This is a genomic window from Reichenbachiella versicolor, assembly GCF_003171675.1.
GTDB classification, from domain to species: Bacteria; Bacteroidota; Bacteroidia; order Cytophagales; family Cyclobacteriaceae; genus Reichenbachiella; species Reichenbachiella versicolor.
Genome location: NZ_QFZQ01000013.1, coordinates 1 through 57,671, shown reverse-complemented (window position 1 = coordinate 57,671; position 57,671 = coordinate 1). Strand labels below are relative to the sequence as shown.

The window sequence follows — 57,671 nt, the reverse complement described above, 5'->3', positions numbered from 1 at the left end:
TCAACTAAGATGGGAGTCTAAGGAAAATCGTTCTGATGAATTTAATGGCAAAGAAGTGGATTACTCTAAGTGGCAGGAAAATGTAAACAATTTTGGAGTTTGGTCATGGAGTAAAGATAATGTAAGCATGAATGATGGGGTTCTCAATATACAAGTAACTCAGGAGACACATACTAGAACATTTTTTGATGGATGTAGTCGAAAACAGATTTCTAATTTTGAACTTTATTTCAAATCAGGAATTCTTAAATCTATTGCGACCGGTACATATGGTTACTATGAAGCGAGTATGAAGGGAGCGCATGTATTCCCAGGAGTTTCTCCAGCCTTTTGGTTATTCAGCTCGATTGACAGGTCTTTAAATGAGCCAGGAGATGTACGATATAGTGAGATTGATGTAGTAGAGTTACAGCAGGCTAATTGGCATGATGGGAAGCAAGATGATGTGCAAGATATGGATCACAACCTTCATACCATTATTGTTGGGGAAGACGGTAAACAATTTTGGAAAAGACCAGGAAGTTATCCAGATGAATGCCAGAATCGTTATAGAGCTGATTTTGATCCACGTAATAACTTTCATACCTATGCTGTTGAAAACAGAGTGGATTCGATATTTTGGTATTTGGATGGTGAGGAAATAGCACGTAAGCCAAATAATTATTGGCATAGACCAATGAATGTAACTCTGTCAATGGGTATGAGGACACAGCATGTTAAATGGAATTGTAATCAATATTATCCGATAGACCCAAAATCTACTGATACAGGTATGCCGACTACTATGAAGGTAGATTATGTTAGGACTTGGGAAATACTGCCATCACTTTGGATGGATGATATAGAAAAATACAAGTCATTAGAATATATGAGTGGTACCTACTTAGACTTAAACATCCATTTCCACCCCGGTAGCGGTGAGAAAGTGTTGTCAAATAATTGGGAAGGGGTGACTGTGAGACTAATTGAAAAGAATGAATTAAATGAAAATGTCAAAGAGTACATAGGTAGTGATAAGTCGGTTGTGAATAGCTACGGTGGAGTTGCGAAAGTAGCGATTAAATTAGATGGTGTGATTCCTACTACCGAATTGCCAAATGGACATTTTTATCAGTTAGAACCTGTTTATACATCATCAAAAAATGAAGGAGAAGATGTATGGTTAGAAGATATTATTACGCCTGTGAAAATAATCGCTAATGATGGTACTACGCCTGTAAGAACTGTTTCTATTAACCCTGTATCAAACTCACTAGCTCCAAATACCTCAACAGCACTATCTGCGGTAGTTTTTCCAGAAGATGCTACAGATCTATCCTTGGAGTGGTCTTCAAGTAATCCTGAGGTGGCAACAGTTGATAAGTTTACAGGGGAGGTAACTGCTATAAAAGAAGGGAGTGTCGAAATTATAGCAAAGTCTCATAATGGAAGAACAGATAAAGTTACATTAACAGTTGAAGGAGGAGTTACTTCTATAAGTCCTAAGGAAAAAAAAAGCATCATTTATCCCAATCCATCGAAAGACATAATTAATGTACACTTTGATTGCCAAGACTCAACTACTAACATTTTTGTTTTAGATATGAGAGGAAAAGTAGTGCTATCTAAAAAAGCCGACAGTTTTGATGTGTCAATAGATGTGTCCTTACTGTCTGGAGTTTATTTAATAAAGGTGCAAAATTGTGAAGGGATTGAACTTCATACAGTTATTATTAATAGATAATAATTGCATGAAATCTGCTAAAAAGGTCTGAGTATTCTATTGTCATCGTTTTTATTTTTGGCTCTAGTCTAAATGATTGATAAGAATGAGTTTTCAGTGTATTTATAGTTTTTTGACTGTCGTTTTTTTAGCGGCATTTTTTCAAGATGGACTCCAAGCTCAGCATAAGGGGACTATTTTTTCTGAGAGTTCGGAAATTGTTCGTTTTGAGAAAAAATCACGACGGAAATGGGATAGTCCAGTGATTTGCGACTTGGATCAAGATGGATACCTTGATCTCTTACTTACAGATCACGCCAGAAGAGTAGAGGTGTACTGGAATAATAAAGGTCGTTTTGACCAAGGTACGCCATTTATCTTTGGAGATACTCATGGGATTGCAGTTAGTGATATTGATAGAGACGGAAGGATAGATGTTATAGTACAACCAGGAGGAGGAGGAGGAAAAAAACTCAGCCAGACGAGGGTATTCACAATCAATAAGGATAGAACGGTAGAAGGTGGTCAAGCATTGTCACATCTAGAAAATAGTCGTGGAAGAGCTGTTAAGTTAATTGATGCTGATAACAATGGTGATTTGGATATGCTATTAACTGCATTTGCAGCTAAAAAGACACTTAGTCATGCCAATTTCATGTATAAGGCCGACAAGCAAAAAAAGTTCTCATTCGTAGATTATTTACCTCATGGACATAGATTTAGCATGCGTGCTGCTCTAACTGATATTGACAATGACAGAGATACGGATTTGTTGTTTTACGGCGGTTCTAATTTTGTTTCAGTTATGGGGTTAGAAGGAATAGCTTTTGAAAATAAGACTAATAAGCTTTTTGGGGAGTTGAAAAACACTGAAAATGTATCTGCGATTACTAATATCGATATAGACAATGATGGTGATATGGATCTCCTTTTAACTAGAGCTAAACATCCATTTGAAACTGAAGCCCAGTATAATGAATCAGACGACTTGTTCTATTTTTTTGTAAGGGGCAAGCCTTATGAATTTGATAGTTTGAAAATTGATGGAGATTTTAGAATAGAAAACTTACAAATGGCATATCCTCATTTTGATGTATTTGTAGGAAGAAATACTAGGTTATTGAAATTAGATGAAGATAGACATGCTCAACAGGATTTTGTTTTATCACATGATGAAGCGAATGGTTTTCCAGAAGATACATCTGCTAAGGGGTTATATATTGGGAGCTTAGGCAACGGTTATTGGAAGATTAAAATAAACACTAAGTCTCCTACTTCAGGTGTGATCCATCAGGTAGTAGCAAAACCGGAAACAATTAATTTAGAAGATATGCCAGTGAGGTTGTTACGAAATGACAAAGGTGATTTTGAAGATGTATCTGAGGAGTTTGGTGTCAATATGTTAGAGCAGGCTTCAGGCGCTGTATCAGGGGACTTTGATAATGATGGTTGGACTGATATGGTCATAATAAAGTATGGTCATTCAGCAGAGGTTTTTGAGCAAGTGTATTATAAGAATTTAGAAGGAAAAGGGTTTGAAAAAGTAGAAGGACATGGAGTGATAAGGACTGAACTTGGTGCGACTGGAGCTGGTATTGAGGCTTTTGACTACGATAAAGATGGGGATCTTGATATCGTCTATGGAAATGAAAGAGGAAGGTGGCATTTATTTACTAATGAATTGGACTCGCGTAATCATTATGTAGTAGTAAAAGTAGGAAACTCTCCTACAGGTAAATCGCTAGCAATGGGGGCAGAACTCACCCTTGTTGTTGGAGATAAAATATATAAGAGAACAATAGGCGTTTCATCAGCATATTCGTGCCAAAGCTTTGATAACTATCTGCATGTGGGTCTTGGTCAATCCAAAAAGGTAGATAAAGCCGAGATTGTTTGGAGTAATGGTGAAAGGCAGGTTTTGAAAATTAAGAAGGTAAATAGGACTTATTTTGCAGGACAGTAAGTTGTTTTAAACCACTTTATTGAATAAAACCTTAAAATAGCAATGACTCTTAAAACTAAGAAGAGAGCTTGAATAACACTTTAAGTTTATTTAGAATTAGATACAAAAGCTTTATGAACGAGATATTTACTATCTAGTGGTAAACTATTGTTAAGAAATAGATCTTTTACATATCGTGTAAAGTCGACTTTAATTACAATGATCTCCATCGAAGACATTTTTTTAAAGAAAAAAGCTTCACAATTGATGTAAATTATTTGTGATATTGCATAATAAAGTAGGTTAATTTTTCAATGTGTCAATAACATTGATTTAGCCTAAATGCATCGCATTTGGTTATGATCAAAGGAGATCGTCTTCATAGATATCATTCTTTTCTTTAAATCTTATACTGAATGAGGTTGCTTTTATATTTTACTATATGCAGTAACTTCATTCTTATTCCACTTGTAACAATTGTTACATCTGACAAGATATCACCATCGTATAATTGCAAAAGTTTAACCAACTATGATACTAGAATATGAAAGTTGAACAGATATATACCGGATGCTTAGCTCAAGGAGCCTACTATGTACAAAGCGGAGATGAAGCGATCATCATCGATCCACTGAGAGAGGTAGATCAATACGTGAAGAGGGCCAATGATATGGGGGCGAAGATCAAGTACATTTTTGAGACTCATTTTCATGCTGACTTTGTTTCTGGTCATGTAGACCTCGCCAAAAAGACTGGAGCTGAAATCATATATGGTCCGACTGCACAGACGAATTACGAAAGTAGAGTAGCAAAGGATGAGGAGGTTTTCAATTTCGGAGAGCTTAAGATGAAAGTCCTACATACTCCAGGACATACGATGGAGAGTAGTTCATTCCTTCTATATGACGAGTCAGGGACAGAAAAAGCTTTGTTTTCGGGAGATACACTGTTCATAGGAGATGTAGGAAGGCCGGATTTGGCGGTGAAGTCAGATTTAAGTCAAGAGGATTTGGCGGGACTATTGTTCGATAGTTTGAGAAATAAGATCATGGTATTGCCAGATGATGTGATCGTATATCCGGCTCATGGAGCAGGTTCGGCTTGTGGCAAAAATATGTCTAAGGAAACTTGGGATACACTAGGGCATCAAAAAGAGGTAAACTATGCCTTGAGAGCAGATATGACCAAGGAGGAGTTTGTGAAAGAAGTGAATACGGGTATAGCTCCGCCACCACAGTATTTCGCAAAGAATGCGATGATGAACAAATCCGGTTACCAGAGTATTGATTCGGTGTTGGAAAAAGGTCAGGTGGCATTAGATGTGGAAACGTTCGAAGCGATGGCCAATAACGAAGGAGCAATGGTATTGGATGTGCGTCACCAAGATGAATTTGTCAAAGCCCATATTCCTAATTCTATCTTTATAGGATTGGATGGTGGGTTTGCACCTTGGGTAGGGGCTTTGATCACGGACTTGAAGCAACCGATAGTCCTAGTAGTAGATGAAGGCCGAGAGGAGGAGGCTGTTACCAGACTTAGCAGAGTTGGTTATGACAATACACTGGGGTATCTAAAAGGGGGACTTCAAACATGGAAAGAGACAGGTAAAACAGTTGAGTCTCTGAAGAGTATAGATCCATCAGAATTTGAAAGTGATTTTGAAAAGGGTAAGATTAATGTTTTGGATGTGCGAAAGCCTGGTGAGTATCAGTCAGAGCATGTACAGGGTGCTATCACATTGCCATTGGATTACATCAATGAAAATATGCATGAATTGAACAGAGATGAACAATACTACGTTCACTGTGCAGGAGGGTACCGATCAGTGATAGCGTCATCTATTTTAAAGTCGAGAGGATTTGATCAGTTGATAGATGTAAAAAAAGGATTCAAAGGAATCAAAGAGACTGGAGTTCCGCGTACTGATTATGTTTGCCCTTCGACTTTAAAAAAATAAAAATATCATGTTTGAAGATTTAGATGAAGTGGACTTCATGGAGAAGTTCGAAGCTGACGACAACGCAGTATTATTAGACGTAAGAACACAAGAAGAAGTAGATGCTGGCTACATCGCTGGGGCTGATACAAGTTTGGATTTTTTCGATCCTGAATTTCCAAATAAAGTAGATGCATTAGATAAAACGAAAAACTATTATATCTACTGTAGAAGTGGAAATAGAAGTGGACAGGCATGTCAATTGATGGCTTCAAAGGGTTTCGACGGAGAGTTGATCAACCTTCAAGGAGGTATCATGGGATGGACAGGAGATTTAGAGATGTAATACTCTTTTTCTCTTGTAGCGAATACAGCAGCAGAGAAAAATATGAATTTAATAGAATATGTTAGCCAGCCATGGCCTTGGTATGTGGCTGGCCCATTAATAGCAGTGGTCATGACCCTGCTATTAATTTTTGGGAAGAAGTTTGGAATCTCCAGTAACCTTGAGACGATCTGTACCATAGCTGGTGCAGGAAAGTTTGTTGATTATTTTAAGGTTGACTGGAAGAAGCAAGTTTGGAACCTAGTATTTGTACTAGGGTGTGTCATTGGTGGATATATAGCTCAGAATTTCCTTATGTCAGGCGATCAAATAGCTATCTCTGATGCTACTGTAGACTCTTTGAAGGCCTATGGATTAGCTCAGCCGGGGCAAGGCTATTTACCTGATCAGTTTTTAGGTTGGGAAGGGTTGACTTCAATGTCAGGTCTCATCATGATGGTATTTGGAGGGTTATTTGTTGGTTTTGGAACACGCTACGCTGGCGGATGCACCTCGGGACATGCCATCTCAGGTTTGAGCAATTTACAGCTTCCCTCACTGATAGCAGTGGTAGGCTTTTTTATTGGGGGATTGATTACGACTCATTTTATTCTCCCTATTCTCTTCGCTTTATAATGTTCGGTTCTATGAAATTTATCAAGTATTTACTAGTCGGAATTGTATTCGGAATTATACTGACCAAGGCGGAAGTCACTTCGTGGTATCGCATTTTTGAAATGTTCAATTTTCAGTCATTTCACATGTATGGTGTGATAGGATCTGCAGTAGGTTTGGGCATCCTCTCAATTGCTTTGATCAAAAAGTCCAATATTCACTCGACTGAGGGAGTTCCGATTTCCATCAAACCCAAGGAAGGAGGAGTGCTTAGGCTTTTGATAGGAGGAACTATTTTCGGTTTAGGTTGGGCTATGACTGGAGCATGTCCAGGTCCTATGTTTATTATTCTAGGACAAGGTTATAGTGCGTTCATAGTTGTAATACTTTCGGCAATAGTTGGAGCCTTTTTATACGGCTTGATGAAGAAAAGACTTCCACACTAATGAAGGGTTCAAAATTGAGGTTAGCAATTTTGATGTGTTTGACTCTTGGTTTAGCTCCGTTTTTTCCTGAACCTCACATAATAGGTAAACTAAGATGGATAGCAGGAGGTGCTGAGGGTATGCATCCAATGGATTGGTTTGACTTTCTTTTGCATGGAGGCCCTTGGGTGTACTTGACCATCTTGTTATTGCTCAAAATAATTAAGTGAAGCGTATCAATTATTTTGAGCACCTATTTTTATCAACTTCTTTGACCTGATTCCGTCTCATATTAGAAATGATATGGAATCTATAAGGTAATTCACAAAATAGTACGATTGAACAGCTCAACAATAGATTTTGATAGGTCTTTCAAACGAACTTTATGCAACTATTGAATATTCTTGTATTCTATCAAACAGTAAAAAATACAATGGCAACATTCTCAGATATAATATGTAGTTCTACACCAGTATTGGTCGATTTTTATGCCGATTGGTGTGGCCCATGTAAAATGATGGCACCAGTCCTAGAAGAGCTTTCCGGTGAAGTAAAAGGCAAGGCAAAAGTTATCAAAGTAGATGTAGATAAGAATCAGGCAGTTTCATTGAAATATCAGATTCAGAGCATACCCACTATGATGTTATTCAAGGAAGGTAAAATATTGTGGAGACATGCTGGAACGGCTGGTAAGGAGCAGCTAAAGTCGGTCATAGAATCTCATGTATAAGCTTGCTTTTATTGTATTTATTTGGCCATCTGTTGTCTTTGCTCAAGCTGATGAAATGACGCTCAAAAGAAAAGCATACAAGGCTATGGTTAGTAAACTGCTAAGTCATACAGTAGCAGAGTTGGAGGTTACAGATTCTCTTCCAGAAGGCGCTATTTTTTTAGATGCAAGAGCGAAAGGTGAATACCAAGTAAGCCATATAGATGGTGCAAAGTATGTGGGATATGACGATTTCAAAATCAACCGATTAAAGGATCTTAACAAGAATATACCCATTATAGTGTATTGCTCTGTTGGATATCGGAGCGAGAAAATTGCTGAGAAGCTTGAAAAGGCAGGATATGAACAAGTCTATAATTTGTTAGGAGGAATATTCGAATGGCACAATTCTGGACTGGAGGTCATTGATTCAGAAGGAGTGATTACCGATGATATTCACGGTTATAACTCCCTTTGGGGACAATGGCTAGATAGTGCCAATGTGGTTTATAAACCCTGACCGATTTTTTAGTGTCAATTAGATCTTTATTATTTGTCGTCTGGTTATTTCCTCTCCATTATTCAGTACCAATATATATACACCTGGAGACAAACTTTTTATGTCGATTTGATGGTTAGGACTAAGAATGCCCTGCAATGATAATATTCCAAGCTTGTTATAAAATTTAAATTGTGTTTGTCCATTTATACCCGATACATTGATCAGTTCTCTACTTGGATTAGGATAGACATTTACTAGGCTCTCAACTTGAACATCAACATCTGCTACTTGAGTTTGGTCTTGACTTCCTTCAATATTGAATAAAATAGGCCACTTAGCATCTGTGAGAGATAGTGTACTGAAAGTACTTCTATTACCATATAGCTTGTTAGTATTAAGTGTAGCTATGGCAATTTTGATTTCATCAGTTTTAAAGTCTTTGACTGTACAGTACAATTGAGAGTCATCTAACGAATAGGCAGCATCTCCTAAATCTTGAAACGCTAATTCATCAGCATCATATTGATCAGTATCAAAAAGTACACCTATTTCTTTGGTGATCATATTGTACCCTAAGGTCACAGTATCACCTTCTATTCCTAAATATGGATTCACTTGGTCAAAAGTAAAAATATGAGGAGAGCGAATAGCATAAGAAGGGTTGAGTAAACTGGTACCTTCAAGAAAACCATCAATAGCCACAGTTGTTTGACCAGTGCCAAGATTAGAACCAGATTGATTCCAGACATTTACAAAATATAAAAATGAGTGGTCTGTAAACTCTGTCTCCACTAATACACGTTCACCGTCAAAATCCCAAGCTAAACTGTTTGCTCTGATCGGCGAAACAGGAGATTCTTCCGAATCATCTGAAGTAGGACTTATTTCTATGGAACCTTTCCATGTCTCGGATTCAATGTCATAAATGTGTAAAATAGGGCTGTTTGCCAGTGGAACGGCAGCTATTCTTTTTCCATCTTTTGAGATAGCAGCATTTGCCCATTCAGTATCAGCGTTGATAACTGACTCCGTAATATTTCCGAAAAACCAAGTAAGCTCTATTAACCTTATTTTATTGTTGCTATCTACGAATATGACGCGCTTTCCATCATTCGAGATACTAGGCTTGGATATAGCTTCTGCTAGTGATAAGTCTCTGATTTTTTCTTCGGTGAAGTTGATCATAGAGATACCCTTTGTATTGATATCCGTGTAGAGAAATAATTCATCTCCAAAATCTCTTTCTAGTTCTACAGTATTATCTTCTTCTCCCTTTTGTACAATCCCTACTGCATCGAAACCATTTTGCACTTCCAATAAATCATTATTGGTAAATGTCAGACTAGCAATTCCAGTATCTATTAGGTCCTTTGTACTCTCCTCACAGGCAATTCTCAAGTCGATGAAATTACTGGTAGGTGTCAAGTAGACAGTAAGTGCTCTATAGAATATCTGCTCTGCTTTTTCTTTAGAAATATTCTCTGCTATCAGATAAAATGCGTGATTTGGAATGCCGCTATTTCGATGAACTCCACCTGCATCTCCATATCCGAAATACTTCTCATGTACATGATTCGGCTGCCATCCCCTTGACCAAGGTCTAGTCAAATCTTGATGAGGGTTACTCATATCACGCATGGCTCCTGTAGGGTAAAATCTTGGTTGAACGATATCTTCCCCTATTTGCCAATTATCTCTATCGATCATAGCACCGAAAATATCTGCAAATGATTCATTCACAGCACCCGATTCAAATTCATAATTCAGGTCTGCAGTTGTTTGAATAACTCCATGCGTAAGTTCGTGTCCCCCTACATCTAATCCCCCAGCAAGTGGCTTAAATAAAAACCGACCATTTCCATAAGTTACAGAAGTTCCCGTCCAAAAGGCATTATCTACATCTTCATCATCCTGTTTGAAATCAATAATAGATCTTATATCAGAGCTATTGTCGTCGTATGAAATTCGTCCAAAAGTAGACTCATAGTAGTCATATGACTGACTAGCATTGTATTGAGCAGATACTGCTGAGGGAGACCATGAAGTATTGTTGACCGCGGTAAGTGTTTCTGCTTTCTCCTCTTCATTCAAGGACTGAACAAATAGCCAGCCGGTGTTGCTGAGTTCATTGTACATAGGTTTGGAATTGTCAGCCATTAAGAAAGTGCCATCATCTTCAATAGTTCTGAGGTTGTGTGAAACACCATTTAGATCTATATGATCAGCGTCGTGTTCAGTAATGCTACACATTAGACTTGTAGATTGTAGCACCGATCCATTTCCAGATACTATCAGTTTCCACACCTCAAACGAATTAACAGTCATTTGGAGTAAATAAGAGGGAGTGTAGATAAATCCATTTGCGTAGATTACCTCTTTTGAAGTAGAATTGAATTGAAGGTCTGATTGGTTTAATTTCCTTGTGAGATGGTTTTGAGCTATTTCGACAGCTTCTTTTACTGTTATTTTATATTCTACATCGATGTCATTTATATAATGTAATTGGCCACTTATAGATGAGATTTGATTGTGTTTATTAAAGCCTGCATTTAGATCGCTTTGATAGATTTCTATACCTGAGATGGTTTGAATCAAACGAATACCATTAGATGACTGTCGAATTTGCTTTATTTTGATATTATCTGATATGAAGCCTTCATTCCGAAGAGACTCTTCTATCTGTTCGGATACGTTTTTTACTTGGCTCAATGCTTTTTGGTTAGAGTTATCATAGTATAATCTCAATATGTGATTTTGAGAATACTGGTTCTTGTGTATGACTTCAACAGATGTAGATTGAGCATTTAGAAAAGTACTTGCCAATGGGCTGAAACAGAACAGCAGAAAAAAGAGCTTTATCAAGATTTTATTCATGAGAAATTGCTGTTAAAAATGAATATAGTTCACTAACGATAAGGGGAGGAGGTGAATTATGCTTGCCCCAAGTTATTTTGTTTGTTTTGTTTCCAGACGTTAAAGTAATGCTATAGGTCAGATTACCTGGTTTAGTAAATTGAATATTTAGCATTGAGTCAAGATCAAACTTGGTGGTGAGATCAACGATAGTTTCCTCTTTTAAGTTCAAAACTTTGTCTCTCCATATTAGCTTCTTTTCGTTGATTAATAGTTTTTTCTTTGATGACACACCAGTAAAACCACCACCACTACCAAAAATGATTTCTTTCACTGAAGTATTTATTTCTTGGACAGGTTGAGTTGATTTGCAACGAATACATAGTAATGCAAAAAGAAGAGCCAAGGCTAAAGTTGATTTCATATCTGTAAACATAATTGACTTACAATCAATATGTCATAGGTAGGCTGTCTTAAAAACAACATTCTGTATTAAAATACCATTAGTTTCGCTTAAACAGTATGAATCAATGGAATTGAATGTCAAACCCTCTGCTCAAGTATTCATCATACTTCTCTTTATTGAATGTGTATAAGAAAGCACCTTTCTTAGAGGTGGTTTTGTCCTTTTCTTCTAATTTATCAAGTAATCCTGTTGCCAAGATTTTTTTACGGAAATTGCGATCATCAATTTCTGCTTGATAGATCTGTTCATAAAGACTTTTAAACTGGCGCAAAGTGAATTTTTCAGGTAAAAGCTCAAATCCGATAGGGCTACGCCTTGCTTTGATTTTTAGTTTGCGAATGGCATCTTTTACCATTTGTCCGTGATCTAGAACTAGATTAGGAACTTCAGATATATCAAACCAAAACGAATCATGTTGATCTCTAAGCTGTGCATTGTCCTCTTCAAGCTTCAAGAGACTATAGTAAGCAATTGAAATTACGCGTTCTCCTGTATCACGATCAGCATTACCATAAGTTTTTAATTGCTCAAGGTACAGGCCTGTGATTCCTGTTAGCTCTTCAAGGACGCTTGAAGCAGCATCATCTATGTTTTGACCTTCTTGCACAAAGGAGCCGATGAGAGACCACTCACCAGCATAGGGTTCTACAAGTCGTTTGAAAAGAAGAACTTTTAGTCTCTCCTCCACAGTGTCAAAACCGAAAATAATATTATCCACCGCTACTAAAATCGGGTGGTTACCATAATAATAAGTGTTTGATAATACCATAGTTTTTTTGAGGTTCACCGTAAATTTAGTAGAAATATTTAAAATTAACCGTTATCTTTACGTTTATAAAGTTAAGCTAAATTATTAACCACATTAGAAATGGCCAATAAAATACTCGTTACAGGAGGTGCAGGATACATCGGTTCGCATACTGCAGTAGAATTAATCAATAGCGGATATGAGATAACTATAGTCGATGATCTGTCCAACTCTAAAGAAAGTGCTATTGCTGGAATAGAAAAAATCACGGGTCAGAAAGTTGAGTTTGTAAAACTTGACCTCAGAGATTATGACGCATTGAAAGAGCTTTTTGCAAATAACAAGTTTGATGCTATCATCCATTTTGCAGCGAGTAAGGCAGTTGGTGAATCTATGCAGATTCCACTTCATTACTATAGAAATAATATTCAGTGCTTGTTGAATTTATTGGAGTTAATGGATGAGTATAATGTTCCTAATATGGCATTTTCGTCTTCTTGTACCGTATATGGCCAGCCGGATCAGCTTCCAGTTACAGAGCAAACTCCATTTAAACCCGCAGAATCTACTTACGGGAACACTAAAAAAATCAATGAGGATATATTGAGAGATGCGGCTAGATCAAATGAAAAGTATCAACTGATCGCATTGAGATATTTTAATCCTGTCGGTGCACATGAAACTGCGGAGATTGGGGAGTTACCATTGGGAGTTCCAAATAACTTAATTCCATTCGTAACACAGACCGCTGCAGGGATCAGAGAGCAATTGAGTATTTTTGGAGATGATTATGGTACTCCAGATGGTACAGCAGTGAGAGATTATATCCATGTTGTGGATCTAGCTAAGGCACATGTCATTGCAGTAGATAGATTATTGGGTAAGAAGAATAAAGCTAACTATGAGTTCTTCAACCTAGGAACTGGTAAGGGTTCGTCTGTTCTTGAAGTTGTGAATACTTTCGAACGAGTAAACGATTTGAAGTTGAATTACAAAATAGTAGATAGAAGAGCAGGTGATGTAGAACAAACGTATGCTGATACGACTTTAGCTAATGAAGAGCTGGGTTGGAAAGCAGAGTTAGGATTAGATGAGATGATGAAGTCTGCCTGGGCTTGGCAGCAAAAATTAAATTGATGGTAAGATGAGTGAGGTACAAGTTAAAAAGATGTTGAAAGTAAAGTCTCCAGGTAGAATCAACTTGATCGGTGAACATACTGATTATAATGATGGGTTTGTACTACCGGGAGCGATTGACAAGGCGATGGAGTTTACCATCGAAGAAGTAGATGGGAATATTACGGAGTTGATTGCTCTAGATATAAACGATTCCATTTCTTTTCCTGCAGATAATCTGGAGAAGTCCAAGAAAGGATGGGCTAACTACTGTATCGGTCTACTTGACCTAATGAGAAAAAAAGGGGTCAATGTTCCAGCATTCAAGTGTTCATTTGGAGGTAATATTCCTTTGGGGGCAGGCCTTTCTTCTTCAGCTGCTTTGTCTTGTGGCTTTATGTATGCAGTCAGTGAGTTTTTCGATTTGAAATTGGAAAGACTTGAAATAGCTAAGTTGGCACAGAAAGCCGAGCATGAGTATGCTGGAGTAATGTGCGGTATCATGGATCAGTATGCAGTAGTGTTTGGTAAAGAAGACGCCTTTATTCAGATTGACTGTCGTACGTTTGAGCACAAAGTAGTTCAAGGTGATTTTTCGGGATATAGCGTATTGTTATGCGATACGAATGTAAAGCATTCATTAGCCTCAACAGAATATAACACCAGAAGACAAGAATGTGAAACAGGGGTAAAAGCAATTCAAGAGTTTAAACCTGAAGTCAAAAGCTTAAGAGACGCTACTTTAGAAGACTTAGAGGTCATCAAAGACAAAGTGTCTAAAGAAGTAATTGCGAGATGTACTTACGTAATTAGAGAAATTAAAAGAGTTGAAGATGCAGTAGAGGCAATTGCTGCAGGAGACTTGATCAAGGTAGGTCAATTAATGTATGAAACTCACGAAGGGCTTAGTGTTAGGTATAAAGTGAGTTGTGATGAATTGGACGTATTGGCCGCTTTTGCTAAAGATCATAATGCTGTTATTGGTTCTAGAATGATGGGAGGAGGATTTGGAGGTTGTACGATCAACCTTGTCAAAGAAGATCAGGTTGAAGAATTTAAAGCAGCTATTGCACCTCACTACAAAGAGAAAACCGGGAAAGAGGTTTCATTCTACGATGTCAAAATTTCTAATGGCGTAACTGCCGTATAAAACAACATGAGCACATTTGATATAACAGATCACGCGCACCGAAGATTAAATATCTTGACTGGTGAGTGGGTATTAGTATCTCCACATAGGTCGAAAAGACCTTGGCAAGGTAAAACAGAAGAAGCAGCAAAATCTGAAGGCGTAAGCTATGATCCAAATTGTTTTCTATGTCCTGGTAATACTAGGATTAATGGAGAAGTAAACCCTGACTACAAGGATGTTTTCGTTTTTCAAAATGACTTTGGGGCACTTCAGGCAGATGTACCAGCAGGAGGTATTGACGAGGATGATCTTTTTATTGCTGAATCTGAGCAAGGGATTTGTAGAGTTATATGCTTCTCTCCGGATCATAGTCAGCAATTGGGAAGTATGCCAATTGAGGGAATCGTAAAAGTAGTGAAGGAATGGAAGGCTCAATACAAAGAGCTAGGATCCATGGATTTCATTAATCACGTGCAGATCTTTGAAAACAAAGGGGAGATAATGGGGTGTAGTAACCCTCACCCACATGGTCAGATCTGGGCTCAGAAGAATATTCCTAATGAAGTAGAGAAAGAGTCAAGAAATCAATTGGCTTACTACGAAAAAACTGGAAGAAGTATGTTGGCTGATTACCTAGCCAAAGAATTAGAGAAGCAGGAGAGAATTATTTATGAAAATGATCACTTTGTAGCTTTAGTTCCATTTTGGGCAGTGTGGCCGTTTGAAGCTATGATTGTTTCTAAGAGGCATCTAACTAATATCATGGAGTTGACTGAAGCTGAAGAAGAAGGTTATGCAGATTGCTTGAAAACACTAGCTGCTAAATATGATAAAGTCTTTGATTGTCCATTTCCATATTCGGCTGGTATCCATCAAGCGCCTACAGATGGAAAGGATTATCCAGAATGGCATTTGCATATGCACTTCTATCCACCCTTGTTGAGATCTGCTACAGTGAAAAAATTCATGGTAGGATATGAGATGATGGCTGGTCCTCAGAGAGATATCACAGCTGAAGGAGCTGCGAAAATTCTTAGAGAATTATGATTAATGAATAATTAGAGCTTAATACATATATAAAAAACGCCTCCGTTTGGGGGCGTTTTTAGTTTTGTCTGTCAAGTACTCTTTGTTGTTTTTATTGAAGATCGATACCCGTTTCTTAGATTTATTTATTTTACATAGATTGGGGATCTTTATTGTCGCTGGTCTCTTCTGAAACAAAAATCTCTTTAAATTATTGTTCTAAGGATCCAAAATACTGTGCTAATCTTGTATGATTTCTGCGACTGTTTTGATGGAAGCAACGGTTAGTGAATCTTTGTCAACGTATACGTCCATTTGTACTATTTCACCTATTTCTTTTTTGATTTTAGCGCTGCCAAATTCCGTTTTAGCGTCGGTATAGTGTCTTTCTTCCTCAGAATGTTTTGGTAATGAAAAAGCATGTGCTTCTACAGTGCCAATAGCTTGATTATGATTGTCAATTAAGTGGATGTTGAAGTCCAGTTTGTGAATATCAAAATCTGTTTCGTTCGTTACTGTATAAGTGATTTCAAGATTATCCCAACCATATTTAGCCACCTTTTTGATGTCTTTGATTTCTAGTTGGATACCTTCTCTTATTTGATATGCCTGATAGGCGGTGAAATCCTGTGCATAGACTCCAAGTGATATTAATAACCCAAAAAGGGTCAAGCTCATCTTATTCATAACATTAACATTTTATATAATACATAACAGATATATAACTGTGTCGTGTATTGGAAAATTATAAGTGAGATTAGTTATCGACAGGTGGAGCCTTCAATTAAGCGTTTACTGTCTCAGGGATGACACTTCTTTGTGGTTTGCTATCGTTGATTAAAGCTTTAGATACCAAGTTGATTACTTCTTGATCCCAAAGCATTCTATAGTGTCCCTTATTCTCTGTTTCTATTAATTCACTGCTTGTAATTTCGTGATGAACACGTCTAGCTTTTTCGATACTAATAATTTTATCATGTTTATCGTGGATGATGGTCAATTTTTTGAATTGAGCGCGTTGTCCCAGTTTTTCGATTTGTAATGACTCTAGAGGTTCACCAAGAATACCAGATGCTAGGTCATTAAGTCTTTTCTGAGACTTTTGATTTAACCCGATGAAAGATCCGAATTCCAGAAATACATCAGTCAGTTTATTTGGAGTGGTCAAGAATACCAATTGATTGATAGTATGTGACGTGTTGGCTAATGTATATGAAGTGACAGCTGAACCAAATGAGTGCGAAACAATTGAAAAAGGTTCCATGGGGTTAATGTGATTGATTACAGCCATTAAAGCATCTTTACACATTTTGAGGTTAGTTTTGGTAAGCTTGGAATATCCATGTGCGGGTAGATTAAAAATAATAACATGAAAGTCATCCTGAGCCAGCTGCTCTGCAATAGCTGACATGCTAGCGGCATTAGATTCCCATCCGTGTACTAATATGACTAAATCTCCATCAGTAGGGCCTAGTTCATAGCATTCAATATCTTCTAAAGGAAATTTTATACTAAAGCTTTCAGCATTGTTGAAAAATAATTTTTCCTTATCCCTTAGTTTTTTGTTGAGGGGTTTTTGAAATAAGTCGAATGCTAACCTGCCTGCGATTTTAGGTGCTAAGAATGAGGTTGTTTTGAAAAATAGTTTAATGAGTGTTTTCATGAGTGTGTTTTTATACTGAAAGGTATTTTTAGGTCATTAATTCTTTTCTAATTACTTGGTCTATACTGTTCATCATATCTACCATTTGTCTGTTGTTATTTCTCATATACGACATGAATATACTTCCTTGAATTTGAGCATACATTTGATTGGCATAGTAGTCAGAATCAATTTCATCTTTTATCGCACCTTCACTCTTAGCTTGTTCAATTAAATCTGATAGGCCTTTGACAAGTTTATTCATTACATCTACCACTCTATTATATAAAATACTGTTGTGATTCATAGAATCGATTCCCATGTTCAACATAGGACAGCCTCCGGATAGTTTGTTGTCAAGATAGTAGGACCTGTAGAAATTAGTGATCGCAAAAAGCTTGGATATGCCAGGTGCTTCCATGTCCATATGTGCCCGAAGTGTGCCCATCGCTTGTCGGATATTATAATTGAACGCTTCCAAGGCTAGTTCTTCTTTATTCTCAAAGTTGCCATAGATAGCGCCTTTGCTGAGACCGGTTGCTTTTGTAATATCAGAAAGACTAGTTCCAGTATAACCATGCTTGTTGAAGTATGGACCTACTGTTTCCAGTATATATTGTTTTGTTTTCTCCGCTTTCGTCAACATATGGCAAAGTTAGTTGATTTTATAAATATACCAATTGGTATATTTATAAACCTGTTGTTTTATCGTAGTTATTGTTAAATCCGAAAAATAGAGTCTGTTATACGTTATGATTTGAGATTTTATAGCTTCTCTATCAGAGCTTCATTTTGTTGGGCTTAGGAGGTTTCGTATTTCTTCAGTATTATACTTGGCCATTCCAGTTTTCTTAACGATGATTTTACCTTCAGGGGAAATAATAAACGTAGTGGGGATGGATTGTGATTGAAAAACTTCAGGGCGTCGAGAAGAGATTTTATAAATGGGAAATTCGTATCCTTTTTTAGCAATGTATTCTTTAGCTTTTTCGAAGTTTTGATCTAGATTAATCATTACGAATTTGGTATTTGAGTTTTCAACTTTTAAATAAAGATCATTGATGTCAGGCATTTCAGCAATGCATGGGGGGCACCACGTGGCCCAAAAGTTCAGAAAAATGTACTTGCCTTTGAACTCATTAAAGTTGACTTTGTTTCCTTCAGCGTCTGATAATAAAAAATTATAATCAGCAGAAACGGCTTCCTTTTCTTGTATAATGGTGGGGGAAATGATTCCAGTCATTAGGATACCTTTTTGCATAAAAGCTGATACATGTTTGCCCCATCCTGTGAAATATAAAAGCCCAAATATGGCTAGCACTGTTATTACTTCTTTTGTCTCTTTTTTAACTTTCATATGACTGTGGAAAACTTTCTACGAACTAATACAAAATCAAACACTGATTAATTCACTCTCCCACTTATTTTTGATGCCCGAATTTTGAAAACGACATTTTCTATGAGTCAAAAACATATTTCCATTATTGCGCAAGAGTATAGCTTACCTGTTAGTAGTGTAGCCGCAGTTATTGAACTTTTGGACGAAGGTGCCACGGTTCCTTTCATTTCTCGATATAGAAAGGAACGAACAGGTAGTATGGATGAAGTACAGGTCGGGAATGTGAAAGAAAGAATCAGTAAACTCAGAGAGATTGACAAGCGTCGTGAAGCTATTCTAAAGTCCATCGATGAACAGGGAAAATTAACTGATGAGCTGAAGAAGAAGATAGAGGCAGCAGATTCAATGGCTGTTCTTGAAGATATATATTTACCATATAAACCAAAGAGAAAAACGAAGGCTTCTATTGCGAAAGAAAAGGGGTTAGAGCCATTAGCAGAAACACTTTTCAACCAAGGAACTGTAGATCCTGAAGAGATTGCTCTGAAATATATCAATGATGAAAAAGGGGTAGAGGATCTTGAACAAGCTTTACAAGGTGCGAGAGATATTATAGCCGAATGGGTAAGTGAAAATAGTGAAGTGCGCTCGTCTCTTAGAAAGATGTTTATCAGTAAGTCTACCATCACATCAAAGGTTTTCAAAGGTAAAGAACAGGAAGGGCAGAAATATAAAGACTACTTTGAGTGGTCGGAGCAATTAAAAAATATCCCATCGCATAGACTTCTAGCCATGAGAAGAGGTGAGAAAGAAATGATCCTATCTTTAGATATTCATCCAGATGAAAATGAGGCTATTTATGCCATCGAAAACAAAGTGGTAAAAGGAAGTACTGCTTGTTCAGGGCAAGTAAAAATAGCGTTGAAAGATGCTTATAAGAGGTTGTTAAAACCATCAATGGAGACTGAAACTAGAGTTCAGTCTAAAATCTTTGCAGACGAAGAAGCGATCAATGTCTTTTCTGATAACCTTAGGCAACTGTTACTCGCACCAGCACTTGGTCAAAAAAATGTAATGGCTGTAGATCCAGGGTTCAGAACAGGTTGTAAAGTGGTTTGCTTAAATAGACAGGGTAAGCTGCTTGAATTTGAAGCTATTTATCCAAATCAGCCGCAAAATAGACAGCGTGAAGCAGCTATGACAGTGGCTCATATGGTACAGAAGCATAATATTGAAGCGATTGCGATTGGTAATGGTACAGCTAGCAGAGAGACTGAAGACTTTGTTAAGTCAATAGGTCTTCCAAGTAACGTGATCATAGCGATGGTCAATGAAGCTGGAGCGTCAATTTATTCGGCTTCAGAAGTAGCTAGAGAGGAATTTCCAAACGAGGACGTAACAGTTAGAGGTGCTGTATCAATTGGACGTCGTATGATGGATCCATTGGCAGAGCTGGTGAAGATCGATCCTAAATCGATCGGAGTAGGACAGTATCAACACGATGTAGATCAAAATATGCTCAAAGGTTCGTTGGACACCATTGTAGAGAGCTGTGTAAATGGAGTAGGTGTGGAACTCAACACTGCCAGTAAGCAACTTTTAACTTATGTATCTGGACTTGGGCCGCAGTTGGCGGGCAATATAGTCAAGTATAGAGATGAAAATGGCCCGTTTAAGACTAGAAAGTCTTTGATGGATGTTCCAAGAATGGGAGCTAAAGCTTTTGAGCAAGCGGCAGGTTTCTTGAGAATTAGAAATAGCAAGAATGTATTAGATGGAAGTGCAGTTCATCCAGAGAGATATACCACTGTGGAGCAGATGGCAAAGGACTTGAATTGTACCGTACAAGATTTGGTAAAAGACAGTGCTTTAAGAGGGAAGATTGATTTGAAGTCCTACGTTACTGAAGAAGTAGGATTGCCTACATTAAAGGATATTATTGATGAATTAGCTAAACCAGGTCGCGACCCGAGGGATAAGTTTGAAGTGTTTCAATTCCAAGAAGGAGTTAACGAAATCAAAGATTTGAAGATAGGTATGAAGATCCCAGGAATTGTTTCAAACATCACAAAGTTTGGAGCATTTGTAGATGTCGGGGTTCATCAGGATGGTTTAGTTCATGTTAGTCAACTGTCGGATTCTTTTGTCAGCGATCCATCAAAAGTGGTAAAACTTCAGCAACAAGTGCAGGTGACAGTGACTGAGGTAGATGTAGCAAGTAAACGTATTTCGCTATCTCTTAAGTCAGATCCATTTGGTAAGCCGAAGAAGAAATTCGAGAAAAAGAGAAATGAGCAGCAAACGCCAGATGGAGACTTACAATCTAAACTAGCTATGCTTAAAGGTAAGTTTAACTCATAAATGACTTCTAAAATAGGGGTGCTTCTAAATGAGTTAATAATATTCAGAATCATTTGAATTGGTTTTCAGTAATAGGCTTTGCATTTTATCATGTGGTGATAATTCAGAGAAGAAAACTTGAATTTGGAAGATTATTTTCTGTCGATTTGAAGCAAGGCTATATTCGTAACCTCATATTCTTGGGATTTGAGGTTACGGTATGTAGTATTGCTAAGTATGCGTATTGTCTTGATAATGGGTAAATTGCGCAATTAGAATATTTCGATCAGCTATAGTATTATTCATTTTTGAGAGACCTAAAAATACCGTTATGCCAAAATTCTATTATTTAGCATTTATAATCAAAGCCTGTCTTATCTGTAGTAGTGCACAAGGGCAAAAATTAAAGTATAAGGATATTTTTCCAGAATTGGACGCCAAAAATTATGAGGTAGCTCTTCCTAAGTTAGAAGCATTCTTAGCTGAGCCAAAGAATTCTGATCATCCTAATGGGAATTATCAAATGGCTATCTATTATGATCAGATTGTAGATAAGTCTCATTTGATCAAAGACTCTACTGCTATATTAGAAGCTTCAGCAAAGGCTCTAGAGTATTTTACCAAAGCCAAGGAGTATATCACGGAGAAGGAATTAAAGAAGAATGACGATTTTTATCAAAGTTTTTATAGGCGAGATCTTAGGACAGGAGAGTTTGGGATCAAAATATCAGACGTGCATCTCGATATAGAAAAGAAAATCGAAAGTATGGAAGCTCTTCAAAAGTATGGAAAGGAGATCTTTAAAAAATTACAATTGGCAAATAAATCAAATGCATTTTGTACTGCAGCATATAAGAACCTGTTTCAAAGATTTGAATCTTACAATGACCTTTTACTGATGGTAGGAGAGCCTCAGATTGACACTCTTAAAGAAATGGCAGATCGTGAAAGTATCATGAAAGATGCTTTCGATGATGTTCGTAGAGCAGTGAGTAAAATTGGTAAAAAAGGATATAGTCCCGAACTTAATTTGGTGGCTATTGAAACGTACGGCGTCGACGGATTGACAGAAGTGGATGTTTTTCAAAACGATGTAGAGGCATGGGAATATGGAGAGTGGGCATATGGAGTAGTGAAAAAAATTGAAGGAGAGATAGGTGAGCTAAGAACTCAGTTATTAGCATTCGATAAAAAAATCAAAAAGGAAAATGAAAGCTTAAAGGGTCTTGAAGATATAGCCTTTGAGACGTTGACCCATGAAATAGATCCATACATAGTAGAAAAACTAGCTGATCTTGATGAAGATCCTCTTCCTGTAGATTTATTTATGATCCAAATCAAAAAGAATGAGTACGATTTCATGGTTAACCCCGAGCGTAATACAAGAATTGGGAACTTGGATGACGTGGATTTTCAGCTGATGTTTACTGATAGTTTAGTCAGCGTGCTGGAATTGATGGAAAAGGATGTGGCTAAGCTTCAAGAGAACTATGTACTCCAAGGTCAAAAGAAATATACAAACTTTATCAAGAATCAATATGGAGGTGACTTTGGTATACTGAAAATTCGTAAGGCCTATGAAGAGTTCTTCGCTAACTCTAAGGAGAAATGGATCATGCTAAACCGTGAATATACTGAACGTGCTAAATGGGGAATAGCTGAAGATGAGTCAGATACAATCTTTTTAGATGTCGTGGCTGATTCGTTAAAAGCTGACCTATCAGTTGATGAAGACCTAGTGGCTGCAAACTATACTGTCGCGATAGATAGAGATGATGAGTCCAATATCTACGTGGTAGGAATAGATAAGAAGAATGTAGGAAAGGGTTTTGTAGCTATGGTGTCCAATGCGCGAAAAATCGTGTGGAAAGAACCTTTTGAATTAGGAAGGTTTACCTACAATGATTCTACGGAATTGGTTAAAGGGAAATTTGTTCCGTCCCAAGAAGGCAAACTAACAGCTTATGTTTATACGAGTGCAAAAAATCTAAAAAAAGTGAACCTTTCATCCAACTTAGTAGTAGTTAACGCTGATAAGGTTGGACAAGTGGCTTGGACTAACGAAATTGTGGCAAAAAATGAGCCAGTTGAAGTGAAATTCAATGAACTAGTGAAGGAAACAGTGCTTTATATGATGACAGAGGAAGAAATGGAAAGCGCTGGACCTGAAGATACGGCCTATTATGTAATCGACCGAAGTGGAAAACTCAGATAAACTGAAAGTGATAAAGAATTCAATACTGGCGCTACTTATTGGTAGCGCTTTTTTTGCATGTGTAGGGGATATAGGGACTAATTTAAAATCTGAGCAGGCTCAGAGATTATTATCTGGAGATACTGTAAAACACTGGGTGAGAGTAGAGAGATTTGAAAGTGGGGACGAAGTCGATGTTTCTACTTGTGAACAGAGTGTTTCTTTTACTTTTACCAATTTTGCTGAGGAAGCTGATACTTTATATTACTTCTATCAATTTCCTACGGAGCAGTGCGATGAAGGTGTAATCAAACGAATCCGTTCAAAAGCAGTATATGAGCTGGAAAGCGATATTGATAATAATTTCAAAGGTAAAGTGAAACTGTCAGAGTTTATTCCAGAAGAAAATACCATTAGCGAATTGACCATCATCGATTTGACTACAAGATATATGAAGCTAGAGTATAGAGAAGGAGATACGGATATCGTAGAAATCTTTGATGGCTCGGCAGAATATCAAAATATCACCTTAGAATAATTATCTAGTTTTACATCCGAAACGGCACTAAATCGTAAGTCTCAGTATGAAGTACTACAATACTATCGTAGAAACTATTGGCAATACGCCATTGGTTAAATTAAACAATGTCAATGAAGGCATTGAGGGAACTATCTTAGTGAAGGTTGAATATTTCAATCCGGGCAACTCTATGAAAGACCGCATGGCGTTGAAGATGATAGAGGATGCTGAGGCTAGAGGAATATTAAAACCAGGAGGAACGATCATTGAGGGTACTTCTGGTAATACTGGTATGGGGTTAGCTTTAGCAGCAATATCTAAGGGGTATAAGTGTATTTTTACACTAGCGGATAAACAAAGTCCAGAGAAGATAGATATCCTACGAGCGATGGGCGCTGAGGTACATATGTGTCCTACCAATGTGGAACCAGATGATCCAAGGTCATACTACAGCGTAGCTAAAAAACTCAATAACGAGATTCCTAACTCGTTTTATCCAAACCAATATAACAACCCATCCAATTCTGTAGCTCACTATGAAACTACCGGGCCGGAAATTTGGAGAGATACTGAGGGTAAAATTACTCACTATGCAGCAGGGGTAGGTACTGGAGGGTCAATGTGTGGTACCGCCAAATATCTGAAAGAACAAAAACCAGAGGTAGTAACAGTAGGAATCGATACGTATGGTTCTGTATTTAAGAAGTATAAAGAGACTGGTAAGTTCGACGAAAATGAGGTTTACCCATACTTGACAGAAGGTATCGGCGAAGATATTCTTCCTAAGAATGTTAACTTCGACTTGATAGACAACTTCGTCAAAGTGACTGATAAAGATGGAGCCTTAATGACTAGAAGGCTGGCAAAAGAAGAGGGACTTTTTGTAGGTTGGTCATGTGGTTCTGCAGTATTTGGAGCCTTAGAATATGCTAAAGAAAACCTCAAAAAAGACGACGTAATGGTGATTATTTTACCAGATCACGGGACTAGATATCTAGGCAAAATTTACAATGATAATTGGATGGAAAGTCATGGGTTCAATGAAGGAGGAGACTTTGCCACTGCTAGAGCTATCATAGAAGGCCGGACCGATGATGAACTATTTACACTGAAGTCTGATATGTCTATTGGCGAGGCTATTCAAACAATGAATGAGCACGGTATTGATCAAGTACCAATAGTAGAGGAAGGTAAGTTTGTAGGAAGTGTTTCTGACTCCAAGATATTAAAATCGCTGATTGAGAATCCAGAGTTGAAAACTCAGCCTATTGAGGATATAATGGATCCTTCATTCCCATTTATAGCTTTAGATACTACGGTAGATGTGATGTCTACCAGACTAAATAAAGACTGTAAGGCTATACTAGTGAGGGATGAAAACAACAAAACACATATTATTACGCAGACGGACTTATTAATGTCATTGACAAAATAATGCTGTTTTGATATCGAAAACTTTTAAGGCTGGGTAGTTTCAGCCTTAGGGGCTATATCTTAATTCTTTACCTTGAAGAAATTGAAAACTTAGTTTGCAGCCATCATAGTGATGGAATTGTAGTGATCAAATAACGCAGTAAGCCCCTCATCACTTTTAAAGTTGATTTTATTCTCTTTTACAAAATCACTCATTTCCTTTTCAAATCGGCCATCAAAAACTTCAAAAATTTCTTTTTTGCTCATTCCGAGAGAATAAATATGATTTCCTTTCATGATGAAATACGGGGGATACTCTTGGTCATCGTATTGGCTGAATTTTACACCTTCTCTATATAGTAATGGAAGCCCACCATCTGACAGCGCTCTAAATATGACTGTTTTACTCATGCCAAAGGAACCAGTATAATAGATTTCTTCGTTTCCATTTTTAAAAGAGGAGACCTTTTGGACATTCTTAGCATGGAGAATAGATATGTTACCGTCTTTTCGTATCTGAACTGTGTTCTTTTCTAAATTGACCTCAATATCTCCGGGGATCACTTTCCCAAAACTCATCACATATCCTTTGGCATGGGTCTCATATTCTTGCCCAGAAACCAACAATGAAAGCGTACAAAACGCAATCGTCAAACACTTCTTCAGACCTTCCATAACTTTATAGCTGAGGTAAAGAAACTTAAAACCAATACCTTATAGAACTAGTCAATGGAGGTTTAATTAAGACTTAAAAATTGATCTAAGAAGTAATGCCGAATTGATGTTTTTGTAATGGTCAGTTAATATCTGCTAATTAAGTAATTCATGTTACTTTTGAACAGAGTGTTTATGATGATACAGATTTCTCTATAGTAAACGAGGCAGTCAACCCTACGCTAAAATTACGTGGAAGTTTGTGAACTCCAAATATAGCCCTTGAGTGTTGTCCTTTGTCTTCCAGTATCTTAACAAACAAGTCGGACGCACCATTCACAACCTTTGGCGAGTCATCCCAATCTTCTCCAGATTGGAAATATGCATCTATGTGATTAAGACCGACAACCTTTTCAAATCCTACTTTCTCATCTATCTGTGCCAGAACATTTAATGCACATAGCTCCATAGCTTTATATCCATCTTCTGTAGAAAGCCCGTTTCCGGATACTTCGAACCTTCCTTGATACTTATATTCATCGTTTAGAATTGGAAATTGAATTGCTACATAAGCAATGTTCTCGCGGATGTTGACAGATACATAATTACCTCCAGGTGTGGATGCGTTAGGTAGTTGGTAGCCTAGCTTCTGTAAGTTCTCTTTTGGCGTCATGTTTTTTTGAGTTCAGTATGAATGATGAATATTTTGACGAAGTTAGAAGTTTGTTGAGTCTACCTATTAAAGCAAGTGTCTAAAAAAGTGTAATTATTTTCTTTAGAGAATTTATCAAAGTAAGAATGGTAGAATTAAAGAAATATCAAACAACTTTATAAATGACCAAGAGCCAACGTGAGCGTTAGCCTCACGTTGGCTTATCTGGTTTTTGCTTTTATTTTGCTTCTGCTTCTTTTTTTAAATCCGCAGTAAATTGCTCAAATGATGTGTCAAATGAAGGGATTTTGCTAGCAAAAAGAGGAAACATAAAACCTCCAATTGTTTCCGTCATTGTAAATTGAGTCCCATTTTCTTTTTCGATAATTGTATATGTTCTCTTTCCCATAGAATCTCCCCAAACAAGCTTTTTGTTAGGAATAAATTCTTTTACTTTTAACTTGAAAGTTCTTGTAGAATCTAAAGTGCTTTTTAGTTTTATTTTTTCTCCAAGGTCTATTTTTCCATCTATAGAAATAACGGTGGAGTTCCAAGATGGAAATTCTTTGGCATTGGTGAGTAGTGACCAAATCACTGAAGCATCAGAATTAATGAATTGACTTACTGTAGTGGTACGTTGAAATGTCTTTTTGATTGTTGAGGACTTGCCATTTTGAGCGTTTACTATTGTATTTGTCATGATCATTAGAATTAAAAATAAGTTTTTCATGGATAAATTTTCTATTTGATCACAAAGAAATATAACGCTAAATCAAGTCTGTTTTACATATGTTAAAAACTACTTTTTTAGCTGCTTTCCACCTCGAATTCTTGATAGACTTACTTGTGATATTTGTAGCATAGAAGCAATATCCTTTAAAGGAGCTACCTGAATGAATCGCGGGAACATATATTCTATGTATTGATAATTTCTTGTGGCATCATTAGCAAGTAGATTAACAAAAACATCAATAAGGGTTATATGGACTTGTTCAGTGAGAGAGGTGCCAAATACAGACCAACTTAGAGATTCAGTATACAGCTTTATGAGGTTTTCTCTTGAAATCATAAGAACTTTCGTCTGTTCATAGAATTGTAAAGAAAATTGAGATTTGTCTCTATTCACAAAGCTTTTGTACTCAGTAATGAAGGTTTGTTCTGGTTTCATCCATAACGTTTGTTCTTGTCCATCAGTATCAATGTAAAAGCATCTAGTAATTGAGCTCTCGGCAAAAAAAAGATAATCACAGATTTTACCAGCTTTTGAGATCAAAGAGTTTGCGCTAAAATCCATTTCTTCAAACAGAGATAATCCAAATTGAATTTCTTCATTGGAAAATGAAGGGTTGTGTTTTAATAATTCTTTTTTTACTCTCTCTTTCAATTCCATTTTATCTAAAAGTTTATTTGATCACAGGCAATCAATACACAATGTGTTTATATACATTCCTCTAAAAGAGAAAGTCTAAAAAGGCTTGTATACTAATTAGATGGCTAACAATTAATACTCAATGTAATCAAAGTCAGTCATACTTATGGGTTTTAATGCTTTGAGCAAATTTTCTCCTAAATCCTTTTAGAAGTTCGGTTAGTCAAGTTGGTCATGGATCGAAAGTTGATTGATAGTGAGAAAGCTATAGATTAGCTAAAAGCGCCTTTCTTGTTCATATTTGCATCCTATGATGAAGAAGTCACCAATTGGTATTTTTGATAGTGGTACAGGAGGGCTTACAGTAGCAAAAGCTGTGAAGAAAGAGCTGCCCAATGAAGATATTATTTACTTTGGAGATACAGCACATTTGCCTTATGGAGATAAATCTGCCACTACAATTCAATCCTATTCTATCAAAATTACAAATGTACTTTTGGAGAGAGGGTGTAAGGTTATACTGATAGCCTGTAATTCAGCCTCGGCTGCAGCGTACGAACTGGTGAAAGAATATGTCGGTAGCAAGGCTCTTGTTTTGAATGTAATAGATCCGGTAATAGAAATTCTGGAGAATAGCTATCAAACTAAGAAAGTTGGGCTAATCGGTACACTTCAGACAGTCAATTCAGAAGTGTTTCCATCCAAAATCAAGCAAAAAAGTCTGGATGTAGATTTGGCTAGTTTGGCTACGCCTCTATTAGTTCCTATGATAGAAGAAGGGTTTATTCATAATTCTATTAGTTATGAGATCATAGCCCAGTATTTGGGAGATGAGCGCTTCAAGGAAATTGACGGATTGATATTAGGGTGTACACATTATCCGATCATAAAGTCCGATTTAGATGAACATTATCAGGGCACTGTTCGTATGATAGATTCAGCGGAGGCAGTTGCTCACAGCCTTCGGAATCAATTAGAAAAATTAAATTTACTCAATGAAAAAGAAGATGGAGAAGACCAATTTCTTGTATCTGACTTCACACCAGCCTTCCAAAAAGCTGCTAATCTCTTTTTCAACCGAGAAATCACGCTTGAAAGATATCCTCTTTGGGAATAAAAGCTGTTGTTGCTGATACTCAATCAAAAATTGAGAGGATAGTCATAATCAGTCCTGTCATTTGATAGTTGTTTCAACAACAAATCTTAAATTGCGCTTTTATTTTACCCAATGGTAGCATTCCTTTTTTATCTGCCTTTCTTGTTAGTCTTTGTGATCTTTGCAGTCTATGCTGAGCGTAAGGTGTCTGCTTTTATGCAAGACAGACTAGGTCCTATGGTTGTAGGAAAGTATGGTCTATTACAAACATTGGCAGATGTTTTGAAGATGATGCAGAAGGAGGATATTATTTCCTTCAATGCAGACAAGATTTTATTCATTCTCGCACCATTAATCATTTTCGTCTCCATTTTTACTGGGTTTGCCGTTTTGCCACTTTCAGAAGGAGTAACTGGGTCTGAAGCAGAAACAGGCATTTACTTTTTAATGGCTGTGATCTCACTTGATGTCATAGGCATATTAATGGCGGGATGGGGATCCAATAGCAAATTTTCAATTTTCGGTGCATTGAGATCTGTAGCTCAGATTGTGAGTTATGAAATACCAATGGGACTTTGCATATTGTGTGTAGTGATGCTTTCGCAATCCTTGAGCTTACAGGAAATTTCTATTCAGCAAACTGTGTCCCTTTCAGGGTGGAATGAAGGATGGACGGGAATAGGAGCGTGGTATATAGTGAAGTACCCATTCTTAATAGTGGTTTTTGTAATCTACTTTATCTCCTCATTAGCGGAGTCAAACCGAACACCTTTCGATCTTCCTGAATCTGAATCTGAATTAATAGGAGGTTTTCATACAGAGTACTCAGGGTTCAGATGGGCTGTAATAATGTTGGCAGAATATGGGATGATGCTGTTGACAGCATTAGTTGCAGTTATTATGTTTTTTGGAAGTTGGAATACATTCTTACCGAATGTAGGGTTGATGAAATTAGCTGATTGGACTTCTGGTAGCTCAGGTACATTGTCGGCACAATTGTGGGGTGGATTTTGGCTTATTTCAAAAGCTATGTTGATAGTGTTTGTTCAAATGTGGGTACGTTGGACATATCCAAGAGTCAGAGTAGATCAAATGATGAAACTGAGTTGGAAATATCTGACTCCGATATCTTTGTTGATGGTGTTTTTAAGTGGGATTTGGAAATTGTGGATAGGATGAAATACTACTTTGCTAGAATCATATCGACATTTATCTCCTTGTTCATCGGTCTAAAGATAACTTGGAAGCACTTTTTAGATGCACGTACATCGCGAAAGCCGATTGGTGTAAAGGATAAAGGTTACTTTGAACATAAAGATGGGATATTTACACTGCAATATCCAAAAGAAGAATTTCCAGTACCTACGAATGGACGTTATAAACTTCATAATGAAGTGGACGATTGTATTGTGTGTGATAAATGTGCTAAAGTTTGTCCAGTCAATTGCATAGATATTGAGCCTATCCGTTCTGTAGAAGAGATAGGTAAAACCTCAGACGGTACTTCGAAGAAAATATATCCTGCTAAGTTTGATATTGACATGTCTAAATGTTGTTTCTGTGGTCTGTGTACTGTGGTCTGTCCTACCGAGTGTCTAACTATGACTAAGGAACATGATTTTAGTGTTTTCGATTTGAAAGAGCATAATGTAGAGTTCTCGGTAATGTCTGAAGAGCTAATCGCTCAGAAGAAAAAGGAGATCGACGAATTCAATGCTGCTAAAGAAAAAGCAAAAACTGCTGCTGCAGCTAAAAAAGTAGCAACAGGAGTTGCTAAACCAAAGTTGGGATCAACTACTGACATTGGGGGTGGAGATGAGAAAAAATCAGTTAAGCCAGCATTTAGACCAAAATTGAAATCTTCTCGTGAAAGAGTAGAGTCAGAAGACAAGTCTGAGATTAAAAAGCCAAAGGTTTCCGTTAAACCAAAGGTTAAAGGAAACTTGGATGATGAGGATTCTAATAAACCTAAAGCAGCGAAGCCTGCCTTTAAACCAAAGGTGAAATTAAAACCGAAAACGGAAGGGAATTTATCGAGTAACGAAGAGGATAGACCTAAAAAACCTGTATTCAGGCCTAAGATCAAGCCCAAGACGGAAACCACTAATGAGGAAGATAGTAGTTCAAAACCTTCTAAACCAGTAGTTAAACCAAAGGTGAAGTCAATTTCTAAAACTGATTCTACAGAGACAACAGAGGATATTAAGCCTGTCAAGCCAGTTTTTAAGCCTAAGATAAAATTGAAAAAAGACCAAAAGGATGAGGATGAAAGAGGGGGGCAGTCTGAATCAAACGAAGGGAAATCAAAGAAGCCTGTGATTAAGCCCAAAATCAAAAAAAATAATAAGGAATAATGGGGAATATAGATTTCAACATATTAGCCTTTTATTTCTTCGCAGGTATGTCGGTGTTTGGTGCATTGATGATACTATTCACTAAGAATATTGTACATGCTATTTTTATGCTTGTGCTCGTGTTCTTTGGAGTCGCAGCTATATATATAGTTTCCAATGCGGAGTTTGTAGGGATCACACAAATATTAGTCTATATAGGAGGACTTCTTATATTGATGACTTTTGGCCTGATGCTATCACAGAGAGTGGATGGTAGTAAATTGTTGTCAGGGAATAAGTTAATAATTCCTGCTGTGCTTTTGACAGGAGCTTTAGGGATGATATTTTATCGTTTGTTTCAAGCACCATTTCCTTTGTTTTCTGCATCTGTAAAAAAAAGTGCATTCACCATCACAGAAACTATTGGAATCAAGCTCATGAGCGATCACCTGCTGATGTTGGAATTGACGGCAGTTTTTTTATTAATGGCTTTAGTGGGGGCTGCATATATCGCTGGAAGGGGTTTAAAGAAACAAAAAAGATGATACCAATAGAACATTATCTTGTATTCAGCACGATACTATTGGTGATAGGTTTATTGATCATCATAGTAAAAAGGAATGCCATAATGGTTTTGGCAGGAGTTGAATTAATTCTTAATTCTGCCAATATCAATTTTATAGGGTTTTCGAAGTATGACCCAAGTTTGACTGGACAAATGGCGTCACTGTTTATTTTGGTTGTGGCAGTAGCTGAATCAGCAGTGGCTTTGGCGATCATTTATCAGATCTTTAAAAATCAAGGAGTGTCTAACGTAGATGAGTTGACGGAGCTAAATGGTTAAGGAAAGTTTGATATGGCTGTTGTTAATTCTGCCGATGGCAGGTGCTATAGGAGCATTCTTTGTACCTAGAAGATTAGCGGGCTGGGTACACGTGTCTTTTTCTGCTTTGACACTTTTAATTGGTACTATATTCATCCTTGATTCACCAGTCAGTTTTACACAAAGTGTGGATTGGTTTACAGTCGGCGATAATACATTTAAAATAGGCTTTTATTATGATTCACTAACTGCTGTAATGGCTGTAGTAGTCGGTATTGTAGCTTTAATGGTGTCTGTCTTTTCAGTCGAATATATGAAGCACGACACTGGTCAAAATAGGTACTTTGCATATTTGGGTTTATTTGCTTTTGCGATGTATGGTATCGTGATTTCGTCAAATCTACTGATGACTTTTGTCTTTTGGGAGTTGGTAGGATTCGCTTCCTACTTATTAATAGGTTTTTGGTATAAACAAGAAGCTCCTCCTAAGTCTTCCTTTAAGGCGTTTCTAATGAACAAAATAGGGGATGTAGGTTTTTTACTTGGGATTTTCTTAGCTTGGAATATTTTTGGTACCCTAGAAATTCGCACCCTTTTAGATCAAGTCAGCACTTTAGGTTTAGATTCCTTTGGGGCTTCTTCATTTATGATATCTGCGATGGGAATTGGGCTGTTTTTAGCAGCGGTAGGTAAGTCTGCACAATTTCCACTACAAACATGGTTACCAGACGCTATGACTGGCCCGACACCTGTATCTGCATTAATGCATGCTGCCACTATGGTAGCAGCTGGAGTATATTTGATGGTAAGAGTATTTCCATTACTATCATTTGAAGTATTGCAAAATATGATTATTGCTGGAGGCTTAACAGCATTTATGGGAGCTTTTGCAGCTTTTGCTCAAACAGATATTAAGAAAGTATTAGCCTATTCCACAGTGTCACAACTTGGGTTCATGATAGCCGCTGTAGGTTCTGGATTTCCACTGGCAGCATTTTTTCACTTAGTAACGCATGCTTTTTTTAAGGCGGGTTTATTCCTGTGTGCAGGTAGTGTTATTCATTATTTTCATGAAAGCCATTTAGAAGGAAACGATGGAAGTTTTGATCCTCAAGACATTCGAAATATGGGAGGCTTAAGGAAAGTACTTCCAGTGACCTTTTGGGTGTTTACAGTATGTATGCTCTCTCTTGAAGGTATACCATTGTTTTCAGGTTTCCTGTCTAAGGAATTGATTCTGACAGGATTGTTATCAGGTAGTCAAGTACCCATTTGGGTCACATCCTTGGTGTTTTTATCAGTTTTAATGACAGCAGCGTACATGGGAAGAGTGTATTTTATTGTCTTTTTCGGTGAGTATAGACGACCAAGATTCAATGAATCACTTAAGATTAAACTTCCCTTGATTACATTGGCTGTCTTGTCTTTGGGCTTCGTTTTTGTTTTGAATCCAGTCAATTTGACAAGTGGGTGGTTACATGATAGAATTATTCCTATAACAAAACTGAATGGTCTTATTCATTCACCATTGATTACTGTGCTTTCTATAGTATTAGCCACTTTAGGAATACTTATATCCTATTTATATGTACAAAAGAATGGGTTAAATGCCTTAATGGTTAAGTTGAAATATGTATTCTATTCTACTTCAATGCATCATTTTTACTTGGATTATTTCTACAGAAATATTTTTTCCAAGTTTATGATAGCCAAAGCCAAAGCAATCTATTATTTCGATAAGTATGTTTTTGATGGGATAGTAAATCTATTGCCTCGGTTGCAATTGAGCTTGGCCAAGCTTATTGATTGGATTGATAAAAATATAATAGACGGTATAGTAAATGGAATCGCCAAAGCGGATGTGGTTGTTTCCTTTGTAGCCGGTTGGGTTGATAAATATATATTAGATGGCTTAATAAATGGGGTAGCATCACTATCCAAGTTTCTGGGGGATAAGGCTAGAAATATTCAAGGTGGAAACGTTCAACTTTATTTTGTTTGGGCATTATTTGGAATGATGGCTATCTACTATTTTTTAAGATAAGAGTTTAAAAACATGATTGGAGATCATTTATTAACAACGCTGATTTTCTTGCCTTTGCTTGGTGCATTAGTAATGCTATTTGTGCCAACTGACAAGACTATAATTATCAGGTTTGTTGCATTGGGTACGATGCTTTTAGAGCTATTGTTGACCTTATTAGCGGTAAGCAGTTTTGATTCGTCAGTGATAGGTTATGGATCAGAAAGTTTACAGCTAGTTGAAAAGATGCCATGGATTGACCTAAGTATTGGTTCGTTTGGTAGTCTATTAATTCAGTATTTTGTTGCTGTAGATGGACTAAACATAACCTTGGTTTTGTTGTCAGGTATTATTTTGCTTATAGGTGTGATCTCATCTTGGAATATTCAGAAACAAGTTAAAGGTTATTTTATCCTGTATATGATACTAAGCACAAGTATCATGGGTTGTTTCCTTGCAATCGATATGTTTTTGTTTTTTCTCTTCTTTGAATTTATGCTCCTTCCTATGTACTTTTTGATAGGTATTTGGGGAGGAAAAAAGAGAGCTTATGCTTCTATAAAGTTTTACATTTATACTCTCGTAGGTTCATTGCTTATCTTGATTGTAATGATTGGACTAAGTTTGTCCGTAGTAGAAGTACCAGGAGGTAATATTCATACTTTTAATATCATGAAAATGATGAGCCCTGAAAACTATCTTTCAGGTTCAGTTCTGTCCCTAGATTATTCAGGTAGTTTCTTAGGGTGGGATATGAGACATTTGGCATTCTTGCTAGTCTTTTTAGGTTTCGCTATTAAGTTGCCTGCTGTACCGGTTCATACTTGGTTGCCGGATGCGCACGTTGAAGCTCCTACACCTATATCTGTAATATTAGCAGGTGTATTATTGAAAATTGGAGGGTATGGATTTTATAGAATAGGCTATACGATATTTCCAGAAGCGGCACAGACCATGGGATGGTGGATTGGTTTGTTCGGAGTGATTGCTATTATTTATGCAGCAATGATTGCTCTTGCACAGTCTAATCTAAAACGATTGATAGCTTACTCTTCAGTGTCGCATATGGGGTTCGTAATGTTAGGAATGGCATCATTGACCATTGAAGGAAATGCTGGAGCAATTTTGCAACTTTTCTCACATGGAATTATTTCTGCTCTGCTATTTATTTTAAGTGGCGTACTCTATGACAGGACAGATAATCTTCGAATAGCGGATTATAGTGGTTTAGCATCCAAACTTCCACATTTTACGGTAGCGATGGTGATTGCATTTTTTGCGGCATTAGGATTGCCAGGCTTTTCAGGTTTTATTGCAGAGTTTTTGATTTTGGCAGGAGCTTTTGATGGAGCAGTTCATGGTTCTATTTTAGATCATTTTATGCCAGTATTAGGGCTGTTAGGGTTGGTTTTAGGAGCAGCCTATTTTCTCTGGACCTTACAAAAAATGTTTTTTGGTCAATATTGGGTAAGAGATAAACAATGGAAAATGAGTGACCTTTCTGTTCGAGAGTATTTAATGATTGTACCGCTTGCCTTGATGGCATTGTTATTTGGTATCTTCCCAGGATTGATATTAGACTTATCAAACCAAACGGTAATTGGGTTCGTTGAGTTTGTACAACAGCAAGGTGATGTAAATCTATCTATTTTAAATAAGTAAATTGAATCAGGTAGGTACTCAAATACAGCAGCTTATACTAGGTTTTTCCTATTTACTGTCAGAGGTAATTATTACAGTAGGAGCTATTCTAGTATTAATAATGCAACTTATTGTAAAGGAAAAAGGAGAACTGTTTAAGAGGCTTTTCACTATAGCCGTATTAGCGGTGGCTGCTCTATCAATTGGTCAACAATCGATAGATGGTGAGTTTATGATAGGATTGCTTTGGCAAAGTTCTTTACTGCGAATAATTAAAGCTCTTTTCATAGGAATAGCAATTGTAGTATTTGTATTTCCGAATGAGAAAAAATTATATAATCAAGGAGAGTATTACTTCTTGATACTGATGGTGCTATTGGGAGCAATGCTGGTAATTCAGTCGGCTAACTTTTTGGTGTTTTACATCGCAGTTGAATTAGTTTCTATTTCTTCTTATGTGTTGGTGGTATTTTCATTTAGACCTAAGGGTTATGAAGCAGGTTTGAAATATTTGCTTTTTGGAGCAATGTCAAGCGGAATTATGCTTTACGGTATGTCATTGATTTATGGACTTACTGGTAGTTTAAACATACCTGATTTTTCTATTGCAATCATTAGTCAGCTTTCGAATAGTCCATGGTTAGTCATGGCTATAGTGTTATTCGCTATAGGTCTATTGTTTAAACTAGCAATGGCACCTATGCATATCTGGGCACCCGATGCTTACGAAGCAGGACCTACTCCGGTGGTTGGATATATTTCAGTTTTACCCAAAGCTTCAGTTTTCATATTTGCATTCGCGTTGGTTATGTATACGGGAATACCATCCGTTTCTTGGGGGTGGAATCAAGGTCTATCTGTAGTTGCTATTACTAGTATGTTTATCGGGAATTTAGCGGCTTTGCGACAGACCAACTTGAAGCGACTGATGGCTTATTCATCCATAGCGCACTCAGGATTTATTATAGTAGGATTGATAGCTGGAGGAGACTTTGGTATTCAATCACTAGTATTTTACTTGGTTATTTATGCTTTGATGAACTTAGGTATGTTTTATTTCATCGCGGTACTTGAGCAATCGGGAATTAATCAAATAGAAGATTTGTCAGGTCTTGGAAAGAAAAATATTGGGTTTTCCATTCTAGGATTGGTAATCCTAATAGCCTTAATAGGGTTGCCACCTACAGCAGGTTTTACTGCTAAACTCTTAGTCTTTTCAGCGTTATGGGAATCTTACACCAAAAACCCTGAAGGCTATTTGATGTGGTTGTTAGGAATAGGAGTTCTTAATTCAGCCTTATCCTTGTTTTATTATCTGAAAATCCCATACCAAATGATCATAAAAGAAGGCAGTAAAAAGAGATTGAGTGTTTCAAGAACTAATGTCGCTGTACTGACGTTCTTTTCAATATTAATATTAATATTCTTCTTTAAACCAGACCTTTTGCTGAACATATTAAATCAAACTAGTTTTGCATTTTAGAGAGAGGAAATGAGCGATCCAATTAAGCATGAATGTGGTATAGCACACATTCGACTAAGAAAACCCCTTCAATATTATATTGATAAGTACAACACGCCCCTCTATGGAGCAAATAAGTTGTTGCTACTGATGAAAAAAATGCAAAACCGTGGACAAGATGGTGCTGGTATTGCAAACATCAAAATGAATCTAGAGCCTGGATACAGATACATCAGTAGATTCAGGTCAATAGATCCTAATCCTTTAAATAAGATATTCGATAAGGTCGCTAAAAAATTTGGTAAGGCCAGAAAAGAAGGAACGGATGATCAATACTTCAATGAAGATTGGCTGAAAAAAAATTATGGTTTTACTGGAGAGGTATGGTTAGGCCACTTAAGGTATGGCACACATGGGAAAAATGGTATTGAAAGCTGTCATCCTTTCTTAAGGCAAAATAACTGGAGAAGTAAGAACCTTGTCGTAGCGGGTAACTTCAATATGACCAATGTAGATGAGTTGTTTGATAAACTTGTTGAGTTAGGTCAAAATCCAAAGGAAAAGACTGATACGGTTACAGTAATGGAGAAGATCGGTCATTTCTTAGACGAAGAGAATCAGGAGCTTTACGAGAAGTATAAAAATCAATTTACTAAGGCTGAGATTACTCAGAAAATTGAAGACGAACTTAATATAGGTAATATCCTCAGACATAGCTGTAAAGACTTCGATGGGGGTTACGCTATGGTAGGGATGATCGGTAGTGGAGCATCATTTGTGGCTAGGGATCCAGCAGGTATTCGTCCAGCGTATTATTATGCAGATGATGAAATAATTATTGTAGCCTCCGAAAAACCGGCTATTAAGACTGCTATTAACTGTGCATATGAGGATATCAAAGAGATTAATCCAGGTCATGCCCTGATCATTGATAAGGCAGCGAATTATCATGAAGAGCAATTTTTGGAACCTCTTGCTAAGAAATCTTGTACGTTCGAAAGAATATATTTTTCAAGAGCATCTGACCCTGATATTTATAGAGAAAGACAAAAATTAGGTGAACTGCTTGTTCCTAAAGTGCTAAAAGCAGTCAACTTTGATTTGAAAAATACAATCTTTTCATACATTCCTAATTCTGCCGAAACTTCATTTTTAGGATTAATGAAAGGTATGGATGATTACTTAGTTCAGAAGAGAAAAGAAATCATCCTAGAAGGAAAGCCAACTCCAGATGATTTAGAGAGTATACTTTCTTTTAAAGCTAGAGTGGAAGAACTAGTGATTAAAGATGCTAAACTAAGAACATTCATCACGGGTGATGCTGAAAGAAATTCATTGGTTTCTAATGTTTATGACACTACTTATGAGGTTGTAAATAAGGGCAAGGACAATTTGGTTATCATTGACGACTCTATTGTACGAGGAACAACACTAGAACAAAGTATTCTTTCATTACTTGATAAACTGGAGCCTAGAAAGGTAGTTATTGTTTCTTCCGCCCCTCAAATTAGATATCCTGACTGCTATGGTATCGATATGAGTAAAATGAAGGATTTCGTGGCATTTAGGGCGGTCTTAGAGCTTCTAGAAGATACAGGACAAGCTCATTTGTTGGACGAGGTAATGGAGAAATGTATGATTTCTGCTGACGAAAAGAATGTTCCTAACTATGTCCAGGAATTATATGCTCCATTTACACAGGAAGAAATATCTGCTAAGATCACTGAGATTGTTCGACCTAAGAATATGAAGGCTGATCTTGAAGTATTGTTTCAAACAGTTGAAAATCTTCATGTAGCATGTCCAGATCATGATGGTGACTGGTATTTTACCGGTGATTACCCTACGATGGGTGGTAATAGAGTAGTTAATAAAGCTTTTGTCAACTTTATGAAAGGAGTGACTGTAAGAGCATACTAAAGGAAGTTAAAAATTTTACTGAAATGGTGTTTTACTGGGTAGAACACCATTTTTTTATGTTTGAGATTATTAGTGAAAAGACAAATCGATTCGAAATAAAGGGTAATACCTTATACCTTTTGATCAAGTCAGAGCATGCAAAAGTATATTCAAAAGAGTTGTTTAAAGATAGACGTCATTATTAGACTAGCTAATCTTTACTGACGTTCAGTACTTTATTACAGAATTCGTATTCGAATTCTTGATTAGAAGCAATTATTATTGGGATCTCAGAAGATATTTGTTTGATCTGATCAATGTACCATTTCGTTCCAGTAGAATCTAGGTTAGTGGTAGGTTCATCAAGGAGAATCAATTCAGATTTAGAGTAGAATGTAATAGCGAGTTTTAGTCTTTGTTTCATTCCCGACGAGAAGAATTTGATAAGTTTATTCTCATGCCCATTTAGGTACATTACTTCAATAAGTTCTCTTAGATTAGAAACTCTATTTAATTTTTTAAACTGGAAATGAAATTTTAAAAACTCTTTGAGTGTATACTCTTCTATAAGTTCTATGTATGGGGCTGCATAGCTGATTTCAGGAATAGCTTCCTCCACTTTGATTTCTTTAATTGGATTTGAATAAATGACTTTCCCTTCTGAAGGGAGTGAAGAACCTGCAATAATTTGAACCAGAGTAGATTTTCCACTGCCATTGTGACCTGTAAAAGCTACTCGGTCGGTTGGTTTGATATGGAAATTCAGGTTTCTAAAGATCCATTGGTTACCGATGAATTTCTTGCCAATGTTGTCTAAAGAAACCTGCATTAATAGTGTATTAAGCGTCTTTTCTTGTAAGACTTGCTGTCATAGTTCCTTGAGAAGCTATTTTCCCATTCACCTTAGCCACACCAGCCATTTTGCAAATGCCTCTTTTGATTGGTTGGAGCAATTCACATGTGATTTCTAGTGTGTCACCAGGAAGTACCATCTTTCTGAATTTGAAATTGTCTACTCCTAAGAAGTACGTCCAGTAGTTTTCTGGATCAGGAACAGTGTTTAGACATAATATCCCGCCGATTTGAGCCATAGCTTCAATTTGAAGCACACCTGGCATTACGGGGTTTTCTGGAAAGTGACCTTGGAAAAAAGGTTCGTTCATCGTCACATTTTTGATTCCAGCAACATATTTTTCATCTAGATGCCAGATCTTATCAATCAACAAGAAAGGGTATCTATGAGGTAAGATCTTTGAAATACCGTTGATGTCGTATACAGGTGGTAAACTTGGGTCGTATGCTGGGATTGGTGATGCGTCTTTATCCATGTTCTATATTAGTTGTGAATTGGTGCTGTTAGGTGATTTGAGCGCCAAATTTAGAATTTTCAGCCTAAAAAACGTTGTGATAACATTATTAGTTTGATAATGAAGGTTAGAGCTTATTAGCAAGTAATGATAAAAGCGTGTTATTTGATTTCATACCAACAGAAAAAATGTTTGTTTACTATTTTACTCATGGCTTTAATATTAGGAAGGTCAGTAGCTTTTTCTACATCTACTATTTCTTGTCGTTTGGTAAGAATTTTTATTTTTTGACCACTTCGCATATAAGCGGAGTTGCTGATTTTACCAGAACCTGTTAAGTAAGAAGCTTCTTTTTTACTGACATTGAAGTTGTTCTTAATAGCCTCTAATTTTTCTTGGGCGAATTCACTTGAAGGTTTTTCATTCGAAAGTATGATCTTAAATAGATCACGATCCAACATCGATTTACTCAATTTTGATAGAGCAAAGTCTGGATGTTCTCTCCAAAACTTCATGCTTCCCCATAAATCACTGTCATCCAAAAGAGAGAATACTTGGATAATCTCAGGATCTTCCATAAAATCATCCCACCCAATGTTTCTCTCTAAAAACATCCTAAGTGCCGGCGTAGCATCAATATTATCACCTTTCTGACATATTTTTTTTGCCCTGCGAATCATTTGAATTAGCATTTCTTCCGCACTTACAGATGTCTTGTGGAGATAGACTTGCCAATACATTAGGCGTCTAGCACTTAAAAAGTGTTCTATACTGTAGATACCTTTTTCTTCGACTACAATTTCATCATTTTTGACATTAAGCATATTGATGATACGTTCAGAACCAATACTGCCTTCTGATACACCAGTAAAGAAGCTGTCTCTCTTGAGGTAATCCAATCGATCAATATCTAGCTGAGAAGAAACCAGCTCATGGAAAAATTTCCTGTGATAACGGCCGGAAAAGATATCATGAGCCATGTCTAGAGCACCGTTGAACTGTTTATTTAGCTGTTTGAAGAAGAGTAGAGATATCTCTTCGTGTCTGACGTCGTTTAACAGGCTAAATTCAAGTGTATGAGAGAATGGCCCATGTCCAATGTCATGCAGCAGTATAGCTATCATACTAGCTTCTAGTTCATCATTGGAGATTTCAACGCCTTTAGTTCGTAGATTAGTCAAGGCTTCATACATCAAATGCATTGAACCGATTGCATGGTGAAATCTAGTATGAAGTGCTCCAGGGTAAACTAAGTTGGTAAGGCCAAGTTGCCTGATTCGTCGGAGTCTTTGAAAATAGGGATGTTCAATGATTTCGAAGATCAATTCACTGTGAATGGTAATGAAGCCATAGACAGGATCATTGATGATTTTATTTTTGTTAGTCAAAATCCGTGCTTTTGAATAGAAAGTTGTCCTCTGATTATCTTATTTTGAAAGCAATGTTTGTAATAATCACTTTTGGTTATTCAACAAGTGTTCAAAATAGCTTTTAAGGCAAGACAAAGATAGACGATGAGAAATTATAAAATCTTATGGGCAGATGATGAAATTGATCTTCTCAAACCACATATTCTCTTTCTCAATGACAAAGGATATGAAGTAGAGCCGGTCAACAGTGGCGCTGATGCATTAGAATCACTGAAGGAAGATGATTTCGATATTGTCTTTTTAGACGAGAATATGCCAGGAATCTCTGGACTGGAGACTTTAGAACAGATTAAGCCGTTGTACCCATCTCTTCCTGTGGTGATGATCACCAAGAGCGAAGAGGAGTATATCATGGAAGAAGCTATAGGATCTCAAATAGCCGACTATCTCATCAAGCCGATAAACCCTAATCAAATATTACTTTCGGTAAAGAAGATTTTGGATAATAAACGATTGGTCTCTCAGAAAACCAACATGAGTTATCAGCAGGATTTTAGAAATATTAGTATGGCATTTTCTGAAAATCTTGATCACAATGAGTGGATTGAGATATATAAGAAGATGGTTCATTGGGAATTAAAGATAGATGAGACGGAAGAAAAGGATATGGCTGAAATCCTTAACATGCAAAAAGAAGAAGCCAACTCTGAGTTTAGTGAATTTTTAATCGATAATTACGAGGAATGGTTGAACCAACCGGACATTGATAGACCATTGCTATCCTATCAATTAATGAGTAGAGAGGTTTTTCCTTTACTTAAATCCGATGAAAAGGTGTTTTTCTTTTTGATTGATAATTTAAGGTACGATCAATGGCAACTGATAGAGCCAATGGTATCGGAATATTTTCATATCGAAAATGAAGTTCCTTTTTATTCTATTTTACCAACTACTACTGCTTATGCGAGAAATGCTATTTTTAGTGGTTTGATGCCAGACGATATGGCCACTCGTCACAAGGATATTTGGGTAGGAGAAGACAAGGAAGAAGGTAAAAACTTGCAAGAAGAAGAGTTTCTAAGAAGGAATATGAAGCGCTGTGGATTAGAGGGCAAGTCTATGACTTACAACAAGGTCATTCAAAAAGAGCAGGGAAAGCAAGTTTTGAACAATATAAATAATCTCTACAAGAATGATTTGAATGTGGTAGTGTACAATTTTGTAGATGTACTTTCTCATGCCCGTACCGATTTGAAGATGATTCGAGAATTGGCACCGGATGAATCGGCTTATCGATCATTGACTCAATCATGGTTTATGCACTCCACACTACTTGAAATGTTGAAAATCTTGTCAGAGAAGGACTTCAAGGTAGTAATCACAACAGACCACGGTACGATCAGGGTCAATAAGCCTGTGAAGATTGTAGGAGATAAAAACACCAATCCTAACCTTCGATATAAGGTCGGGAAAAATCTCAATGTTGACAATCCAGAGTCTGTTTATATTGTCAGAAGTCCAGAAGATTTGAGGTTACCAAAACCAAATGTTTCAAGTGCTTATTTCTTTACGAAAAAGGATGATTTCTTTGCTTATCCAAATAATTACAATCACTATGTGAATCTATATAAGGATACCTTTCAGCATGGAGGAATATCAATGGAAGAAGTCATAGTGCCTTTAATTCATTTGAAGCCTAAAAAATAAAATAGATGGAGTTTAAGCTCAATTCGATTGAGGAGGTCGGGGAAGCGGCTAAGAAAATAATAACCTTCGCTGAAGAGAGGAAAGTTTGGGTTTTTGATGGTTCAATGGGGGCAGGTAAGACCACATTAATAAAAGCTATAGCCATAGAATATGGGATTTTAGATGAGACTAGTAGTCCTACTTTCTCATTGGTAAATGTCTATGAAGATGCTAATGGGGAAGAATATTATCATTTTGATTTTTATCGAATAGAAGAAGAAATGGAAGCAGTAGATATTGGCTGCGACGAATATTTCTACTCTGGAAACCATTGTTTCATAGAGTGGGCAGAGAGAATTCCATCTTTGATACCAGATCAATACATCAAGATTAGTATTATCTTGGAGCCTGACAACACCCGTACCGTAAGACTAAGTAAGCATGACTGAGCAATTGAAAGGTAGCGTAACGTCGCTAGTAGAAGAATCAAAGGTGTACCCTCTAGAGAAATTAGCTTCTCTCAAAAGAGGTGGAAAATCACTTACTATTGGACTCCCTAAAGAAACATCTACCTATGAAAATAGAATAGGTTTAACTCCAAAGGGAGTAGAAACGCTAACCAATCAAGGACACAAGGTCTTAGTACAATGTGGCTCTGGGCTTTCTTCAAATTTCTCAGATGAAGATTACTCTAGCGCTGGCGCCAATATTACTAATGATGCTAAGGAAGTATTTAAGTCAGACGTGGTCATCAAAGTAGAATATCCAACTACAGATGAAATAGGGTGGCTCAGTCCAGGTAATACATTGATCTCTACTATTCATAGGCATGAGAAGAATGTTAAGCGCAGACTTTGTATGCTGAATGAGAAAAAGATCACTGCTATTGGTTATGAACTGCTCGAAGATAATGGGGGAGGTCTTCCGATTGTAAGGGCAATGAGTGAAATCGCAGGATCTGTAGTGATGCCACTTGCTGCTGATTATTTGGCGGTAGGCAAAGGTCATGCAGGAGTTATCCTTGGAGGTATTACAGGCGTGCCACCTACGAACATAGTCATCATAGGAGCAGGAACTGTTACAGAATATGCTGCTCGTACCGCTTTAGGTTTTGGAGCCTCTGTTAAAGTATTCGATCAACACCTCTATAAGCTTCATAGATTAAAGCAAATCCTATCAGCTTCTATTTTTACTTCTACCATTGATAATGTGGCTTTGAGAAAAGCATTAGAAGAAGCGGATGTAGTTATTGCAGCTGTAAGATCCGAAAGAGGTATCTTAGAAAAAGTGATTACGGAAGATATGGTTCGTGCTATGAAAAAAGGAGCTGTAATCATTGATGTCAGTATAGATGAAGGAGGAATCGTAGAAACATCCCGACCCACAAATCTGAAAAACCCTGTTTTTGTAGAACATGATGTAATTCACTATTGTGTCCCTAACATAGCATCGCTTGTACCTAGAACCTCGACCAAGGTACTTAGTAATATTTTCGTTCCCATATTATCAGGTATTTCAAAAGTAGGAGGGGTTGATCAGATGATTTATCAAAATTCATGGTTCATGAAGGGGGTTTATGCCTATAAAGGGTTTTTAACCAATGTTCATTTAGCCGAGAAATTCAGAATGAACTATAAGGATTTGAATCTTTTAATGGCTGCAAGGTTTTAGTCTTGGGTCAATAGCTTGTTTGGCGGGTTTCCAATTTTGGGTCGTTGAGTTTCGATTCTAACATTTATGTCTTTTCATCAAATGACTTAAGAGCCACTGATATTATCTGTTAAAAATCGTCTTCAATATTCTATTAGTTTCTTGAACGAATTGTCCCTTGTCTCTTAAGTCTTCAAGGTCTTTGATCGCACCATCAAGTGAGGCATCGTTTTTATCAGCTTTAGCTTTATATGAAATATAAAGCTCAATTGATTCTTCCGTTTCGCCAAGGCATAGCTTTGATAGAGCATGATTGAACATAGCGTAAAATGCATACTTATCTAATTCAATCGCCTTCACAGAATATTTAACACAATTCTCATAATCCCCTACCAAGTAATAGGTCCATCCCAGGTTTCCAAAAGCTCCGGAAAACTCCGGGTTAATTTTTCCAGCTTGATGAAAATGATAGATCGCAGAATCGTATTGTTGCTGTTGATAGTAATTAAAAGCTAACCCAAATTCCGCACTCGCATATTTTGGAAAGACCATTAGCGCTGCATTGTAATAATAATGGGCTGAATCAAACTCTTCTGTAAACCTGAACATGTCAGCTAGTCTTTTCTTAGGGTAGATATTGAACCTTCCTCCATATTTAATAGCCAACCTGAAGTCTTCTTTTGCTAACTCTATACTTTCTTTTCTAGTGTATAGATCACCTCTATCCGTATAGTATGCTCCATTTTCAGGTTGTAGTTGGATACACATGTTGATATCATCAATGGCTTTGTCAATTTTTCCTTTTGAGGAATAAATTTTAGAACGTCGACTAAGAACCAAATCATTGTTAGGGTTGATTTCAAGAGACATATCAAATAGCTCTATTGCTTTTTCAGAATTATCTTGGTTGAGATAAGATATCCCTAAGTTCATATATGGCATATAGTTATCAGCATCAAGCTCTATGGCCTTCTCAAAATAGTATTTTGCACTGTCGTATTTTTTGAGTTCTCTATATGAGAGTCCGAGTCCATTATAAGGCCAAGTAAAATTGGGGTTTATTGAAATGGCTTTCTTGTAATCTAATATAGCTGAATCATACATCTGTTGGCGCTCGAAACAATTGCCGCGGTCATTGTAAGCGTAAAAGTAATTGGGCATTAGCTCTATGGCCTTGTTATATGACCCTAATGCAATGGGATGTAAATTGACCTCAGCAGTAGACAGAGCCTTATAATAATGTGCTAGGCCAAAGTCTGGTTCTTTGTCTAAAACCTCATTGAACTTTTTGATAGCGATAAAGTGAAGTCCTCGATTGAAGTTGAACCGTCCATCAATGTATTTAACAGAATACGAATCACTAGCAGCCTCAGCATTTTCAATGATATTTTTTGTAACTTCATTAGGATGGTAGGCTACCAGTGCGTACAGATAACATCGCTGTACTAACTCGGACTTTGGATTCTTTTCTAAATAGGTTTTACATTCCTTGACAGTCTTATCTACCGAATTATCAATAGATACTTCACGAATCATACCACCGAATATTTCAAGCTCTTTTTCATCGAACTCTTGCGAATCAATAAGCTCGTAGAGCAAGACTATTTCTCGATCCACGTAGTCCGCGTCGGGCTGATAGGCGACGTTCTCTGGAAGTTTATAAAATTCAGTAAGTATTTTAGCAAGGCCTTTTATACCCTTAACCAATTCGTAATCATACAAATCACAAAGACTCATTAAAATTTTCGGAGCCGAATCAGAAGGGTCTAGATCCATTAAAACTTCAAGATCAGCCTTAGCTTCTCTAGTAAGACTTCTGCGGAGAAAATAATTAGCTCTAGCATTAAGTATCTCAGATTGTTTCGGCGAGGCGGCCAGTCCAGCATCAAATGCTTGATCTACCTTGGCCAAGTTACGCTTCTCTTCGAATATCCAAGCTTTTAGGATATACGAAGAAGGGTATAATGGATTCGCCTCTATGTTTTTATTGATGGTTTTGAGCGTTTTTTTGATATCTCCCATCAGGTAATAGGTATAGGCTACATTGTGAAGAAGTTGATCGTAGGTACTGTTGATTTTTAGTCCTTCATTATAGGTTTTTAGAGCCTGATCATAGTCCTTGTTCATTACATGGATATATCCTAGATAGCTATATCCATCTAGAAAATAAGGAACTTCTTTAATAGATAATGTAAGGTAATAGATCGCACTATCGTATTGCATTAATCCCGCATAGCTAGAGCCAATGTAATAGTCAGGGTAAGGGTTTCGCTCTTTTTCCGTACCTGCATTTTCTCCGATTATTTCCGAGTAAACTTTCTTAGCCTTCTTAAAATTGGATAGCGCTTCACTATAGTTTCCCTTATCGTAAAGTTTGATGCCAAAGTCAATAAAATCATTGTAATCAGTTGGCGCTACAATAGAGGAATCCTGCACATTAGCAATAATGTTTTGGACTTTGAACTGCGGATCTGTGAAAACACCTCTCAATGGATCAGTCTGAGCTAAAAGCCCTTCAGATATGATAAGTGTAAGAAGTATTAATAAAACTAGTCTTGTCATGGTTAACAGATTACGGGGTTTTTGGACGGATGTATAAATACGAATGGATAAAATTATAACGTCTGTCAACAAAAAGCTATTTACTAAGAGGTGTGGTGGTTCTATATTTTAAAATTATACTTTACTGGACAAATGATTAACAGATTGAATTTAGAATATAAGAAGGCCTAAACTTGTTTTTCTTTTCATTTATAGAGTCTTCACTTGGTTAGTTTGATTCTGTTAAGTTTATCGACCTACTCCATTAGCAACAAAACTACTAGTATGAAAAGCAAAAGTGTAAAAAAAATGTGCTTCAATATTTTTAATTGATTCGACGAAAATCACCTCCATTTTTGAAAAACACCCCGATGTTTTGATAAAGACCTCCCTAAATAGTTTGGACAAAATCTTGATATTGCAGTTGTCAAAATAAACTTATGTGCAAATGTTTAGAATGAGGATTAAAGCTTTCGCTAATATGTTTTTAGCACTTGTAGCAATCACTAGCTGTCAGCAAAAAGAGACCGAGAATAAGCAACCTAATATCGTATTTATCTTCACTGATGATCAGACTTACACTGCGATCAATGCTTTAGGTAATAGCGAGATCATCACCCCCAATATGGATCGTTTGGTCAATGAAGGTACCACTTTTACCAACGCCTATAATATGGGAGCATGGAATGGAGCTGTTTGTGCTGCTTCTAGAGCGCAACTCAACGCTGGACGTTCAGTTTGGAGAGTCAATAAGTTCAGAAAAAACTGGCTGAAAGGTGATTCATTAGATCAAACTTGGTCTATGATGATGAAGCAAGCAGGGTATGATACATACATGACAGGTAAGTGGCATGTAGATGCCAAAGCAGGTAAGGTCTTTGATAAAGCAAAGAACATCCGCCCCGGAATGCCAAAGGACAACTGGGAATTCTCTAAAATGAGAGACTTATTCCAAAACAAGGTAGCAAAGGGTGAATTGACAGCAGAAGAAATAATGCCTCTGGGATATGGTAGGCCAAAAGACGAAGCAGATACGACATGGAGACCTTATGACCCAGAGATGGGTGGGTTTTGGGCTGGAGGTAAGCACTGGAGTGAAGTGCTGAAGGACGACGCCTTAGCGTTTATAGACTCTGCCAAAATCAAGGATAAACCATTTTTCATGTACCTAGCCTTTAATGCGCCTCATGATCCTAGACAGGCTCCAAAAGAGTATGTTGATATGTATGACATCAACAATATATCACTTCCTGAAAGTTGGGTGCCAGAGTACGAGTATCAATATTTAATTGGAAATGGACCTTCTGTAAGAGATGAGGCTTTAGCTCCTTTTCCTAGAACAGAGTTCGCTACTAAAACCCATATTAAGGAGTATTATGCTATTATCACTCATTTGGATGCACAGATAGGAAAAATACTTGATGCATTAGAGGTATCAGGAAAGATGGACAATACTTACATTTTCTTCACTGCTGATCATGGTTTAGCCATGGGTAAACATGGGTTGATTGGTAAACAAAACCTATTTGATCACAGTGTCAGGCCACCGATGATGGTAGTAGGTCCTGATGTACCTAAAGGTCAAAAAATCACAGCAGATGTTTACTTACAAGATATTATGGCATCCAGTTTGGACTTGGCTGGAATCGAAAAGCCGTCATACGTAGAGTTTAACAGCATGATGCCATTGATCAATGGTGAAAGGACAGATTCATATTATGATGCGATCTATGGTGCATATGTAGACAAACAAAGAAGTATTCGTAAAGATGGTTTTAAACTAATAGCCTATCCAAAAGCGAACAAATTATTGCTATTTGATTTGGAAAATGATCCAGAGGAGATGAATGATTTGTCAGAAAACGAGCAGTATCAAGATAAAGTGAAGTCTTTATATGCCGACTTAGTGGCTTTGCAAAAATCATATGATGACCCGCTCCAATTGAAATTTGAGTTATAATCACGTTATGATTACAAGAGCAAAACTGAATTACTGGTTAGTCATAGTACTGCCTTTGTTTTTTGTGACGGCATGCCAGCCCAAAGTAGAAAAGGTGCTATTTGTAGGGAATAGTATCTTTCATCAAGGACACTTTATGAACTATTTGGAGGATAGTCTTAGTGCTTCAGGAAATGATGATTATGAATTGCTAAACGCAGGCTTAAGTAGTGAAACGGTCACAGGGCTATCTGAAAAGATTCACAATCCACCAAGGCCTTATGTTTTTGATCGATTGACTTTATTGTTAGATTCTATTCGTCCCGATAGAGTCATATATCTATATGGGATTAACTGCGGAATATATCAACCGATGAACGATCAAACGAAGGATCTATTTGCACAAGGTTTGGATCGATTGATTTCTGAAACTAAGAAGGTAGGAGCGGAGGCAGTCTTGATGACTCCAGCTCCACTAGCATTTGTGAAAAATGACACACTCAATCTTCCACCCGAAGACTACAGTTGGAAGCAGCCTTATCCTAAGTATGATCAAGAAGTTGTTCGTCCTTTTAGACAAATGATACAAGCAAAATCAAAAGAGGTAGATGTAATAGATCTATACTCTGCATTGTACGACCAGAAGGAAAAATCTTACGGAAAGAAAGATCCCATTCACCCTAATAAGTATGGTCATCGACTGATGGCAGAGGAGATATTGAAGTATTTATTGAAATAGATCTTATAAAAATCAAAGGCTGTGTTTAAAACTCCGATGTCTGAATTTATAGGTCAGGCATGGGAGTTTGTTGCTTTATAGGGTGGGCAATTGTAATCGCTTTCGATTATGACAAAATAATTTCTAATAGTAGCTGCCGGTTTCATAATTTGGCGCTGTTATTTGAAACAAGTATTAAAATGTATAAAAAGACATTACTATTACTGGCAGTAGTTTTCTATGCTGTGTCTGCCAATTCCCAGTTCAGAGAGTGGGAAGATCCTACTATCTCCTTCGTGAACAAGATGCCCTCAAGAGCAACATCTTACAATTTTGATAGCGAAGCAGAAGCCTTGGCAGGAGATAGAGAAACATCGAGCCTTTACAAAAGTCTAAATGGAAATTGGTTCTTCAACTGGGCTCCTAAGCCTGCTGATGCTCCAAAAGACTTTCACAAACCATCTTTTGATTACTCCAAGTGGGATAAAATCTCAGTTCCATCTAACTGGGAAATCAAAGGGTATGGTAGGCCTATTTATACGAACTCAACTTATCCATTTATGTCAAATGCTCCCTTCATAGGAGAAGAAGACAATCCAGTAGGTTCTTATGTAAGAACCTTTGAAATCCCAGAAGCGTGGGAAGGTCAGGATGTGATTTTACATTTCGGAGGTGTGACTTCAGCATACTATGTATGGGTAAATGGAGAATATATCGGGTACGCAGAAGACAGTAGAATGTCAGCTGAGTTTGATATCACATCAAAGCTGAAAAAAGGAAAAAATACACTCGCAGTCAAAGTCTATAGATGGTCTGACGGGAGTTACTTAGAAGCTCAGGATCATTGGAGACTTAGTGGTATCCATAGAGAAGTTTACCTTATGGCTACTCCTGTCACTAGGCTCAATGACTTCTTTGTAAGAACAGATTTAGATGAGAAGTTCGAGAACGCAAAACTTCAAGTAAGACCGAAAGTTTATTCAAGTAATCAAGACAGGTTTAAGACTTATAAATTTGGAACAGCACCAAGACCAACCATCTATGATAAGTGGTCGCTAGAGACTAAACTGGTCGATCCATCAGGTGCTCAGATAGGAGAAACTCACAAAATCGAGCTTGGTAAGATCATCAAAGAATTCATTCCTCAACGTGAGAATGTTTATTTCGGTAAGTTGATCGAAATGAACATCAAGTCGCCAGAACTGTGGACCGCTGACAAGCCCACACTTTATACATTGGTATTTACTGTGAAGGACGAAAAAGGAACTCCTCAGCAATACACTTCTACGAAAGTAGGTTTCCGTGAATACGGGCAAAACGAAAACGGCGCTTTTACTGTCAATGGTATTCCTGTGAAGATGATCGGAGTCAACCGTCATGACCATAGCGATGTCAATGGAAAGGCAGTCACTAGAGAAGAGATCGAAGAAGATATTAAGCTATTGAAGCAATTTAACTTTAACTCGGTAAGAACTTCTCATTATCCAAATGACCCATACTTCTATGATCTATGTGATAAGTATGGATTATATGTCATGGATGAAGCCAATCTGGAGTCGCATGGTGTCAGAGGTGAGTTGACTAACAATCATAGATGGGCGTCAGCCTACATAGAAAGAGCAATTAGCATGGTGATGAGGGACAAAAATCACCCCTCTATCTTCTCATGGTCACTGGGTAATGAATCAGGTATGGGACCAAACCATGCTGCTATGTCTACTTGGATCAAAGATTATGATCCTACTAGAATGATTCACTATGAAGGAGCAGCAGGTAACCCTACAATGAGAAAGACTACCAAAGGAATCGAGCCAAGTGCACCATTCTGGGTAGATATGCATAGTAGGATGTACCCAACACCTAAAATGCTTCAAGAACTAATCGATCAAACTGAAGAAGATGGGAGATTAGTTGTGATGTGTGAGTATGCTCATGCAATGGGTAATTCACTAGGTAACATGAAGGAGTACTGGGATGTGATTCATAGAAACGATAGAGCATTGGGAGGCTTTATCTGGGACTGGATCGATCAAGGTATATACAATACGACTGAGGATGGAGTAAAATATTTAGCCTATGGAGGCGATTTCGGTGACAAACCAAATGACAATAGTTTCTGCATCAATGGTATCATCACTGCCGATCGCAAACCAAAAGCTGAAATCTTTGAAGCTAAGAAAGTCAACCAACCTGTCATTGCTAAGGCTGAAGACTTGAAAAAAGGGATCTTTACTGTCACGAATAGAAAGGAAACTACTGATCTATCTGTATATGATTTGTACTGGTATATAGTTGACAATGGAGTTAAAGGAAAGCCTCAGTTAGTAGAAGGCTTCAATGTAGCAGCTATGTCTTCTAAGAAATTAGACTTAGGGTATGTACTTCCCAAAGGAAAAGCAGGTCATGAATATTGGGTCAATATAGAAGGTAGACAAAAAGCCGCTACTTGGTGGGCACCAAAAGGCTACGTTGTATTCGAAGAGCAATTCCAGTTGCCAGTAGCTTCACCTGCTCCTAAAGCTGAGAAATTTAAAGGAACGGTAGTCAAGTCTGAATCAGGAAGCAATGTCACTTTCAAAGGAGGAGATTTTTCAGTAGCATTCGAAGGAGGTTTGCTTAGCTCGATGAAGGTAGCAGGCAAGGAAATGATCAAGTCACCTCTGAAGCCTAACTTCTGGAGAGCGACTACTGAAAATGATACCGCGTATCGTAGGAAGGGAGACTGGGATAAAGAATATGATTGGGCGAAAGCCACTTTCAAACTCTCTTCGGGCAAAGCCAGTATATCAAATAATAGCGGGACTTATGAGGTAGAACTCAAGAGTGAAACTATGAAGACGGCTGTCAAGCTAATCTACACGATCAAGTCTGATGGTAGAGTAGAGGTAGCCTACAGTTCGGATATAGATGCCAACTCTCCGAATCCAGCTAGAGTCGGTATGCAAATGGATATCGCAGATAGCTATGAGAATGTAACATACTTAGGTCAAGGTCCACAAGCAGCATACTCAGATAGAGCATATGGAGCCCATGTAGGAATATATAGATCTAAAGTAGCAGATATGGATATTATGTATATCAAACCTCAAGAATTAGGTAATAGAATGGGAGTGAAGCACGCCACACTAAAGGATAAATATGGTAGAGGCTTATTGATCAAAGGAGCTCAAGACTTGAACTTCAGTGTATGGGAATATAGCCTTGCGAATATCGACGCAGCCAATCACTCCTATGATCTCAAGGAGCGTGATGTATTCACTGTGAATATAGATCTAGCCCAGCAAGGTGTAGGAGGAGACAATACTTGGTCTCACATCGCACAAGCTCACGAGGAGTATTTGCTAAAGGGAAGAAAGTACGACTATAGATTCGTGATCTTACCTCTACGAGGTAAAAAGCTCGATCCTGCTACAGTTGTAGTCAAGTAGGGTAATTCAGCCCCACAGTAAACACCTCTTCAATCTATTTGCATCAAAGCGAATAGATTGAAGAGGTTTTTTTATAGATTGAACTAATATCAATCTAACAGTGTATTACTGTTGAAAAAAATAACTCAACACTATGAAAAAGAATAAAATTATCTACTACATCAGTACAGGACTATTGACAGCATTGATGATGATGTCAGCCGGTATGTATTTTTTCAACAATGCGGAGGTCAACCAAGTATTTGAAGGTTTAGGATATCCAGCTTATGTGGTTATTCCATTAGCAGTGGCAAAGTTGCTAGGGCTAGTAGCCATATGGACTAAGAAAAATAGAACCTTGCTTGAGTGGGCTTACGCAGGATTCTTCTTTGATACGATACTTGCTATTCAAGCTCATGTCGAGAAAGCAGATGGAGAGTTTGCTCCTGCTGCAGTTGGAGCCATCCTTGTTTTGGTTTCTTATACTTTCGAAAAGAAAGCTTAACTCCATAGCTGAAAATAATTGGTCAAAAGCATTATTACCTTTTAGGTAATCACTATCTAAGAAGAAATAAAATCTCGAATGTAGAGTGATATGAAATTTAGGTTTTGATCAACCTTTGAAGCTCTTAGAAGAAAATCCGATTTGTTCGGGTTTTTTTGTACCCTTCTTGTACAAGAATAATCTGTACAAGAATAAAATTTGTACACACAGTTCTTGTACAATCTAAAATGGAGTTTTGTACAAGAAAAAATCAACTTGAAAATTTCTTGTACAAAGATCAAGCGCTTAAAAAAGAATAAATTTTGTACAAGAATATTTTAAACAGAAAAATTCTTGTACACGTACTGCTTGCACTCTTCAAAAACAAAATCTGTACACTTAGATTTCAAAGTAAAAAAAAAGGTGTACAAGCATTTCATGTCTCAAAAAAATATTTTTTTGTACACCCAAAATCCATTTTAAAATTTGAGTGTACAAGAATAGACAGCATAGGTGTGTACACCGAAATATCATTTTTAAAATCGGGTGTACAAAAACAGCTCAAAAAAACCTCTACAGCTTCACACTAAAGAGTGTTTATAATTTCTTTATGAATTCTAAAAAGAATTATAATGCCTGAGATTTTCTTTATTTTCAGGAGCTTCAAGCTTAAGGGCCTTTACAAACTCACCCTCATCTTTGATTAATTCAAAATCTTCATAACTCTTCCATTTACCTTCAGCAGTCACATTTTTGTACCAAATCAATTTTATTTTACCCTCTATTTCAGTCGCATAAAACTTGGTAATGTATTCGTTATTCAAGTTTTTATATTCTCCACTAGAGTATATAACATATAAAGTATTAGACAATGTAGAAACATATTCTTTCGAAGCAGTATAAATAGGTTTTTTATACTCTTTAATCAAGAATATTTTTCGTTCAGCCATTCTATTGAGCCACTTTTGCTTGTCTTCATCTGACTTTTTTCCATTATATGCATTTAAATAATTGAAAGGTGAATCTGCATACAAACTCAAACACTCGTCTTGAAAATCCAAAAATCGATCTTCAAGCTCGGCATTAGTAGCATCAGATTCAAAACTGTATCTTCTTATTTTAATTTCTGATTGAAAGACATTTTCTACAAAATGTCTTACGTCTTCAATATTGTATCTCATATTTTCTCACTTAAAGCATACAAAAGATCTTTACCGACCTCTGCACTTATATCTGTCTTCATAGGTTTACCGTTCGCAACAACTGAAAGAACTTCATATTCCACTTTCATACATCTTGCTTGCCCCATCTTTTTAGCATTTTTTTCGATTAACGACTTTAAGTTGTCTTTTGAATATTTCGAAAGATTTAACAACGTCTCATATTCATGTTGACTTCCTTTACCTCGATCTTTATTTTTTAATTGAGTAATTCGTTTGTGCATTGCTAACTGAACAAATCTCATACTAACGTCGTTGTCAGGGGTTGCATATTCAATTTTTACCTGCATTTTGAAAGATTCAAGGCCGTTTATTTCCGCCAACTTACCAGCGATCATATCTTCTCTAGCCTTCATTTCCTTTTGATTATAAGACTTAGAGGTATAAACAATATTTTTTCCAGACTTATAACCTGTGCCCCCCAACATATTAGCCAAAGCATGAGCTCTATTGTGAAGATCATAAGTTTCACCTTGAATTACACCTGCACCAAAATCATGTAAAGTAAGATGGCTACCTGTTATTTTTTCTGGAAGTCCTGTCTCTTTATCGTATACGACATTAAATTCTTGATTACCTCCTTTATACTTGTAGTAAAGAATTTCTTTTTTATCAGAAGCGGCTCCTTTAATTGTTCTTATACTAATAGGGTCAACTTCGAACTCCTTGTGCGCTTCAGTTGAACCGATATGCTTCCTTCTGTCGGCAGGTGTTAATGGTTTAAGCTTTTTGTATTCGTCAAGTGCATTCTTCTCTTTTTCTACTTTTTTGGTATACTTATTACCTCCCAGTTCAGAAACAGTGATACCCCCTGAGACCTTGGATGTTTTAGAACTGACTGCACTGTAACCGATTATCTGATTACCTTCTCGTTCTTCGGCTATTTCTACTTTTTCGCTTGGTTGCAATATCGATGAACCTCGAAGTATCTGTGCCAATACTTTGTTTTTTTCATCTCCTTTACCAATCCCCATTAGGTCTTTCAGACCATAGTCATCTCCAAACTTACCAATGAGCCTCCCTAATTTGGATAATGCCACTTGTGCCTGATTTCGCTTCGCTTGATCTTTACTATTACTTACATCATCTATTTTCTTGGTGGTTACTTGGGTGACTTTTAATAACCGTACTGCCTGACGTTTGACGATATCAGCTTTTCCATTCAGGTTCTTGGCTTTTGGATTGGCTTTGATTTGCTTGATGGCAGATCGTAACTTACCCATTAATTCACCTCTTATAGAGGCCATTATGATCTTCTTATTCTCAAAAGTTAGGGTATGTCCCGAACCAGCCATAGAGAATTTTTCTCCTTTCAATTTCAGCTTGCTCTTCTTTTCCTCCTTTTTCGCCTGATTATCGACTTTGTCTTTAGAAACTTTCTTTTTACCCCCTTTACTCTTCCCAAACCAAGCCTTCGCCTTCTTAGCTACAAAACCAACTCCACGGTCGATGGCTTTGTTGATCGGGGCACTGACCTTGCTGATGATCTCTTTGATTTTCTTGGCTATTCCTCCTAGTCCTAGGAAACTGGCTAAGCCACTTAGGATCATCGGTATCGTCGTAGCCATGGCGTTTTCGATGAACCCTGCTGCTGCACTGATCTTTCCTGCTGCTATCGAACTGACAGAGTTGACCACTGAGGTGATGAAGGTAATGATTCGCTGTGTGTTGTCTACGATCCACATCACTAGCTTGTAGATCGACTTGATGGCTTCTACGATGGCTCCTGCTGGATTGAGCATCAGTGCGATTTTGATCACTGCTTCTTTTACAATAGTCATCAGAGCCCAGTTCTTGATGCCATCGATGGCCATTTGTTTGACTGACTCGGCTTCTGCTTGTAGATGCTCCCAGAGACCTGATACTCCATCTTTCTTGATCATGGTGACTACTTCGAAGCCTTTCTCGGCGGCTCCCATCACTGGTTCTCCTACATGCTTGACTATTCGCTGCCTTAGGTTCATCCATGTAAGTCCTAGTGCTGAGAAGCCCATCTTCATGATGCCTCTGAGATCAAAGGTCTGGGGGATTTCTATGATGCCTCCTACGGCTCCGGTAAGCCACTGTACCATGCCTCCCATGATGTGCTTCTTGAAGTTGGTCTGGAAGCCTGTGATTCCATTGTTGACCGCTGAACCTAGATTTGTAAAGAAGCGCATCGGTTTGGTGATGACCTCTGTGAGCGTTACTACTCCTTTGTTGATCATCGCCATGACTGGAGCAGGGTCCATACCTGCGGCTGTAAGGGTGAAGGTGAAGAACTTCATGGCTAGGTCTAGCACTAGACCACCAAACTTGCTCATGGCGCCTTTCATCTTGGCTTTACGCTCTTCGATCTTTTTGTCTACAGCTGCGATGGCTTGTGCTCGGAGCTTGGCCATCTTCTCTTTGAGGGCTTTTTCTTTGGCTACGGTCTGCTGCTGTAGTTTGTCGAGTTTTTCATTGATATCCG

The 57,671-nt window shown here is 37.3% G+C and carries 48 protein-coding genes and 1 pseudogene (1 of these 49 running past the window's edge); 32 read left to right on the top strand and 17 right to left on the bottom strand.

Features of this window, described 5'->3' with window-relative positions; all coding sequences use genetic code 11:
* The 9 genes from DKG80_RS20035 to DKG80_RS19995 all read left to right on the top strand — a co-directional run.
* A protein-coding gene (locus DKG80_RS20035; protein ID WP_109833166.1) for a family 16 glycosylhydrolase crosses the window boundary here: on the top strand, window positions 1-1,723 show its 3' portion. The gene continues 95 nt to the left of window position 1, outside the view; only the last 1,723 of its 1,818 coding nucleotides appear in the window; its start codon lies beyond the left edge, outside the window; the stop codon is at window positions 1,721-1,723.
* A gap of 85 nt (window positions 1,724-1,808) precedes the next feature.
* A complete protein-coding gene (locus DKG80_RS20030; protein ID WP_109833165.1) occupies window positions 1,809-3,665 on the top strand; it encodes a CRTAC1 family protein in 1,857 nt (618 codons plus the stop codon).
* Window positions 3,666-4,188: 523 nt separating this feature from the next.
* A complete protein-coding gene (locus DKG80_RS20025; RefSeq protein ID WP_109833164.1) occupies window positions 4,189-5,601 on the top strand; it encodes an MBL fold metallo-hydrolase in 1,413 nt (470 codons plus the stop codon).
* Between the two features lie 7 nt (window positions 5,602-5,608).
* Window positions 5,609-5,926, top strand: coding sequence for a rhodanese-like domain-containing protein (locus tag DKG80_RS20020; protein WP_109833163.1), 318 nt, complete (start codon window positions 5,609-5,611; stop codon window positions 5,924-5,926).
* 42 nt (window positions 5,927-5,968) lie between these two features.
* Entirely contained in the window at window positions 5,969-6,541 is a 573-nt protein-coding gene (locus DKG80_RS20015) for a YeeE/YedE family protein (protein ID WP_109833162.1), read from the top strand.
* A gap of 11 nt (window positions 6,542-6,552) precedes the next feature.
* Window positions 6,553-6,966 (top strand): DUF6691 family protein, encoded by a 414-nt coding sequence (locus tag DKG80_RS20010; protein ID WP_109833185.1) that lies wholly within the window; start codon window positions 6,553-6,555, stop codon window positions 6,964-6,966.
* Window positions 6,966-7,175 (top strand): hypothetical protein, encoded by a 210-nt coding sequence (locus DKG80_RS20005; RefSeq protein ID WP_109833161.1) that lies wholly within the window; start codon window positions 6,966-6,968, stop codon window positions 7,173-7,175. The genes DKG80_RS20010 and DKG80_RS20005 overlap by 1 nt, the downstream gene beginning before the upstream one ends.
* A 155-nt stretch (window positions 7,176-7,330) precedes the next feature.
* Window positions 7,331-7,675, top strand: coding sequence for a thioredoxin (gene trxA / locus DKG80_RS20000; protein ID WP_245907051.1), 345 nt, complete (start codon window positions 7,331-7,333; stop codon window positions 7,673-7,675).
* A complete protein-coding gene (locus tag DKG80_RS19995; RefSeq protein ID WP_245907050.1) occupies window positions 7,668-8,174 on the top strand; it encodes a rhodanese-like domain-containing protein in 507 nt (168 codons plus the stop codon). The genes trxA and DKG80_RS19995 overlap by 8 nt, the downstream gene beginning before the upstream one ends.
* 18 nt (window positions 8,175-8,192) lie before the next feature.
* Here the strand turns inward: DKG80_RS19995 and DKG80_RS19990 are convergent, their stop codons facing one another.
* From DKG80_RS19990 to DKG80_RS19980, 3 genes are all read right to left on the bottom strand, one after another.
* Complete coding sequence (locus DKG80_RS19990; protein WP_109833160.1) at window positions 8,193-11,030, bottom strand: M4 family metallopeptidase; 2,838 nt, start codon at window positions 11,028-11,030, stop codon at window positions 8,193-8,195.
* Window positions 11,023-11,433, bottom strand: a complete 411-nt coding sequence (locus tag DKG80_RS19985; RefSeq protein ID WP_162556013.1) for a hypothetical protein — start codon at window positions 11,431-11,433, stop codon at window positions 11,023-11,025. The genes DKG80_RS19990 and DKG80_RS19985 overlap by 8 nt, the downstream gene beginning before the upstream one ends.
* 103 nt (window positions 11,434-11,536) lie before the next feature.
* Window positions 11,537-12,244, bottom strand: a complete 708-nt coding sequence (locus DKG80_RS19980) for an NUDIX hydrolase (protein WP_109833158.1) — start codon at window positions 12,242-12,244, stop codon at window positions 11,537-11,539.
* A gap of 99 nt (window positions 12,245-12,343) precedes the next feature.
* Between DKG80_RS19980 and galE the strand changes: the two genes are divergently transcribed.
* Genes galE through DKG80_RS19965 form a run of 3 tightly spaced genes read left to right on the top strand, consistent with a single transcriptional unit; the run spans window position 12,344 to window position 15,518 of the window.
* Entirely contained in the window at window positions 12,344-13,360 is a 1,017-nt protein-coding gene (gene galE, locus DKG80_RS19975) for a UDP-glucose 4-epimerase GalE (protein WP_109833157.1), read from the top strand.
* A 7-nt stretch (window positions 13,361-13,367) separates the two neighbouring features.
* The gene (gene galK, locus DKG80_RS19970; protein ID WP_109833156.1) at window positions 13,368-14,489 is read left to right on the top strand and encodes a galactokinase; all 1,122 of its coding nucleotides are present in this window, start codon (window positions 13,368-13,370) and stop codon (window positions 14,487-14,489) included.
* Between the two features lie 6 nt (window positions 14,490-14,495).
* The gene (locus DKG80_RS19965) at window positions 14,496-15,518 is read left to right on the top strand and encodes a UDP-glucose--hexose-1-phosphate uridylyltransferase (protein ID WP_109833155.1); all 1,023 of its coding nucleotides are present in this window, start codon (window positions 14,496-14,498) and stop codon (window positions 15,516-15,518) included.
* A gap of 219 nt (window positions 15,519-15,737) precedes the next feature.
* Here the strand turns inward: DKG80_RS19965 and DKG80_RS19960 are convergent, their stop codons facing one another.
* From DKG80_RS19960 to DKG80_RS19945, 4 genes are all read right to left on the bottom strand, one after another.
* Entirely contained in the window at window positions 15,738-16,184 is a 447-nt protein-coding gene (locus tag DKG80_RS19960) for a hypothetical protein (RefSeq protein ID WP_162556012.1), read from the bottom strand.
* A 97-nt stretch (window positions 16,185-16,281) separates the two neighbouring features.
* Window positions 16,282-17,160 carry an alpha/beta fold hydrolase gene (locus DKG80_RS19955; RefSeq protein ID WP_109833153.1) on the bottom strand — a complete coding sequence of 293 codons (879 nt, stop codon included), beginning with the start codon at window positions 17,158-17,160 and terminating at the stop codon, window positions 16,282-16,284.
* Window positions 17,161-17,188: 28 nt separating this feature from the next.
* Window positions 17,189-17,785, bottom strand: coding sequence for a TetR/AcrR family transcriptional regulator (locus DKG80_RS19950; RefSeq protein ID WP_109833152.1), 597 nt, complete (start codon window positions 17,783-17,785; stop codon window positions 17,189-17,191).
* 141 nt (window positions 17,786-17,926) lie between these two features.
* Window positions 17,927-18,496: a TlpA family protein disulfide reductase gene (locus DKG80_RS19945; RefSeq protein WP_109833151.1), complete on the bottom strand. Its 570-nt coding sequence runs from the start codon at window positions 18,494-18,496 to the stop codon at window positions 17,927-17,929.
* A gap of 102 nt (window positions 18,497-18,598) precedes the next feature.
* Here DKG80_RS19945 and DKG80_RS19940 point away from each other — a divergent pair, with 102 nt between their 5' ends.
* The 4 genes from DKG80_RS19940 (at window position 18,599) to DKG80_RS19925 (ending at window position 24,967) form a co-directional block, all read left to right on the top strand.
* Entirely contained in the window at window positions 18,599-20,839 is a 2,241-nt protein-coding gene (locus DKG80_RS19940; protein ID WP_109833150.1) for a Tex family protein, read from the top strand.
* 310 nt (window positions 20,840-21,149) lie between these two features.
* On the top strand, window positions 21,150-23,033 hold the full coding sequence (locus DKG80_RS19935) for a hypothetical protein (RefSeq protein WP_109833149.1): 1,884 nt from the start codon (window positions 21,150-21,152) through the stop codon (window positions 23,031-23,033).
* Between the two features lie 7 nt (window positions 23,034-23,040).
* Complete coding sequence (locus DKG80_RS19930) at window positions 23,041-23,550, top strand: hypothetical protein (protein ID WP_162556011.1); 510 nt, start codon at window positions 23,041-23,043, stop codon at window positions 23,548-23,550.
* 46 nt (window positions 23,551-23,596) lie between these two features.
* Entirely contained in the window at window positions 23,597-24,967 is a 1,371-nt protein-coding gene (locus tag DKG80_RS19925) for a pyridoxal-phosphate dependent enzyme (RefSeq protein ID WP_109833147.1), read from the top strand.
* A gap of 89 nt (window positions 24,968-25,056) precedes the next feature.
* On the opposite strand, the gene DKG80_RS19920 is transcribed toward DKG80_RS19925, so the two are convergent.
* The 4 genes from DKG80_RS19920 to DKG80_RS19905 all read right to left on the bottom strand — a co-directional run bounded on the left by DKG80_RS19920 (window position 25,057) and on the right by DKG80_RS19905 (window position 27,641).
* Complete coding sequence (locus DKG80_RS19920; protein ID WP_109833146.1) at window positions 25,057-25,620, bottom strand: hypothetical protein; 564 nt, start codon at window positions 25,618-25,620, stop codon at window positions 25,057-25,059.
* A 172-nt stretch (window positions 25,621-25,792) separates the two neighbouring features.
* Window positions 25,793-26,272, bottom strand: a complete 480-nt coding sequence (locus tag DKG80_RS19915; RefSeq protein ID WP_109833145.1) for a RidA family protein — start codon at window positions 26,270-26,272, stop codon at window positions 25,793-25,795.
* A gap of 217 nt (window positions 26,273-26,489) precedes the next feature.
* On the bottom strand, window positions 26,490-26,951 hold the full coding sequence (locus tag DKG80_RS19910) for an SRPBCC domain-containing protein (RefSeq protein WP_109833182.1): 462 nt from the start codon (window positions 26,949-26,951) through the stop codon (window positions 26,490-26,492).
* Window positions 26,952-27,050: 99 nt separating this feature from the next.
* Window positions 27,051-27,641 carry a Crp/Fnr family transcriptional regulator gene (locus DKG80_RS19905; protein ID WP_109833144.1) on the bottom strand — a complete coding sequence of 197 codons (591 nt, stop codon included), beginning with the start codon at window positions 27,639-27,641 and terminating at the stop codon, window positions 27,051-27,053.
* A 289-nt stretch (window positions 27,642-27,930) separates the two neighbouring features.
* Here DKG80_RS19905 and murI point away from each other — a divergent pair, with 289 nt between their 5' ends.
* The 9 genes from murI (at window position 27,931) to DKG80_RS19860 (ending at window position 38,918) form a co-directional block, all read left to right on the top strand.
* Window positions 27,931-28,737, top strand: coding sequence for a glutamate racemase (murI, locus tag DKG80_RS19900; RefSeq protein WP_109833143.1), 807 nt, complete (start codon window positions 27,931-27,933; stop codon window positions 28,735-28,737).
* Window positions 28,738-28,848: 111 nt separating this feature from the next.
* Window positions 28,849-29,895, top strand: coding sequence for an NADH-quinone oxidoreductase subunit NuoH (gene nuoH / locus DKG80_RS19895; protein ID WP_109833142.1), 1,047 nt, complete (start codon window positions 28,849-28,851; stop codon window positions 29,893-29,895).
* Window positions 29,778-31,070 carry a 4Fe-4S binding protein gene (locus DKG80_RS19890; protein ID WP_245907049.1) on the top strand — a complete coding sequence of 431 codons (1,293 nt, stop codon included), beginning with the start codon at window positions 29,778-29,780 and terminating at the stop codon, window positions 31,068-31,070. Before nuoH ends, DKG80_RS19890 begins: the two co-directional genes overlap by 118 nt.
* Complete coding sequence (locus tag DKG80_RS19885) at window positions 31,070-31,594, top strand: NADH-quinone oxidoreductase subunit J family protein (protein ID WP_109833140.1); 525 nt, start codon at window positions 31,070-31,072, stop codon at window positions 31,592-31,594. Before DKG80_RS19890 ends, DKG80_RS19885 begins: the two co-directional genes overlap by 1 nt.
* Window positions 31,591-31,893, top strand: coding sequence for an NADH-quinone oxidoreductase subunit NuoK (gene nuoK, locus DKG80_RS19880; RefSeq protein WP_109833139.1), 303 nt, complete (start codon window positions 31,591-31,593; stop codon window positions 31,891-31,893). The genes DKG80_RS19885 and nuoK overlap by 4 nt, the downstream gene beginning before the upstream one ends.
* The gene (locus tag DKG80_RS19875; RefSeq protein ID WP_109833138.1) at window positions 31,886-33,916 is read left to right on the top strand and encodes an NADH-quinone oxidoreductase subunit 5 family protein; all 2,031 of its coding nucleotides are present in this window, start codon (window positions 31,886-31,888) and stop codon (window positions 33,914-33,916) included. The genes nuoK and DKG80_RS19875 overlap by 8 nt, the downstream gene beginning before the upstream one ends.
* A 12-nt stretch (window positions 33,917-33,928) precedes the next feature.
* Window positions 33,929-35,557: a complex I subunit 4 family protein gene (locus DKG80_RS19870; RefSeq protein ID WP_109833137.1), complete on the top strand. Its 1,629-nt coding sequence runs from the start codon at window positions 33,929-33,931 to the stop codon at window positions 35,555-35,557.
* Window position 35,558: 1 nt separating this feature from the next.
* On the top strand, window positions 35,559-37,019 hold the full coding sequence (locus DKG80_RS19865; protein ID WP_162556010.1) for an NADH-quinone oxidoreductase subunit N: 1,461 nt from the start codon (window positions 35,559-35,561) through the stop codon (window positions 37,017-37,019).
* A 9-nt stretch (window positions 37,020-37,028) separates the two neighbouring features.
* Window positions 37,029-38,918: an amidophosphoribosyltransferase gene (locus DKG80_RS19860; RefSeq protein ID WP_109833135.1), complete on the top strand. Its 1,890-nt coding sequence runs from the start codon at window positions 37,029-37,031 to the stop codon at window positions 38,916-38,918.
* Between the two features lie 190 nt (window positions 38,919-39,108).
* Here the strand turns inward: DKG80_RS19860 and DKG80_RS19855 are convergent, their stop codons facing one another.
* The 3 genes and pseudogenes from DKG80_RS19855 to DKG80_RS19845 form a co-directional block, all read right to left on the bottom strand.
* Window positions 39,109-39,726 carry an ABC transporter ATP-binding protein gene (locus DKG80_RS19855; protein ID WP_109833134.1) on the bottom strand — a complete coding sequence of 206 codons (618 nt, stop codon included), beginning with the start codon at window positions 39,724-39,726 and terminating at the stop codon, window positions 39,109-39,111.
* A gap of 10 nt (window positions 39,727-39,736) precedes the next feature.
* Window positions 39,737-40,204: pseudogene (gene fabZ / locus DKG80_RS19850) on the bottom strand (3-hydroxyacyl-ACP dehydratase FabZ); the annotation flags it as partial.
* Between the two features lie 161 nt (window positions 40,205-40,365).
* On the bottom strand, window positions 40,366-41,595 hold the full coding sequence (locus DKG80_RS19845; RefSeq protein WP_109833132.1) for an HD domain-containing protein: 1,230 nt from the start codon (window positions 41,593-41,595) through the stop codon (window positions 40,366-40,368).
* 123 nt (window positions 41,596-41,718) lie between these two features.
* Here DKG80_RS19845 and porX point away from each other — a divergent pair, with 123 nt between their 5' ends.
* From porX to DKG80_RS19830, 3 genes are read left to right on the top strand one after another with little or no spacing between them, the layout of a single operon-like run.
* Window positions 41,719-43,281: a T9SS response regulator signal transducer PorX gene (gene porX / locus DKG80_RS19840; protein ID WP_109833131.1), complete on the top strand. Its 1,563-nt coding sequence runs from the start codon at window positions 41,719-41,721 to the stop codon at window positions 43,279-43,281.
* A 5-nt stretch (window positions 43,282-43,286) separates the two neighbouring features.
* Window positions 43,287-43,709, top strand: coding sequence for a tRNA (adenosine(37)-N6)-threonylcarbamoyltransferase complex ATPase subunit type 1 TsaE (gene tsaE / locus DKG80_RS19835; protein WP_109833130.1), 423 nt, complete (start codon window positions 43,287-43,289; stop codon window positions 43,707-43,709).
* Window positions 43,702-44,931, top strand: a complete 1,230-nt coding sequence (locus tag DKG80_RS19830) for an alanine dehydrogenase (RefSeq protein ID WP_185140184.1) — start codon at window positions 43,702-43,704, stop codon at window positions 44,929-44,931. The genes tsaE and DKG80_RS19830 overlap by 8 nt, the downstream gene beginning before the upstream one ends.
* A gap of 102 nt (window positions 44,932-45,033) precedes the next feature.
* Here DKG80_RS19830 and DKG80_RS19825 read toward each other — a convergent pair whose 3' ends face one another.
* Window positions 45,034-47,472 carry a tetratricopeptide repeat protein gene (locus DKG80_RS19825; protein ID WP_109833129.1) on the bottom strand — a complete coding sequence of 813 codons (2,439 nt, stop codon included), beginning with the start codon at window positions 47,470-47,472 and terminating at the stop codon, window positions 45,034-45,036.
* A gap of 427 nt (window positions 47,473-47,899) precedes the next feature.
* On the opposite strand from DKG80_RS19825, the gene DKG80_RS19820 reads away from it, so the two are divergent.
* The 4 genes from DKG80_RS19820 (at window position 47,900) to DKG80_RS19805 (ending at window position 54,020) form a co-directional block, all read left to right on the top strand.
* Window positions 47,900-49,411, top strand: coding sequence for a sulfatase-like hydrolase/transferase (locus DKG80_RS19820; RefSeq protein WP_245907048.1), 1,512 nt, complete (start codon window positions 47,900-47,902; stop codon window positions 49,409-49,411).
* Window positions 49,412-49,418: 7 nt separating this feature from the next.
* Entirely contained in the window at window positions 49,419-50,129 is a 711-nt protein-coding gene (locus DKG80_RS19815; RefSeq protein WP_109833128.1) for a GDSL-type esterase/lipase family protein, read from the top strand.
* A gap of 179 nt (window positions 50,130-50,308) precedes the next feature.
* A complete protein-coding gene (locus tag DKG80_RS19810) occupies window positions 50,309-53,536 on the top strand; it encodes a glycoside hydrolase family 2 TIM barrel-domain containing protein (protein WP_162556009.1) in 3,228 nt (1,075 codons plus the stop codon).
* Window positions 53,537-53,669: 133 nt separating this feature from the next.
* Window positions 53,670-54,020 carry a DoxX family protein gene (locus DKG80_RS19805; protein WP_109833126.1) on the top strand — a complete coding sequence of 117 codons (351 nt, stop codon included), beginning with the start codon at window positions 53,670-53,672 and terminating at the stop codon, window positions 54,018-54,020.
* 596 nt (window positions 54,021-54,616) lie between these two features.
* On the opposite strand, the gene DKG80_RS19800 is transcribed toward DKG80_RS19805, so the two are convergent.
* Together DKG80_RS19800 and DKG80_RS19795 are read right to left on the bottom strand one after the other, a co-directional pair.
* Window positions 54,617-55,180, bottom strand: coding sequence for a hypothetical protein (locus DKG80_RS19800; protein ID WP_109833125.1), 564 nt, complete (start codon window positions 55,178-55,180; stop codon window positions 54,617-54,619).
* Window positions 55,177-57,671, bottom strand: a 2,495-nt coding sequence (locus tag DKG80_RS19795) for a phage tail protein (RefSeq protein WP_221409166.1), incomplete at its 5' end; no start/stop codon positions are given. The genes DKG80_RS19795 and DKG80_RS19800, both read right to left, overlap by 4 nt.

Excerpts from the sequence above, each read along its gene's own strand:
- DKG80_RS20030 (WP_109833165.1), top strand. The coding sequence starts at position 1,809 with ATGAGTTTTCAGTGTATTTATAGTTTTTTGACTGTCGTTTTTTTAGCG.
- DKG80_RS20025 (WP_109833164.1), top strand. The coding sequence starts at position 4,189 with ATGAAAGTTGAACAGATATATACCGGATGCTTAGCTCAAGGAGCCTAC.
- DKG80_RS20020 (WP_109833163.1), top strand. The coding sequence starts at position 5,609 with ATGTTTGAAGATTTAGATGAAGTGGACTTCATGGAGAAGTTCGAAGCT.
- DKG80_RS20015 (WP_109833162.1), top strand. The coding sequence starts at position 5,969 with ATGAATTTAATAGAATATGTTAGCCAGCCATGGCCTTGGTATGTGGCT.
- DKG80_RS20010 (WP_109833185.1), top strand. The coding sequence starts at position 6,553 with ATGAAATTTATCAAGTATTTACTAGTCGGAATTGTATTCGGAATTATA.
- DKG80_RS20005 (WP_109833161.1), top strand. The coding sequence starts at position 6,966 with ATGAAGGGTTCAAAATTGAGGTTAGCAATTTTGATGTGTTTGACTCTT.
- trxA (WP_245907051.1), top strand. The coding sequence starts at position 7,331 with ATGCAACTATTGAATATTCTTGTATTCTATCAAACAGTAAAAAATACA.
- DKG80_RS19995 (WP_245907050.1), top strand. The coding sequence starts at position 7,668 with ATGTATAAGCTTGCTTTTATTGTATTTATTTGGCCATCTGTTGTCTTT.
- DKG80_RS19990 (WP_109833160.1), bottom strand. The coding sequence starts at position 11,030 with ATGAATAAAATCTTGATAAAGCTCTTTTTTCTGCTGTTCTGTTTCAGC.
- DKG80_RS19985 (WP_162556013.1), bottom strand. The coding sequence starts at position 11,433 with ATGAAATCAACTTTAGCCTTGGCTCTTCTTTTTGCATTACTATGTATT.
- DKG80_RS19980 (WP_109833158.1), bottom strand. The coding sequence starts at position 12,244 with ATGGTATTATCAAACACTTATTATTATGGTAACCACCCGATTTTAGTA.
- galE (WP_109833157.1), top strand. The coding sequence starts at position 12,344 with ATGGCCAATAAAATACTCGTTACAGGAGGTGCAGGATACATCGGTTCG.
- galK (WP_109833156.1), top strand. The coding sequence starts at position 13,368 with ATGAGTGAGGTACAAGTTAAAAAGATGTTGAAAGTAAAGTCTCCAGGT.
- DKG80_RS19965 (WP_109833155.1), top strand. The coding sequence starts at position 14,496 with ATGAGCACATTTGATATAACAGATCACGCGCACCGAAGATTAAATATC.
- DKG80_RS19960 (WP_162556012.1), bottom strand. The coding sequence starts at position 16,184 with ATGAATAAGATGAGCTTGACCCTTTTTGGGTTATTAATATCACTTGGA.
- DKG80_RS19955 (WP_109833153.1), bottom strand. The coding sequence starts at position 17,160 with ATGAAAACACTCATTAAACTATTTTTCAAAACAACCTCATTCTTAGCA.
- DKG80_RS19950 (WP_109833152.1), bottom strand. The coding sequence starts at position 17,785 with ATGTTGACGAAAGCGGAGAAAACAAAACAATATATACTGGAAACAGTA.
- DKG80_RS19945 (WP_109833151.1), bottom strand. The coding sequence starts at position 18,496 with ATGAAAGTTAAAAAAGAGACAAAAGAAGTAATAACAGTGCTAGCCATA.
- DKG80_RS19940 (WP_109833150.1), top strand. The coding sequence starts at position 18,599 with ATGAGTCAAAAACATATTTCCATTATTGCGCAAGAGTATAGCTTACCT.
- DKG80_RS19935 (WP_109833149.1), top strand. The coding sequence starts at position 21,150 with ATGCCAAAATTCTATTATTTAGCATTTATAATCAAAGCCTGTCTTATC.
- DKG80_RS19925 (WP_109833147.1), top strand. The coding sequence starts at position 23,597 with ATGAAGTACTACAATACTATCGTAGAAACTATTGGCAATACGCCATTG.
- DKG80_RS19920 (WP_109833146.1), bottom strand. The coding sequence starts at position 25,620 with ATGGAAGGTCTGAAGAAGTGTTTGACGATTGCGTTTTGTACGCTTTCA.
- DKG80_RS19915 (WP_109833145.1), bottom strand. The coding sequence starts at position 26,272 with ATGACGCCAAAAGAGAACTTACAGAAGCTAGGCTACCAACTACCTAAC.
- DKG80_RS19910 (WP_109833182.1), bottom strand. The coding sequence starts at position 26,951 with ATGACAAATACAATAGTAAACGCTCAAAATGGCAAGTCCTCAACAATC.
- DKG80_RS19905 (WP_109833144.1), bottom strand. The coding sequence starts at position 27,641 with ATGGAATTGAAAGAGAGAGTAAAAAAAGAATTATTAAAACACAACCCT.
- murI (WP_109833143.1), top strand. The coding sequence starts at position 27,931 with ATGATGAAGAAGTCACCAATTGGTATTTTTGATAGTGGTACAGGAGGG.
- nuoH (WP_109833142.1), top strand. The coding sequence starts at position 28,849 with ATGGTAGCATTCCTTTTTTATCTGCCTTTCTTGTTAGTCTTTGTGATC.
- DKG80_RS19885 (WP_109833140.1), top strand. The coding sequence starts at position 31,070 with ATGGGGAATATAGATTTCAACATATTAGCCTTTTATTTCTTCGCAGGT.
- nuoK (WP_109833139.1), top strand. The coding sequence starts at position 31,591 with ATGATACCAATAGAACATTATCTTGTATTCAGCACGATACTATTGGTG.
- DKG80_RS19875 (WP_109833138.1), top strand. The coding sequence starts at position 31,886 with ATGGTTAAGGAAAGTTTGATATGGCTGTTGTTAATTCTGCCGATGGCA.
- DKG80_RS19870 (WP_109833137.1), top strand. The coding sequence starts at position 33,929 with ATGATTGGAGATCATTTATTAACAACGCTGATTTTCTTGCCTTTGCTT.
- DKG80_RS19860 (WP_109833135.1), top strand. The coding sequence starts at position 37,029 with ATGAGCGATCCAATTAAGCATGAATGTGGTATAGCACACATTCGACTA.
- DKG80_RS19855 (WP_109833134.1), bottom strand. The coding sequence starts at position 39,726 with ATGCAGGTTTCTTTAGACAACATTGGCAAGAAATTCATCGGTAACCAA.
- porX (WP_109833131.1), top strand. The coding sequence starts at position 41,719 with ATGAGAAATTATAAAATCTTATGGGCAGATGATGAAATTGATCTTCTC.
- tsaE (WP_109833130.1), top strand. The coding sequence starts at position 43,287 with ATGGAGTTTAAGCTCAATTCGATTGAGGAGGTCGGGGAAGCGGCTAAG.
- DKG80_RS19830 (WP_185140184.1), top strand. The coding sequence starts at position 43,702 with ATGACTGAGCAATTGAAAGGTAGCGTAACGTCGCTAGTAGAAGAATCA.
- DKG80_RS19825 (WP_109833129.1), bottom strand. The coding sequence starts at position 47,472 with ATGACAAGACTAGTTTTATTAATACTTCTTACACTTATCATATCTGAA.
- DKG80_RS19820 (WP_245907048.1), top strand. The coding sequence starts at position 47,900 with ATGTTTAGAATGAGGATTAAAGCTTTCGCTAATATGTTTTTAGCACTT.
- DKG80_RS19815 (WP_109833128.1), top strand. The coding sequence starts at position 49,419 with ATGATTACAAGAGCAAAACTGAATTACTGGTTAGTCATAGTACTGCCT.
- DKG80_RS19810 (WP_162556009.1), top strand. The coding sequence starts at position 50,309 with ATGTATAAAAAGACATTACTATTACTGGCAGTAGTTTTCTATGCTGTG.
- DKG80_RS19805 (WP_109833126.1), top strand. The coding sequence starts at position 53,670 with ATGAAAAAGAATAAAATTATCTACTACATCAGTACAGGACTATTGACA.
- DKG80_RS19800 (WP_109833125.1), bottom strand. The coding sequence starts at position 55,180 with ATGAGATACAATATTGAAGACGTAAGACATTTTGTAGAAAATGTCTTT.